The following is a 57,671-nucleotide window of genomic DNA, read 5'->3' as shown; positions in this document are numbered from 1 at the left end:
ATCTTGCCAAACCTGCCGCAAGTCCCGGGCTTGCCGTTCTGATTACTATAAGAGAAGCCTTGCCATGTCCTCCGTGCCCGCAAGCAGCGCGCAACCGTCGCGCCCGCTGACCCGCAACGACTACAAAACTCTGTCGCTGTCTGCTTTGGGCGGGGCGCTGGAGTTTTACGACTTCATCATCTTCGTGTTTTTCGCCACCGTGGTCGGAAAACTGTTCTTCCCCGCCGACATGCCTGAATGGCTGCGCATGATGCAGACCTTCGGCATCTTCGCAGCCGGCTACCTGGCACGCCCGCTGGGCGGCATCATCATGGCGCACTTCGGCGACCTGCTGGGCCGCAAGAAAATGTTCACCCTGAGCATCTTCATGATGGCCGTGCCGACCCTGATCATGGGCCTGCTGCCGACCTACGCGCAGATCGGCCTGTGGGCGCCGATCCTGCTGCTGTTGATGCGCGTCATTCAGGGCGCGGCGATTGGCGGTGAAGTACCGGGCGCCTGGGTGTTCGTCTCCGAACACGTGCCGCCGCGCCACATCGGCTACGCCTGCGGCACCCTGACCAGCGGCCTGACCGCGGGCATCCTGCTGGGCTCGCTGGTGGCCACCGCCATCAACACGCTTTACAGCCCGGAGCAGGTGTCGGATTACGCCTGGCGTATCCCGTTCTTGCTGGGTGGTGTGTTCGGCCTGCTCTCTGTGTACCTGCGCCGCTGGCTGCATGAAACGCCGATTTTCGCCGAGATGCAGCAACGCAAGACCCTGGCTGCCGAACTGCCGTTGCGTGCGGTATTGCGCGATCACCGTGGCGCCATCGTGCTGTCGATGCTGCTGACCTGGTTGCTGTCGGCCGGTGTTGTCGTGGTCATCCTGATGACGCCAACCGTGCTGCAAACCGTCTACCACTTCAGCCCCACCGTTGCGTTGCAAGCCAACAGCATGGCCATCGTCACCCTGAGCCTGGGCTGCATCGCCTCCGGCGCCCTGGCCGACCGCTTTGGCGCGGGCCGTGTGCTGGTCAGCGGTTGCCTGTTGTTATTGGCGACGTCATGGACGCTGTACCACAGCCTTCTTGACCACCCGAACTGGCTCTTCCCGCTGTACACCCTGACCGGCCTGTTTGTTGGTGTGATCGGCGTGGTGCCTTACGTGATGGTGAAAGCCTTCCCGCCGGTGGTGCGTTTCAGCGGGTTGTCGTTTTCCTACAACGTCGCCTACGCCGTGTTTGGTGGTTTGACGCCGCTGGCAGTGTCGCTGCTGATGAAGGAAAGCCCGATGGGCCCTGCTTACTATGTCGCTGTGCTGTGCGTGATGGGGATGTTGGTGGGTGGGTACCTGTGGAAGCGCGGACGCTAACCCGCAGCTTGAAGACCATTCCTACACAGAGGTGTAGGAATGGTCATAGATTACAGCGTATTTCTGAAACACCGCTTCAAGCGCTCCAACCTCCTCGCAAGCCCCAGCTCTATTGATCTTTATCCTTCCTGCCAGGTTTTTCACGAATACTGGCCTTTCATCTAATTGTCACATTCCGGACATAGAGTGTTCACACGGCCTACCGATACTTGGCCCCGATCCAACTATCCCTATCTGCTAGGAGCAAGGCATGAAACTGAAACGTTTGATGGCGGCAATGACTTTTGTCGCTGCTGGCGTTGCGACCGCTAACGCGGTAGCCGCTGGTGTTGACCCGGCAATGCCGGCTTACACCAAGACCACCGGTGTCTCGGGCAACCTGTCCAGCGTTGGTTCCGACACTCTGGCTAACCTGATGACCCTGTGGGCTGAGTCCTATAAAAAGGAATACCCGAACGTCAACATCCAGATTCAGGCTGCCGGCTCCGCCACTGCTCCACCTGCGCTGACTGAAGGCACCTCTAACCTGGGCCCGATGAGCCGCAAGATGAAGGACACCGAACTGGCTGCCTTCGAGCAGAAGTACGGCTACAAGCCAACCGCTATCCCGGTAGCTGTGGATGCCCTGGCCGTGTTCGTGCACAAGGACAACCCGATCCAGCACCTGACCATGGAACAAGTCGACGCGATCTTCTCCTCGACTCGCCTGTGCGGTGCTAAAGCCGACGTGAAAACCTGGGGCGACCTGGGTGTGACCGGCGACCTGGCCAACAAGCCAGTTCAGCTGTTCGGTCGTAACTCGGTATCCGGCACCTACGGCTACTTCAAAGAAGAAGCCCTGTGCAAAGGCGACTACAAGCCAAACGTGAACGAACAACCAGGCTCGGCTTCGGTTGTGCAGTCGATCAGCTCCTCGCTGAACGGCATCGGTTACTCGGGCATTGGCTACAAAACCGCTAGCGTGAAGACAGTAGCCCTGGCCAAGAAAGGCAGCACTGACTTCATCGAAGACACCGAAGAAAACGCCCTGAACGGCAAATACCCGCTGTCGCGCTTCCTCTACGTGTACGTCAACAAAGCCCCGAACAAGCCTCTGGCCCCGCTGGAAGCTGAGTTCGTGAAGCTGGTTCTGTCCAAACAGGGCCAGGAAGTTGTAGTCAAAGACGGCTACATCCCACTGCCAGCCAAAGTGGCCGCCAAGGCCCTGGCTGACCTGGGTCTGAAAGAAGGTAACTAAGCCTGTAATACCTGGTGTAGACGCATGCTTTTCGGTGGGAGCGGGCTTGCCCGCGATGCTGGCGACGCGGTTTAGAGTTGAAACCGTATTGACGCCATCGCGGGCATATCCACCCCCAGACTACCCGTCTACACCCCTAATTTTTTAGTCCGCTGCCAGCTCCGCTACGCGGCGGATTTCTTGCGTCACTGCATTGTCATCTTTCTGTCATACAGGATCGCTAGGGTGTGCGCATGAATGATCTGGCCAATTCCACCATGACGACGACTTCTCCCCCCAAGCGCATTGACTTCAATACGCCTGAGTTGCAACGCAAGCGCCGCATTCGCGCGCTCAAAGATCGCCTGACCCGTTGGTACGTGTTGATCGGCGGCCTCGCCGTCCTCGGTGCCATCACCCTGATTTTCTTCTTCCTTGCCTACGTCGTCGCGCCCTTGTTCCAAGGTGCCTCGCTGACCAAGGAAGACGCGCTGACGCCCGCCTGGATCCAGGACGCCGGCAAGCCGTTGATGATCTCCCTCGAAGAGCAGAACCAGGTCGCCATGCGGGTTTCCGACAAGGGCCAGGCGCTGTTCTTTAATGTGGAGACCGGCGCCGAACTCAAGCGTGTCGACTTGCCGCTGCCGGCAGGCGCCAGTGTTGCGTCCATCGGTGAAGACCAACCGGGCAGCCCGCTGGTGATCCTCGGTCTCTCCAACGGCCAGTCCCTGGTGTTCCGCCACACCTATAAGGTGTCTTACCCGGACGGCAAAAAAACCATTACGCCGGCAATTGAATACCCTTACGGCGAAGCGCCGATCGTGCTGGATGATGCCGGCCGCCCGCTGGAACACGTCGCCCTCAACGCCACTGACTCTTCGCTGGTGGTGGCAGGCTCCGCCGGTTCGCACCTGAACGTGCTGGCCCTGAGCCGCGAAGAAAACATGATGACTGGCGAAGTCACCAGCGAGCAGAAGCGCATCGAGCTGCCGCAAATGACTGAGCCGGTGAAGGCGATCTTCATCGACCCACGCCAGCAGTGGCTGTATGTGATCAACGGTCGCGCCCTCGCCGATGTATTCAGCCTGCGCGACAAGAGCCTCAACGGTCGCTACAAACTGCTCGAAGACGGCAATGCCGAAATCACCGCCAGCACTCAACTGGTGGGCGGTATCTCGCTGATCGTCGGTAACTCCAAGGGCGGCCTGGCCCAATGGTTCATGGCCCGCGACCCGGATGGCGAGCAGCACCTGAAACAGATCCGCACCTTCCAGATGGGCACCACGCCGATCGTGGAAATCACCGCTGAAGAACGTCGTAAAGGCTTCACCGCCCTCGACGCGTCCGGCAAGTTCGGCGTGTTCCACAGCACCGCCCACCGCACGCTGTTGGTGGACCCGGTGGTCGACGGCCAAGGTGTGTTCGGCCTGTCGCCACGCGCCAACCGCGTGATCGTCGAAGCCGGCGGCAAGCTGCAACCGCTGCTGTTGGACAACCCGCACCCGGAAGTGTCCTGGAGCGCGTTGTGGAGCAAGGTCTGGTACGAAAACTACGACGAGCCTAAGTACGTCTGGCAATCGACCGCCGCCAACACCGACTTCGAACCCAAGATGAGCCTGGCACCGCTGACCTTCGGTACATTGAAGGCCGCGTTCTACGCCATGCTGCTGGCCGCACCCCTGGCCGTTGCCGCCGCGATCTACACCGCGTACTTCATGGCCCCGAGCCTGCGCCGCAAGGTCAAGCCGGTGATCGAACTGATGGAAGCGATGCCGACGGTGATCCTCGGCTTCTTCGCCGGCCTGTTCCTGGCGCCGTATGTCGAAGGGCATCTGCCGGGGATTTTCAGCCTGCTGATGCTGTTGCCGATTGGCATCCTGGTGGCCGGTTTTGTCTTCAGCCGCTTACCTGAGTCGATCCGCCTGCGCGTTCCCGATGGCTGGGAAAGCGCAATCCTGATCCCGGTGATCCTGTTTGTGGGCTGGCTCTCGCTGTACATGAGCCCATACCTGGAAACCTGGTTCTTCGGCGGCGACATGCGCATGTGGATCTCCCACGACCTGGGCATCACCTACGACCAGCGCAACGCCCTGGTAGTCGGCCTGGCCATGGGCTTTGCGGTGATCCCGAACATCTACTCCATCGCCGAAGACGCCGTGTTCAGCGTGCCGCGCGGCCTGACTCTGGGCTCGTTGGCCCTGGGCGCCACGCCATGGCAGACCATGACCCGCGTTGTCATCCTGACCGCCAGCCCGGGGATTTTCTCGGCGCTGATGATCGGCATGGGCCGCGCAGTGGGTGAAACCATGATCGTGCTGATGGCCACCGGTAACACCCCGGTGATGGAGATGAACCTGTTCGAGGGCCTGCGCACATTGGCGGCCAACGTCGCGGTGGAAATGCCCGAGTCGGAAGTCGGTGGTAGCCATTACCGCGTGCTGTTCCTCTCGGCGCTGGTGCTGCTGTTGTTCACCTTCATCATGAACACCCTCGCCGAGCTGATTCGTCAGCGTCTGCGCAAGAAATACTCGTCGCTTTAAGAAAGGTAGAAGTCTGTGAAACAGAACTCCCTGAATGGATGGTTCAAGAGCGGCGCCCCAGGCGTCTGGATCAGCGGTGGCGCGGTGTCCATCGCGGTCATCATGACCATTGGTTTGCTGGCCGTGATTGCGGTGCGTGGCTTGGGCCACTTCTGGCCGGCTGACCTGATCCAGGCCAACTACAACGTGCCGGGCCAGGAAAACCATATCGTCATCGGCGAAGTGGTGCAGAAGGAAGAAGTACCGCGCGAGCGCCTGAAAAGCGCTGGCCTGCCGGTGCCCGACCAAGGCCCGGAATTCATGACCCGCGAGCTGATCAAGGTCGGTAACCGCGACCTGAACGGCAATGACTTCACCTGGATTGTTGGCGAATGGCTCAAGGACCAGACCAAGCCTGCGAACCTGATGGCGATCGAGCGACGTGAGTGGGGCAACTTCTACGGCACCCTGGTCAACGTCAAGCAGGACGGCAAGGTCATCGCCGAAGGCGAGGCCGCGTGGCCAGAGCTGCAAGCCCGTGTCGACCGTGTGAACAAGTTGGCTGCTGAGCTCAAGAGCTTGGAAAAAACCGACATCGGCGCGATCAACGCCGGGCTGGAACGCATCCGCCTGCACGGCCGCAAGCTGGAGCTGGAAGGCAAGCTCGATGCCACCGCTCAAGCGGATATGGACAGCGGCCGCGCCGAATTGAACGCCCGTTACCAGGACATCGAAGCGCGCCTGGCCGACTTGCACGCCCAGTTCAACCGTGACGCCCTGACGGCTCGCGATGGCAATGGCAAAGAAGTCGAAATTGGCATCGGCAAAGTGGTGCACGCCTACCAGCCGAACGCCATGGGCACGATGACCAAGATCGGCTTCTACTTCAGCAAGGTCTGGGAATTCCTCAGCGACGACCCACGTGAAGCCAACACCGAAGGCGGGATCTTCCCGGCGATTTTCGGCACCGTGATGATGACCCTGATCATGGCGATGATCGTGACCCCGTTCGGCGTGCTGGCGGCCGTGTACCTGCGTGAGTACGCCAAGCAGAACACCCTGACCCGGATTATCCGCATCGCGGTGAACAACTTGGCGGGCGTACCGGCCATTGTTTACGGCGTGTTCGGCTTGGGCTTCTTCGTGTATGTACTGGGTGGCTCGGTTGACCGCCTGTTCTTCGCCGAAGCCCTGCCGGCACCGACCTTCGGTACGCCGGGCCTGCTGTGGGCCTCGCTGACCCTGGCGCTGCTGGCGGTGCCGGTGGTGATTGTGGCGACAGAAGAAGGGTTGGCGCGAATTCCTCGCACCGTGCGTGAAGGCTCGCTGGCGCTCGGCGCGACCAAGGCGGAAACGCTGTGGAAGATCGTGCTGCCGATGGCCAGCCCGGCGATGATGACCGGCATGATCCTCGCCGTGGCCCGCGCCGCCGGTGAAGTGGCGCCGCTGATGCTGGTAGGTGTAGTGAAGCTGGCGCCGTCGCTGCCGTTGGACGGCAACTACCCGTACCTGCACCTGGACCAGAAGATCATGCACTTGGGCTTCCATATTTATGACGTCGGCTTCCAGAGCCCCAACGTCGAAGCCGCACGACCGCTGGTGTACGCCACCGCCTTGCTGTTGGTGCTGGTGATTGCCACGCTCAACTTGTCGGCGGTGTGGATCCGTAACCACCTGCGCGAAAAATACAAAGCGCTGGACAGCTAAAGCTATTAGCCACAAGCGGCAAGCTACAAGCCGCTTTTGCTCAAATCTTGCAGCTTGCAGCTAGAAGCTGGCAGCTACGAACGGAGTGAGACCATGCAACACGAAACCCACACCCACGGCATCAACATGTCGGCCCTGGGTCGCGACAAGCAGAGCCTGAGCCTGGCCCAGGAAACCGTGGCCATCGAAGTGCCAGGCCTGAGCCTGTACTACGGTGAAAAGCAGGCGCTGTTCGACGTCAGCATGAACATCCCGAAACAGCGCGTGACCGCCTTCATTGGTCCGTCCGGCTGCGGTAAGTCGACGCTGCTGCGTACCTTCAACCGCATGAACGACCTGGTCGACGGTTGCCGCGTAGAAGGCGCGATCAACCTCTACGGCACCAACATCTATCGCAAAGGCGAAGACGTGGCCGAGCTGCGTCGTCGCGTGGGCATGGTGTTCCAGAAGCCCAACCCGTTTCCCAAGACCATCTACGAAAACGTGGTGTACGGCCTGCGCATCCAGGGCATCAACAAAAAACGCATCCTCGACGAAGCGGTTGAGTGGGCCTTGAAAGGCGCCGCACTGTGGGACGAGGTCAAAGACCGCCTGCATGAATCGGCACTCGGCCTGTCCGGCGGCCAGCAGCAACGTCTGGTGATCGCCCGTACCATCGCCGTGGAGCCCGAAGTACTGCTGCTCGACGAACCGTGCTCGGCACTCGACCCGATCTCGACGTTGAAAGTCGAAGAGCTGATCTACGAGCTCAAGTCCAAGTTCACCATCGTCATCGTGACCCACAACATGCAACAGGCGGCGCGGGTTTCCGACTACACCGCGTTCATGTACATGGGCAAGCTGGTGGAGTTCGGCGACACCGATACCCTGTTCACCAATCCGGCGAAGAAGCAGACCGAAGACTACATCACCGGTCGTTATGGCTAGTTGGAGCAGCTGCGAGCCGCACGCTTCAAGCGGCAAGTAAAAGCAGTTCAATGCAACGACACATATCAACTTGCGGCTTGTAGCTTGCGGCATACAGCTTTTGTGGAGCAAAACCATGATTTCGAAGGAAGGCTTAACCCATCACATCTCCGCGCAGTTCAACGCCGAGCTTGAGGAAGTGCGCAGCCACCTCCTGGCGATGGGCGGGCTGGTGGAGAAGCAAGTCAACGACGCCGTCACTGCGCTGATCGAGGCCGACTCGGGCCTGGCCCAGCAAGTGCGTGAGATCGACGACCAGATCAACCAGATGGAACGCAACATCGACGAAGAATGCCTGCGCATTCTGGCGCGTCGTCAGCCGGCGGCGTCCGACCTGCGTTTGATCATCAGCATCTCCAAGTCGGTGATCGACCTGGAGCGCATCGGTGACGAAGCCACCAAAATCGCGCGCCGCGCCATCCAGCTGTGCGAAGAAGGCGAAGCGCCGCGTGGTTACGTGGAAGTGCGCCACATCGGCGACCAGGTGCGCAACATGGTGCGCGATGCACTCGACGCGTTTGCCCGGTTCGACGCCGAACTGGCGTTGTCGGTGGCTCAGTACGACAAGACCATCGACCGCGAATACAAGACCGCACTACGCGAGCTGGCCACCTACATGATGGAAGACCCGCGCTCTATCTCGCGGGTCTTGAACATTATCTGGGTACTGCGTTCACTGGAGCGTATCGGCGACCACGCGCGCAATATCTCGGAACTGGTGATCTACCTGGTGCGCGGCACCGACGTACGGCACATGGGCCTTAAGCGCATGAAGGCCGAAGTTGAAGGCACGGCTGATCAAATTCCTAATGTTCCGGGCAAATCTGACGATAAGTAAGTTGCCCGAGAAATTAACGCCCGGCCTTTGGTCGGGCGTTTTTGTTTGTGGCATCTGAATTTTTTGCGCAGTGGGCGCGATAAAGTCCCTCTGTGACCAGCGAGTTTTGGCAAAATGCCACCTGTCAGGCGTTCTGCGTGCCGAAGTTTTTATAGGATGAAGGGTCGATGAGTAAAGTCAGTGTGTTGGTGGTGGATGACGCCTCGTTTATCCGCGACCTGGTGAAGAAGTGCCTGCGCAACTACTTCCCGGGGATCAAGATTGAAGACGCGGTGAACGGCAAAAAGGCGCAAACCATCCTGATGCGCGAGACCTTCGATCTGGTGCTGTGCGACTGGGAAATGCCCGAGATGTCCGGCCTTGAACTGCTGACCTGGTGCCGTGAGCAGCCTCATCTCAAAGCCATGCCGTTCGTGATGGTGACCAGCCGTGGCGACAAGGAAAACGTGGTCCAGGCGATTCAGGCCGGGGTTTCCGGCTACGTCAGCAAGCCGTTCACCAACGAACAGTTGCTGAACAAGGTCAAACAGGCGCTGCACAAGATCGGCCGCCTCGACGCGCTGATCGCCAGTGCGCCGACCAAGATGAACTCGGCCTTCGGCAATGACTCCCTCAGCGCCCTGACCGGCGGCAAGCCTGAAGCGGTCAAGCCGGCACCGGTAGCGGCGGCGCCAAGCAAAGGCCTGCTCAACAGCCCGTCCGTGCAAGCGGCTCCAACCGCCCCGCCGGCTGGCGGTCGTGGCCAGGGCCAGTTGCGCCTGCCCAGCGGCACCCAGCAATGCGTGATCAAGGCGCTGAGCATCAAGGAAGCGCTGCTGGTGGTGCGTCGCGGTGAAGTCCTGCCTCAGGTACTGGAAAGTGCAGTATTGGACCTTGAGCAAGGCGACAACGCCGAAGTCGCACGCCTCAACGGCTACCTGCACGCCATTGTCGCCTACGAGCCCAAGCCCGACAGCGACTGGCTGCAACTGACCTTCCGGTTCATCGACCAGGACGCACAGAAGCTCGATTACATCTCCCGCCTGATCGCCCGTGGCACGGCGCAGAAGCACTTTGTGCCGGGTGCGTGATCACCTCAATTGCGGGAATCGACCGACCGTCTGATTCCCGTTAGCTGGCTTGATTTATATCTGTTTCGATAGAGCCTCTCGATAACGCATCAATGTTAACGAGTCTTTGCTATGCCTTGAAACAAAGCGCCACTTTTCAGTTGGACCTTTTGCAGCAGGGCGAACAGCCTTTTGATTGCAAGCCGATGAAAACCATTGGGAGGGGCGTCAGTGATATTCGGATCACTGAGGACTCAGGAGCGTGTCGAGTGTTCTATGTGGTCAATCGGCCGCAAGCGGTCTATGTGCTGCACGCGCTGCGCAAGACCACACAGAAAACCGAAGGGCGGGATATCGAACGGGCTCGTGCCAGATTGCAGGACATAGGTTAAGCCCATGACAGACTCAAAAATCTACACCGAACGTTTCAGCTGCGTCTGGGATACTCCTGAGCAAGCCGCCAATATGCGCCTGCGCTCAAAATTACGGGTGGAACTGTGCAACACCATCCGTCGCTGGGAGTTCTCTCAGGAGGATGCGGCGCAAAGGCTCGGTATTAGCCCGCCTGACGCTCACTTAGAGTTGTCATGATCCCTTGCAAGCCTGCGGTTCAGTCATCCCGGAAGGTTCAGGCCATGCTTTTGCGCTTAATGCTGTTTTGCGGGCTGGCCTCGGTCGCCACCTCGACCCTGGCCATGACCTTCTACAAATCCACCGATGCTCATGGGGTGGTGGTTTTCAGTGACCGGCAAACCCCGGGCGCCCAGGCGTTTGTGATCCAGGAACGCAGGGTCGATCGGGTGCGGCGGCCAGTGCTGGACGTGCCAAAATCGAGTTATCCCCAGCAAGCCTATCGCTATCCTTTGCCCTGGCGCGGAGGCCCGTTTCGCTTGACCCAAGGCCCCAACGGCAGCTTCAGCCACACCGACGCCAAGAGCCGCTTCGCCATGGACATCGCCATGCCCGAAGGCACGCCGATCATTGCGGCGCGTAGCGGGATGGTGGTGAAGATCGAGAATAGCCAGGCAGGACGCGGCGGTGACGCGTCAGGGAATTTCGTGCGGGTGCGCCACGATGACGACAGTGAGGGCGTGTACCTGCATCTCAAGCAAGGTTCGGTGAGTGTCACGCCAGGGCAGCGTGTCGCGGTGGGCAGCCCGCTGGCGTTGTCGGGCAATACCGGCAACAGCAGCGGGCCGCATCTGCATTTTGTGGTGCAGCGCAGTACCGAGGCTGGGCTGGTATCGATCCCTTACGAGTTCAACCAGCCGGTTGGCACATTGCCCAACTTTGCGTTGGGCAATTGAGGGTCAATCCAGCAACAGCACTTTGGCCAACACGATCTTCGGGCCTTTCATCTTCTTGATGATGATCCGTAAGCCTTCAACTTCCAGCACTTCTTCCTCTTCAGGCACCCGCTTCAGGGTGTCGTAAATCAGCCCGGCCAGGGTTTCGGCTTCGATGTGGTCCAGGTCGACGCCCAGTAGGCGTTCCACTTTGAACAGCGGCGTGTCGCCACGCACCAGCAGTTTGCCCGGCTGGTAGGCGAGGATGCCGCGCTCAGCCTTGCGGTGTTCGTCCTGGATATCGCCGACCAACACTTCCAGCACGTCTTCCATGGTCAGGTAGCCGATGATCTTGCCGTCAGCTTCCTCCACTAGGGCAAAGTGCGCGCCGCCTTTGCGGAACTGCTCCAGCAGCTGCGACAACGGCATATGCCGCGATACGCGTTCCAGCGGGCGGGTCAGTTCGGCCAGGTTGAACGACTCGGGGATGTGGTCCAGCGCCGCCAGTTCCAGCAGCAAATCCTTGATGTGCAGCAGGCCCACAAACTCGTTACGCACGGCGTCATACACCGGGTAACGGCTGAATTTGTGGCGGCGGAACAGCGCCAGGATTTCTTTGAGCGGGGCGTTGAAGTCCAGGGTGACCAGGTCTTCGCGGGAGTTGGCCCAGTCCACCACTTCCAGCTCGCCCATTTCCACGGCGGAGGCGAGTACACGCATGCCTTGGTCGCTCGGGTCCTGGCCACGGCTGGAGTGCAGGATCAGCTTGAGTTCTTCGCGGCTATAATGGTGCTCATGGTGCGGGCCAGGTTCGCCTTGGCCGGCGATACGCAAGATGGCGTTGGCACTGGCGTTGAGCAGGTAGATCGCCGGGTACATCGCCCAGTAGAACAGGTACAGCGGCACCGCGGTCCACAGCGACAGCAGCTCGGGTTTGCGGATGGCCCAGGATTTAGGCGCCAACTCACCGACCACGATGTGCAGGTAGGAAATCACGAAGAAGGCGGCAAAGAACGACACGCCCTTGATCACTTCCGGCGACTCGACGCCTACGGCGCCCAGCATCGGCTCGAGGATGTGCGCAAAAGCCGGCTCACCGACCCAACCCAGGCCCAGGGAGGCGAGGGTGATACCCAGCTGGCAGGCTGACAGGTAAGCGTCGAGCTGGCTGTGCACGGTGCGCAGGATCTGCCCGCGCCAGCCGTTCTTGTGGGCGATGGCTTCGACCCGGGTGGCGCGCAGTTTGACCATAGCGAATTCCGCCGCAACGAAGAAACCGTTGAGCAGTACCAGGATCAGTGCAAAAAGAATCATGCCGAAGTCGGCGAAGAGTGTAGCGAGGGTGATGCCAGGGGAAGGGTCCATGATGGGGTTTTGCAGGTTCCGTGTGTTCGATAAGGGTGACAGACAGGCCTGAAAGGCAGGCGCAAGTCGGCCAATGTAGCGGCTGATGGGGCGCTTGCCTAGTGCCCGCTGCCGGGCGGGACCTGCAATGCATTCCTGGAAACGATACAAATCCAATGTGGGAGCTGGCTTGCCTGCGATAGCGAACTGTCAGTTGGCGTATTTTCAGCTGACCCACCGCCATCGCAGGCAAGCCAGCTCCCACACTTAGTTCAGGCTATTCATCTGTGCCGATCACCCGCGAACGCGTCACCTGCGCGGGTGGGAAGTGGCAGGTAAACGTGCTGCCCTGCCCCAGCACGCTGCTGATTTCCAGGCGCGCACGGTGGCGCAGCAGCACGTGTTTGACGATGGCCAGGCCGAGCCCGGTGCCGCCGGTGTTGGAGTTGCGGCTGGAATCGACGCGGTAGAAGCGCTCGGTCAGGCGCGGCAGGTGCTTGGCGTCGATGCCGATGCCGGAGTCCTGCACGCTCAGGTGTGCGCCGTGCTGGTCGGCCCACCAACGGATGCGGATATTGCCCTTGTCCTGGGTGTACTTCACGGCGTTGAACACCAGGTTGGAAAACGCGCTGCGCAACTCGCCCTCGCTGCCTTTGAGCAGCACCAGCGGGTCGGCTTCCAGGGTGATCTGCTGCCCGCGCTCGCCGGAAAGCGCCTGGGCGTCGTTCTTGATGGTCTGCAACAGGCTTTGCACCGCTACCGGATGGTTGTCTGACGGGTAATCGGTGGCCTCAAGCTTGGCCAGCAACAGCAGGTCGTTGAGCAGGGTCTGCATGCGCGAGCCTTGCTGCTGCATCTGCTGCAGGGCACGGCTCCAGCGCGGGTTGATCTCCTCGACGTTGTCCAGCAGCGTCTCCAGATAGCCGCAGATTACCGTCAACGGCGTGCGCAGCTCGTGGGAGACGTTGGCGACGAAGTCTTTGCGCATCTGTTCCAACTGGTGGATGCGCGTCACGTCGCGCACCAGCATCAGGTGCTCATTGTTGCCGTAGCGGGTCAAGTACAGCTGGATGCGCACGCGGTCGTTGGTGGGCGAGGGGATTTCCAGGGCTTCTTCGTAGTTCTCCTGTTCGAAGTACTCCTTGAAGCGCGGGTGGCGCACCAGGTTGGTCACCGGCTGGCCGCTGTCCTGGGGCGTCTTGAGGCCCAGCAGAGTCTCGGCCGCGCGGTTCCACCATTCCAGGTTGCCGTCGCTGTCGAGCATGATCACCGCGTCTTTGAGCGCGGCGGTGGATTCCTGCACCCGGTCGATCACCGCCTGCAGGCGCCCACGCACGCGTTGGTCGCGGCGTTGCAGGTGGTAGATGCTGTCGAACACCTCGCCCCACAGGCCGTAGCCGTCGGGAGGTGCTTCTTCGGGTTTGTGCTGGCGCAGCCATTCATGCAGACGCAGCAGTTGTTTGAGGGTCCAGCCCAGGTACAGGCCGATACCCACAGCCAGGCTCCAGCCGTAATAGCCGCTGACCAGGCCTACCACCAGGCAGCCGGTGATCAACAGCAGCATGTGGCGGATCAGGGTGCCATGCCAGTTCTGGTTCACTTAAACGTGCGTCCTTGTCAGCTGTTAAGGAAAGGGAGGGCTGGCTCAGCCTTTGGTGGAAAAGCGGTAGCCGGTGCCGCGCACGGTTTGTACCAGATTCTCGTAGGCATCGCCCAAGGCTTTGCGCAGGCGGCGGATATGCACATCCACGGTGCGCTCTTCCACATACACGTTGCCGCCCCACACTTGGTCCAACAGTTGGCCACGGGTGTAGGCGCGTTCCTGATGAGTCATAAAAAACTGCAGCAGGCGGTATTCGGTCGGGCCCATCTCGGCCGGTTTGCCGTCGATGGTCACACGGTGGCTGATCGGGTCCAGAATCAGGCCGTCGACTTCGATCGGCGCTTCGCCATCAGTCGGTCCGGCACGGCGCAGTACGGCTTTGAGGCGCGCGACCAGTTCCCGTGGGGAAAAAGGCTTGGTGATGTAGTCATCAGCGCCGACTTCCAGGCCCTGGATCTTGTTGTCCTCTTCGCCCTTGGCGGTGAGCATGATGATCGGGATGTCCCCGGTCAGCTCATCACGCTTGAGGCGACGGGCCAATTCGATGCCAGAGGTGCCGGGCAGCATCCAGTCCAGCAGGATCAGGTCCGGCTTGCGGTCGACGATAATGGCATGGGCCTGCTGGGAGTTCTCCGCCTCCAGGCAGTCGTAGCCGGCCATTTCCAACGCAACGGCGATCATCTCGCGGATGGGCGCTTCGTCGTCAACAATCAGAATGCTCCTGCCAACCATGCTCAAAATCCTCTTGTCATTTAACTGTCTTGCGCCGCATTAGATAACGGAATTATTGCAGTCGTGTGACAGTAATTTAGTCGCTTGGGCAATTATTGGCACTCTGGACTACCCTTTGGGTCCGAATCCTGACAACCACAAAAGGAAGGTTCCGATGACTCAAAGTACTTTTTCCTGGAAAGCCCTGCTGGTAACGGCCGCGTTGACGCTGCCGACACTGGTATGTGCGGCTGAGCCGGCGATGACCAAAGACGGCATGCTAGTGGACCATAAGGGCATGACGCTCTACACCTTTGCCAAGGACGCCGATGGCAAGTCCATGTGCAACGACAAGTGCGCCACCAACTGGCCGCCGCTGATGGCTGAATCCACCGACACTCCCATGGGCAAGTGGACCGTGATTACGCGTGACGATGAAAAGAGCCAGTGGGCCTACAGCGGCAAGCCGCTCTACACCTTCGTTATGGACAAGAAGGCCGGTGACATGACCGGCGACGGCAAAATGGACGGAGCCTGGAAGGTCGCCAAGCCCTGATCGCTTAGCGGCTAGCGAGCTTATCGTTGCAAGCGGGCAAGCCCTAATGCCGTTCAGTTAAGCGCAGACCCCCTGTGGGAGCGGGCTTGCTCGCGAAAGCGCTGGGTCAGTCAACATCAATGTTTGCTGGGCCGACGTCTTCGCGAGCAAGCCCGCTCGCCACAGGATCAACGAAACCCATAATCCGCCACAATCCCTACAAAAATTGCCAACCCGGCCCAGTGGTTGTGCAAAAACGCCTTGAAGCATTTCATGCGGTCCTTGTCCCGGGTGTACCAGAACTCCCAGGCAAAACAGCCTGCCGCCGCCAGCAACCCGAGGCGGAACCAGCCGCCGAGCTCGAACCGCATGCCTGCCAGCAACAGGCAGACCAGCGATAAACCTTGCAGGGTAAGAATGATCACGCGGTCGGCATCGCCGAACAGGATCGCCGTGGACTTCACGCCGATCTTCAGGTCATCGTCGCGGTCCGTCATCGCGTAATAAGTGTCATAGCCCACCGTCCACAACAAATTGGCGATGTACAGCAGCCATGCCGTGGCAGGCAGGTGGCCGGTCTCGGCGGTGAACGCCATCGGCATGCCCCACGAAAACGCCGCGCCCAGCACCACTTGTGGGTAATAGGTGTAGCGCTTCATGAACGGGTAGCTCGCCGCCAGCGCCAAGCCGCCGAGCGACAGCAGGATGGTCGTGGCGTTGGTCAGCAGCACCAGCAGGAAGCTGATGCCCATCAGCACCGTAAAAAAAACCAGCGCTTCTTTGGAACTGATCTTGCCGCTGACCAGCGGGCGTTGCTCGGTGCGCTTCACATGGCCGTCGACCTTGCGGTCGGCCCAGTCATTGATCACACAGCCGCCGGCGCGGGTCAGCACCACGCCGAGCACGAAAATCACGATGTTGATAAGAGAAGGCGAGCCTTTACCGGCGATCCACAGCGCCCACAGTGTTGGCCATAGCAGCAGGTAGATGCCGATGGGCTTGTCCATGCGGGTCAACTGAATGAAATCCCAGGCCCTGGGGTTCAGGTGGTTCAGGGACTTGAGCAGACGTTGATACATCAGCAGTTCTCCGGATGGTCATGCAGTGCATGCCAAAAGCTCGGCAGGAAGATTTCCGCCACCAGCACGCTCAGCGGCCCGCGATCAAAGCGCGAGCGGCGCCCCCACAGGCCGTCGGCCTGGTCCGCGGGCGGCAGCCATTGCCTTGGGTAGTGGCACACCTCGATGGCCTGGCGGGTGAAGGCGTGGTCGCAGAACAGCAACTCGCCCAGCGAACGGCTGCCCAGCTCGTCCATGTGCAAGCCGTCGCCCTGCAAGGCACTGCGTGCCGCCACGCTGCGGGCGAACACCCACGGCTGGCCGTGCCCGCGCAAATACACCTCGCGCACCCAGCCGATGCTAGCAGGGGCCAGGCCCAGCGCTGCGCATTCATCCTCGCGCAACGGCTGCCAGCCTTCGAACAACGGCGTCACGCTGAAACCGTCGTTGGACAGCCACGTGAGCCGGCGTGTCAGCGAGCCTTCGTCGAACAGCCAATTGAGTGCCAAGGGCGCGGGCAATGGGCTCAGAAGGCTCTGGGTCAGCCATTGGCAAGCATCGGGCGGGGCGATTGAGTGCGGCACAGTGAGTCAGTATTGGCAGCAAAAGAGGCGGCGAGCTTACCATGGCGTCCTGAGCTTTTGCCGTGCTGAACCGGCCGTTTGCGCCGAACATGCTTGCATCTGCCGGCCCCGATCAGTACAAAACGCCCTGAGCCGCACGGCAACGTTGGTCTATCGACCGTCGGCCAAGATGCCTGGACCCTGAGGAAGTAAGTAATGAAGAAGTGGCAATGTGTAGTGTGCGGCCTGATCTACGACGAAAAAGACGGCTGGCCGGATGACGGAATCGCTCCGGGCACCCTGTGGCAGGACGTCCCGGAAGACTGGCTGTGCCCGGACTGCGGCGTGGGCAAAATGGATTTCGAAATGATCGAAATCGGTTAATCATCGATTTAAGAAACGTACTACAAGGAGAAAGGAATGAACGCACCTGTCGTGATCATCGGCACAGGGTTGGCCGGTTACAACGTGGCCCGGGAGTTTCGCAAGCTCGACAGCGAGACCCCGTTGCTGCTGATCACCGCGGATGACGGGCGCTCCTACTCCAAGCCCATGCTCTCCACCGGCTTTGGCAAGAACAAGGAAGCCGATGGCTTGAGCATGGCTGAACCGGGCGCCATGGCCGAGCAACTCAAGGCCGAGGTGCGCACCCACACGCGCATCAGCGGCATCGACCCGGGCCACAAACGCCTGTGGATCGGCGAGGAAGCCGTGGCCTACCGCGACCTGATCCTGGCCTGGGGCGCAGAAACCGTGCGTGTCCCGGTCGAAGGCGACGCGGCTGAGCTGATTTTCCCGATCAACGACCTCGAAGACTACGCGCGCTTTCGTGCCGCCGCCGCCGGAAAACGCCGTGTGCTGCTGCTCGGCGCCGGTCTTATCGGCTGTGAATTCGCCAACGACCTGATCCTCGGTGGCTATGAAATCGACTTGGTGGCCCCGTGCGAGCAAGTCATGCCGACCCTGCTGCACCCGGCAGCGGCCGCAGCCGTGCAAGCCGGGCTGGAAGGCCTCGGCGCGCGTTTCCACCTGGGCCCGGTGCTCAACCGCCTGCAGCGCACGGCTGATGGCCTGGAAGCGCACCTGTCGGACGGTGAAGTGATCCACTGCGACCTGGTCGTCTCGGCCATCGGCCTGCGCCCGCGCGTGGACCTCGCCGCCGCCGCCGGCCTGCAGATCAACCGTGGGATCATGGTGGACCGTCACCTCAAGACCTCCCACGCCAACATCTACGCCCTCGGCGACTGCGCCGAGGTCGATGGCCTGAACCTGCTGTACGTGATGCCGCTGATGAGCTGCGCCCGCGCCCTGGCCCAGACCTTGGCCGGCAACGCTACCGCGGTGAGCTACGGGCCGATGCCGATCACCGTGAAAACCCCGATCTGCCCACTGGTGGTTTCCCCGCCGCCACGCGGTACCGAAGGCGTGTGGAGCGTCGAAGGGCAGGGCGCCGACATCAAGGCCTTGTGCCGCGACGCCAGCGGCCGCCTGCTCGGCTACGCGCTGACCGGCAGCGCCGTGATGGAAAAACTGGCTTTGAACAAAGAACTTCCGCCGTTACTGGCGTAAATACCGGTCGTTCTGTCGGAATCAGCACGTTCTTACCCGTAGAAAGGTCGCCTCGAGACTGGCGGAGCGTGCGAGGGCATGCCATCCTCACTCCCGTCTGCCGCAGAGTAGAGCCTGCGGCGCCTTGGGCGCTGCTCCATAAGAGAGCAGCACGGACATAACAACAAAAAACCGTCAAAGAGGCTTCACTTATGCGTAAACCAGAACTCGCAGCCGCCATCGCTGAAAAAGCAGACCTCACCAAAGAACAGGCCAACCGCGTCCTCAACGCCGTTCTCGAAGAAATCACCGGCGCCCTGCACCGCAAGGACAGCGTCACCCTGGTGGGCTTCGGCACCTTCCTGCAACGCCACCGTGGCGCCCGCACCGGCAAAAACCCGCAGACCGGTGAGCCGGTGCAGATCAAGGCGAGCAACACCGTTGCGTTTAAGCCGGGCAAGTCGCTTAAAGACAGCGTCAACCCGTAAGAGCGGTACCGTCTGAAGGGAGGCGGGATGGGGAAAAAATGGGCACGCCGACTGGGTCGGGTGCCCATTTTTTGTTAGAGACGCTTTGGATGAGAAGGCCGGGTGGGTCTCATCCTTTTGGCATGATCTTAGTTGATCAGAAAATCATGGTGGCTGGTCACCGTGACAGGTCGGCCTTTTAATAGGTCGTTAACAATGGCGTGTTGTGCGTCAAACTCTTGTTTTAACGTGGGGTTCCACACCGTTTCATCTTCCGTTTGCGCATAGTGGTCGATCAGATTGATCACAACTTCCAGCGCATACGCGAGACTCTCGATATCGTCTGCACTGTTAAGGGCAGCGTTGAAGGCTGCCAGTGCATAGGACTCGTAAGCTTCTAACTCCTCGTGACTAGCCGAATACTCGTCCATGCTGTCCAACAACTGTTGAAGTTTTTGCTGGTAGGGAGAAATATCGCGTTGAAGGATATGTCCGACAATTTTATCTTTCGTATCGTCAATGCCTAACTTTTGTTGAATGACAGGCAGCGTATTTGGCAAGCTGAGTAGCCCATTGGTGCACCATGCAGATAAAAAAGTAACTTGCTCATCTGACAAAGTTTGAAGGGCGCCTAGGATAAAGGCTTGATAGTTGTCTATCTCGTCAACAATGTTGAACATGGTAAGCGTCCTGTAAGTTTTTAATCGAAAACGCCACCAGACGCTTCAACATGAGGCTGGCAGTTTGAACAGGAAGCGTTGGTTTGTTTACCACCCCAAGACACTCCCCATTTTTCGACCTTCGCACCTTCCGGCAGGTTTCTGATGATAACCCGTTCTGCGTGGTTTTCTAGTTTCGCTTGAGCGGGGTCTGCGTGGCCACTGCGCACTTTGGTGCCTGACAATATGTTTTCAGGAGGTATGCCCATTTCTGCGGCGAGTTTTCTCTGTGCTGGAGACAATGTGCCCGCGCTGCCGGCTACGTAGTGTGTGGTTTTTCCGTTGATAGTGACCTCGGCAATGGCTACCGTGGAATTGCGTTTGGCAAAGGGATCCCTCGCCAAATCATGTATCTTGCGCGCTTTGGCACTCAGGGAGCAGCTCAAACCCAGCGGGTCGATCCAACCCAGCGGATTGGGCGCGTACTGGTAGAGGTTGAGTCCGCCCGCCAATCCGATTGGATCTCGCGTTGTAAACCGCCCCACATCGGGATCGTAAAATCGAAAAGTGTTGTAGTGCAGGCCGGTTTCCCTGTCGAGGTACTGGCCTTGAAATCTCAGGTTTTGCCCCTCAATGAAATAAGACTCCTGCACTTCTTGCGCGGTATTACCCCATACCTTGTAGCTGGCTTCCCAGACAGTGCTTCCGTTAACTTCGGTCAGCTGAAGGGGTAATCCATTTATGTCGTTATGGTAGTACCTGATTTTTTGCTGGTCACCTTCGCCGTCGATACGAGCCAGTGGTTCATAGCCGTTATTGGCGTACAGGTATAAACTTTTCTGGTTGTTAGATTGTTCTTGAAGTAATTTTAATCCGTCCCATAAAAAAGTAGTTTTACTCAGCTCGACGCCTTGGCGCAGTTCGCTTTTTTCCTGGCGTCTTCCCAAGGGGTCGTAGTTCATGCGCACGACGGTTTCGCCCGTAATACTGTGATTTCGGACCTCAATCAACCGGTGTTCGGCGTCGTAACTAAACCGTTGTGTACCGCGCTGGCCGCTTCTTTTTTCTATTACCCGGCCCCACCCATCGTAACGGAAGCGTTTGTCCTGATAGGTGATCAATTTGTTGTGTACGACCAGGCCTGCGCCTTGTTGTGACCCATCCAGCAAGTTGGCTGCAGCGTCGTAGGCAAATATTTCTGCCTGCCCTTGGGTATCGCCTTGACTGGCAATGATTCGCCCAGTGGCGTCGTAATGCAGGAGTTGGTGACGCTGCCCTTTGGCGTGTTGATCCAGCTTTGCGACCAGATTGTTTGCGAGGTCGTATTCAACGTTGCTGTGTTCCGCGCTCAGCAACTGCGAAGGGTGTTCAGTGTATTTACGTTGGCGCGATCTCAGCCTGCCACTGCGGTCGTATCCCAGATACGTACTGATTTGTCCTTGGGTGCGCATGACTTCACGGTGCAGGCGGTCACGCTCAAAATCACTGATGGTGTGCCCGTCCACATTGATTTGATGCAGGTGGCCACTTCCGTACAGCAGGCGATTTATCCAGCGTCCATCAGGAAGTTGGGTTTGTATCAAATTGCCCAACTCATCGTAGTGATGATGCAAGCTTCCGGCCGGGCTGCTTTCTTCCAATAGCTGGCCGAGAGCGTCGTACGAAAAACTCAGTGCTTGCGAGTTGCCCTGACAGTCCGTGAAGGTCACGGCAATCAGCTGGTTGAATACGTCGTAGGTATATTCGGTTCGGCCGTCATCGGTGATTTTGGCAGTCAGGCGCCCGATCGCGTCCCGTTCCAATCGGTGAATGATGGGTTCAGTCGTTGTCTGCTGCACGATCGACAGACCCGCGCCGTAAAGTGCAGGAACAGATGCCACGCTTGCCAGATTGTCCAGCGCGTCGTACGTGTAATGCTTGGCGCTGCCGTCGAGATCTTGCTGTTTCTCAAGCCGGTCGCCGGCGTCCCAGGCAAACAAGTAGCGTTCGCCATTTTCGTTTGTCAGTGCCTTCAGTCTTCCATACGCATCGTAGCCAAACTCTACTGTGCGGCCATGCGCATCGGTGCGCTGGAATACTTGGCCGCGGCGATTACGCTGATAGTGCGTGGTGTTGCCGGCAGCGTTGGTGTAACTGACTAACTGACCGTTTGCATTTCTTTGAAAGTATTCCGTTCGGCCATCCGGCAACTGGCTACTCAGCATCCGGCCTCTAGCGTCAACGTTGAAGTGCGATCGTTCACCCAGGGCATCCGTAATCGTCTGCAAGAAACCACGATCGTCATAGCTGAAGCGTGTCGGATAGCCAGAGCAGTCAATGTACTCGATGAGTTGGCCAAAGAGATTCCAACGCATGCGCTTGCTCTTGCCAGCAGCATCAATGATTTCGACGATTTGGCCATGATCGTCATAGCGGTATTGAGTGCTATGGCCCAGAGGGTCCGTTTCGCGGATGCAATTGCCCCTTGGGTCGTACTGATAGTTCCAACTGTTTCCCGCAGCATCCACCTGAATCCGTGGCAGCGCCCAGTGCTCCAACCACAGGGTAGAGTCAATGCGCCCCAACGGGTCGTGCTCGCCCAGCAGGTTGCCTGACTCGTCATAACTGAACGCATATCGCCCGCCTAGCGGGTCGGTCGCACTGAGCAGTTGACGCTCGTCATTCCACTCAAAAAGCCAAGTTTGTCCTACGTTATCGGTGTAAGAGATGATCTGGTACTGGGTATTCCACAGCCGCGTGCTGACGCGATGCAGGTTGTCGGTGATGCGCGTAATGCCAGCTTGCAGATCGTAGTCAAACAGGTACTCGTCACCTTCGTCTGTCCAGTGCCGCACAACGCGCCATTCAACCCCGTCTACCAGTGCCCACTCATAGAAACAGCGTAAGCCGGTAGGTAGCTGATGTTCGACCATCCGCCGGCCGCTGTCATAAGAGAAGCGTCGCTGAATCTGCTCAGTCGCATCACTGACAATCGTCAAATCGCCCGCTGCGTCAAAACTATAGCGAGCAAGCGTTTCTCTACGATGATCGGCGTGCACACGTTCGATGTGGCTGACGCGGCCGTGTTCGCGAGTCAGTTCAACCTGTATACGATCAAACGTATCTCGCAGCCGAAAAAGCAGGCCTTTCTCGTCATAGTCCAGATAAATACGGTTGCCGTTACGGTCGCCCAGCTGGCTCAAACGCAGCAGCGATGTGTTACCCGGGGTGATGTCGAACAGGCGATACAGACCCTCTTCACTCTCTATCAATACCTGCCCATTGCGGTGCCGCCGAACAGCCAAGCCTTCGCCTGCACTGAACATTGCGCTGCCCGGCGAAACCGAGCCCAGGTTGATGCGTCGGCCCTGTTCGTCGGTATAGACCAGCTCCTCGCCGCCGTCTGAATGGGGCAGGATCTCGATGCTTACTTCATAGGTAACGCTCCAGCCCGCGCCAAACATCCCATTACGACGCTTATCCCGGCTGTTGTAAAACCGCTGCCAATCGATCGGCAAAACACCCGGTAATACAAAGTCCAGCTCGGTAATACTCCCCAGCACCTTCGCGCCGGTGGCCGCATGCACCGGATTGGGCGAGCCCATCGTGGCATTGGCCGCTGCGCCCATTGCCTGGCTGACCGCGTAGGAAGTCACGCCGCTGAGGAGCATGCAGGGCAAGTCGCTCAGGGTTTTTCCTTTTGCCCCCTTCAACAACATCAGCGCCTCAATCGCCAATCCCACGCCGGGGGTTTTGCCGCTACGAATCTCCTGCACCACCACCGTACCGCCACCAATCGTGACATTGGGTGAGATCAGCCCCGAGGACACCACTGTTGCATCACACATGCTGCGGTCGCCGCTACGCACCGCAGGTTGACCATTGATAGTGACTTTATCCGAGCCCTCGGCCAGAAGTTGCGGCGGCATCGGCGGGTGACGAGTGCACACGACCAGGTCCGTGAGTGCAGGCACAACGCCTGGGGCGGGCGTGGCGACGGTTGGACGCCATAGCTGGGAGAAAAACCCCTCGGCCATGTCCAGGAAGCCTGGCTCAGGTTGAGGTGCGGGGTCGGGCTCGGGTGGTGCTTGCTCAAGCTCAGTGCCAGCGGGCGAAACATGGGATGGGATCGAACCGGCCGCGCGTGCAGCGGGAATGTTGTTGACGAACGTGTCGGTGGAGCCCACGGCAATATTTGCCTGCACCGTGGGCGGGAATAACGCGTTGCTGAAATCCTCGCATATCTTGCTGAGGCCTTTATCGGCCCCGGTCTTGCTCATGGCCATGCCGACTACGACGCCTACCACCATGCCGAGAATGCAGCCACCAATACCCGCGGTGGCGACAGTCACACCAATCGCTGCAGCGACCGCAGCGGTTGCCAGCGCAGTAATCGCCACGTTGGCTGCCACCTCCAGCACGCCGCCGAGAATGTCGGCCATCATCGAGGTGTGCGTCAGCGCATCGCCCATCCGGGCAGCCCAAAGAGCGTCAGACATGTAGGCAGCTCATCAAGAAATAGCGTCGAACGACAGTGAGTTCTTAATCATCGCCCAATGCCCCGCCTCAGCATCCCCAAGCTTGTCCGCCTTCACATAACTCAAGGCGAGCATCTTGCGCGTACCTGGCAACACCAGGGCCAACTGGTACTGGAACACTTTGTCGTTGCCCTTGTTGAACTGGCTGCGCAGCTCAATTCCTTCCACCTCTTGGGCGGCGCCCAAACGCACGGTAACGCTCGGCTGGCAGCGTAAATCCTGCACCTGTTTTTCCAGGCGCTTGAGCTGGTCGTCGAAGTTGCTGTGCAGGGTTTCGCCTTCGCTGAGGAAGCTACGGCTGATGATCAAGGACGTGCCAAGTTCGGGGAACTTTAGGATATTGATCGATGCGTCCTGCAGCTCGCCCTCAGGCAGTTGAAACTGGAATTCGTTGATTCGGTACGTCATGGCAAGCAGGTCTCGTCAGGAGCTTTTAGGCGTGGGGAATGCGGCTTTGATGTTGGCGTCGATGCTGGTTTTCATGCCCTGGCCATCGGGCGTTGCGCCGGGGCCGCCGCCGTTGTTCAGGTGCAGGACGCCGCCGGTATTGAATTCGGCATCGCCGCTGGCGTGGAAGCTGATATTGACGCCGCTCAGGTTGATCTGCCCGCTGGCGTTCAACTCCAGAATGCTTTTACCGCAGACCAGGCGCAGGTTTTCGCCCACTTCAATCACGTAGCTCTGGCTGACGCTGTCGGTTTTCCTCTGGCCCACAGAAAGGATGTCTTCGTGCTTGACGATGCGCACACGGTTATTCCCAATCGTCACCGTCTCGTTATGCCCAATACTCTTATTGCGGTCATGCCCGACGGAGTGGCTTTCATCCACCTCCACCACGATGTCCTGATTCCTCTCGGCATGGATATACAACTGCTCCAGCCCCTTCTTGTCCTCCATGCGGATTTCATTGAAGTTGGCCGGCGTGCCGCCCTTGCTCGAACGGCTTTTCATCCCGCTCTGGGTGGCGTTTTCCGGCAGGTCGTAGGGCACGGTCTGCTCGGCGTTGTACACCCGGCCGGTGATGATCGGCCGGTCGGGATCGCCCTCAAGGAAGCTCACAATCACTTCCTGGCCGATACGCGGAATCTGCATCGAGCCCCAGTTCTTCCCGGCCCAGGATTGCGACACGCGAATCCAGCACGAGCTGTTTTCGTTGGATTGGTCGTGGCGGTCCCAATAGAAGTGCACCTTCACGCGGCCATACTGGTCGGTCCAGATTTCTTCGCCTTTGGGGCCGACCACCAAGGCGGTTTGCGGGCCTTTGACGATGGGCCGGTGTGTATTCGCCAGTGGGCGGAAGCTTTGCTGGGCGTCGATGCAGGTCAGGCTGCTTTCGAACTGCGCCGAGCCCGAGCCGCCGCCACTTTCCAGGCTTTCCTGGACGATGTAGTAGCGACAGCCGACGATCAGGTATTCGCGGTTCTGGTCCTGGCGGCTGAAGCCGGTAAGGCTGAACAAGTGGCCGGAGCCGAGGCCACGGGTGTTGCCGCTGAACTCGATCTGCTCATGCAGGGTTTGCAGGGCTTCGATGCGGGTGCGTGCGTAGTGTTCGCCGTCTTCACTTTGAACATACGTGCCGGGGTAGTCGTACAGCGGATAGTCGCCGGCGGTGTGCGGGCGCGGCATTGCCGAGCGTACGTCGATACTGGCGCTGGGGCGTTGGAAGTCGTAGTCATTGAGCTCCAGCGAGCCCGGCTGTACTTCGTGCGCCAGGTGCCAGTTGTGCATATGGTCGCGTTCGCGCTGCTGCTCGTCCTTGGGGTAGTACGGAATCGACGCGTAGCCCGGCACCGTGGTGTGGGCGCCGTAGGCGTCGGCCAGCACCAGCACATGGCGGTCCTGTTCATGGCGGAAGAAGTAGTAGATGCCTTCCTGTTCCATCAAGCGGCTGACGAAATCGAAGCTGGTTTCGCGGTACTGCACGCAGTATTCCCACTCGCGGTACGGCCGGCTCAGGGCGTCTTCGAAATCGGAAAAGCCCAGGTCGCGGAACACTTGCTTGATGATCTGCGGGATGCTCAGGTTCTGGAAAATCCGGCAGTCCGAGGTGCGGCTGAGCAACCAGAACCACGGCCTCAAGGTCACCTGGTAACTGGCGAACTGGCCCTGGTCGATGTTCTGACTGCACCGCGCGACGATGCCGTGGAAGTGCCGCTCGCTACCGTCCGCCAACTGCACGCTGACGCTCATCGGCTTGCCGAGCAACTGGTTGAGGTCGATGTTGGCGTCCAGCGAGGTCAGTTGCAGCTCATAGTTGAACAACCTGCCCAGCTCTTCACCGCCGCCCATTTCATTGAGCAACAGCACATCCGGCCCCAGAGGGCTGGTGATCTTGGCCAGGCGTGAGGCTTGGTTGAATAGCATCGGGCGTCTCGTAAATGACTTAATAACTGAAGAAACCGAATCCAAATGTGGGAGCTGGCTTGCCTGCGATGGCGGTGGATCAATCAACATCAATACTGAATGTCAGATCGCTATCGCAGGCAAGCCAGCTCCCACATTGACCGTATTCCAACAGTCGTTATTCGGCGTCGCTGAAGTCGTAGTGCAATTCATTATCCCGGCTGCTGATACGCACACCCGCCAGCGCCTTACCTTCGAGCATGCGCGTGAGGAACTCACGGCTCATGTCTGGCAGCAGGCTGTTGGTGAGGATGGTGTCGATCATGCGCCCGCCGCTTTCGGTTTCGGTGCAGCGCGAGACGATCAGGTCGACCACCGCGTCGTCGTAGTCGAAGGCAACTTTGTGCGTAGTTTCCACGCGCTTTTTGATGCGGTTGAGCTGCAGGCGGGTAATCGCCTTGAGCATCTCATCGCTGAGCGGGTAGTAAGGAATCGTGACCAAACGGCCGAGCAGCGCCGGTGGGAAAATCTCCAGCAGTGGTTGGCGCAGTGCCTTGGCGATTTCTTCCGGCTCAGGGATATTCGCCGGGTCTTTGCAGACCTGGGAAATCAGCTCAGTACCGGCGTTGGTGGTCAGCAGGATCAGGGTGTTTTTGAAGTCGATCACCCGGCCTTCGCCGTCCTCCATCACGCCCTTATCGAATACTTGGAAGAAGATTTCATGCACGTCCGGGTGGGCTTTTTCCACCTCGTCCAGCAGCACCACGCTGTAGGGTTTGCGCCGTACCGCTTCGGTCAGCACGCCGCCTTCGCCGTAGCCGATATAGCCCGGTGGCGCGCCCTTGAGGGTCGACACGGTGTGGGCTTCCTGGAACTCGCTCATGTTGATGGTGATCACGTTCTGCTCACCGCCGTACATGGCCTCGGCCAGCGCCAGCGCGGTTTCGGTCTTGCCCACACCCGATGTGCCGGCCAGCATGAACACGCCAATCGGCTTGCTCGGGTTGTCGAGCCCGGCGCGGGAGGTCTGAATACGCTTGGCGATCATCTGCAGGGCATGGTCCTGGCCGATGATGCGTTTTTTCAGGTGCTGGTCGAGGTTGAGCACGGTCTCCAGTTCGTTGCGCGCCATGCGGCCCACTGGGATGCCGGTCCAGTCGGCGACCACCGAGGCCACCGCCTGGTAATCCACGGTCGGCAGGATCAGCGGGGTTTCGCCTTGCAAGGTGGTGAGGCGTTCTTGCAGGTCGACCAGTTGCGCGCGCAATTCGTCGCTCTCGTTGCCACCCGCATCGCTGTCCACAACACCGGCTTTCTCGCGCAAGGTCGCGCGGGTGGCGAGCAGCTCGTCTACCAGTACTTTTTCTTCGGCCCAACGGCTTTCCAGGGTTGCCAGGCGTTCACGCTCGGCACTCAGCAAAGCTTCGCTATTGGTCTGGCGTGCGCCGATGGCGATGCCGATGGCATGCTCGCGGGCGATGATTTGCAGTTCGGTTTCCAGCGCTTCGATGCGACGGCGGCTGTCGTCCACTTCGGCCGGCACTGCGTGCAGGCTGATGGCGACGCGGGCGCAGGCGGTGTCCAGCAGGCTCACGGATTTATCCGGCAGCTGGCGCGCAGGAATGTAACGGTGCGACAGCTTCACCGAGGCTTCGAGGGCTTCATCGAGGATCTGCACCTGATGGTGTTTTTCCATGGTCGACGCCACGCCTCGCATCATCAACAGCGCCTTGTCTTCCGACGGCTCCGCCACCTGCACGACTTGGAAGCGGCGGGTCAGGGCCGGGTCTTTTTCGATGTGTTTTTTGTACTCGGCCCACGTCGTGGCAGCCACGGTGCGCAACGTACCGCGCGCCAAGGCTGGCTTGAGCAGGTTGGCCGCATCGCCCGTCCCGGCGGCGCCACCGGCACCCACCAGCGTGTGGGCTTCGTCGATAAACAGGATGATCGGCTTGGGCGAGGCTTGGACGTCTTCGATGACCTGACGCAGCCGCTGCTCAAACTCGCCTTTCATGCTGGCGCCAGCTTGCAGCAGGCCCACGTCGAGGCTGCGCAGCTCCACGTCTTTGAGCGCGGGCGGCACGTCACCGGCGACGATGCGCAGGGCGAAACCTTCAACCACGGCAGTCTTGCCCACACCGGCTTCACCGGTGAGGATCGGGTTGTTCTGACGACGACGCATGAGGATATCCACCAGTTGGCGAATTTCTTCATCACGGCCGACGATGGGGTCGAGTTTGCCGCTGCGCGCCTGTTCGGTCAGGTCCACGGTAAAGCGCTTGAGCGCTTCCTGCTTGCCCATCGCGCTCGGCGCCATCGCGCCGCTGGCTTCGCCGGGCACGGCGCCGGCGTTGAAGCCGTCACTGGCACTCAACGCATTCTCGGGCGAGTCGCCGACGTATTCGTCAAAGCGTTCGCTCAGGGCTTCGGCCTTGATCTTGTCGAATTCGGCAGACAAACCCAGCAACGCATGGCGCAGGCTCGGCGTCTTCAGAATGCCCAGCACCAGGTAGCCTGTGCGCACCTGGTTTTCGCCAAACATCAGGCTGCCGTAGACCCAGCCGCGCTCCACGGCTTCTTCCACATGGGACGACAGGTCGGTGATCGACGTCGAACCACGCGGCAGGCGGTCCAGGGCCTCGGTCAAGTCACGGGCCAGGCGCGCCGGCTCCACGTTGAACTGGCGAATGATGCGGTGCAGGTCCGAGTCCTGCAGTTGCAGCAATTGGTGAAACCAGTGGGCCAGTTCCACGTACGGGTTGCCCCGCAACTTGCAGAACACGGTGGCGGCTTCGATGGCCTTGTAGGCCACGCTGTTGAGTTTGCCGAACAGTGCGGCGCGACTGATTTCACCCATGCTCTGGATTCCTTGAGGTGGTGGCGTGGTCGGCGTAATGCCGAGCCAGGATTAGGTCGTTGGCGTCATGCTCGGGTTGGCCGAGCCAGGTGTTGAAGCCCAGGCGGAACTGGCCATTGAGCTGCAGCGCCGGTACTTCGGGTTGTTGCAAAACCAGGTTCAAGTCCCAGTCCAATTCATGGCCCAGGTACTCGGCCACCCACGCCACCAGCTCGTTGAACGGCTGGCTGCCGGGCAGCATGCCCATGTAGTCATCCAGCTTGAGCGGGCCTAAGCGGATGCGGAATTTATGCTGGCGATCCCACACGTGGCTGCCCAGGCAAAAGTCCACGCCCAGTTGGTTGGCGCTGACACTCACGCGGCTGCGCTCGGGCAACTCCAGCCATTGGCCGACGTATTCTTCGATTTCCACCGGCAGGCCGAAGTACTCGCCGAGAATCGCCTTCAGGCCGTCCGGGTAACGGGTTTGCGCCGACAGGTGGCCGCTGTAATGCAGCTTCGCCGTGTCGGGAATCAGCCCCTGGTTGAGCAGGCTCGGCATGCCCCGGCCGCTCAGGGCGGCGAGGCGCGCCGACCAATAATCGTCATCCGGGCGATCGTGGCTGACCGTCGGCCGCGCTTCGGCCCAGGCCCGGTAAAAAAGGCTGAGCAGGCGGTGGTGGAACACATCCAAAAACTGTTTGCTGGTGCTGTCGGCGTTGTTGCGCTGACGCTCGCGCACGTACTCGGTGATGTGCAGCGGCAACGGGCCGTTGGGGCCGCCTAGGCCGAAGAAGAACTGCTCCAGCCGCGCGGGTTTGCCGTCGCTGCCGGGGTCGACCGAGGCCAACGTGGCCGGGGCGAAGGTGCAATCCGCCTGTTGCCCCAGGCGCAGCGGGTCATCTGCCAGGCGCAGGGAATGGCCCAGGCGCGGCAGCTGCGGCGCTTCGCACTCGATACGGCGCAGCGCCTGGAAGAAATCGTATTCCCAGGGCTGCTGATGCATCGCATCCAGTGTGTTCACAGGGTCGGACGACGCCCGGGCTTGGCTTTCCATCGCATGATCTCGCCGCGTTCGGTGGTACGGATCACCGTCTCGGTAAAACTGTTGATCGACACGTAGCGTGCCAGGAAGCGCTCCAGCACCGCACCGAGCAGAAACACGCCGGTGCCGCGAAACGCGTTTTCATCGAATTCCAGGGTGATTTCCAGGCCGCGGCCAAACACAATCGGGCCGGGCATCGGCAGGCGACGGGTCACGGCTTTACTGCTGACTTCGCGCAGGCCTTCGATTTGCAATTGCAGCGCCGCGTCGTTGCTGTCGCCATACAGGCGCAACAGTTCGCGCAAGGCGCCGGCGCCCTGGCCTTGTTCGCTCAGCGACAGGTAGTTGAGCGACAACTGGCTGATCAAGCGCCAAGCCTTGGCATCGTGGGCGTGGCTGGCGCGCGGGCGGCTCGGCCCGGCGACGCAGCGCACCGACAACACCGGCGCGCTGTCGGCCAAGGTGAAGTCGGTCTTGCCGCTGCCTACGCTCATGAACAGCGGCAAATCGCGGTTGGTGCACAGCGCCGTCACGCCGAGTTGGCGCAGGTCGTGGCGGTACGGCGCTTGCTGGCTATCGACCAGGCTGACAAAGGTTTCGCTGCCCACATAAGTGGAGCGCGGGCCATTGCGGCGCTGGTCGCTGGACAACACGCGGGGCTCGCGGCGCAGCGTGTAGTAAGCCTGATCGCGCCCATAGCGTGACGGGTCGCGCACCGCATAGAACGGCAGGAACGGCTGCTCCGGCCCGGTGCCATGGCCGGCGATGCCGCTTAGCGAGTGAATCTCAAAATCCATCGGCCGTGTGCGGTCGGCGATCACATGGTGTTCGTTGACGCGGTCGGACAAATGAATACGGTCCACGCGTTTGGGGAACAGGTTGATCGCCGGGGTGCAGAACGGCATGAACTGCGCCGCGCCGACACTGCCTTCCAGGCTCGGCTCGTGGCGGTCGAACAGCACGATCAGCTCCAGCTCCTGGCCGTCGCAACGTTTGACTGCGCGGCTCAGCTCGGCAAATTCGACGAACAGGAAACGGTGGGGCAGGGCGAAGTATTCCTGCAACAGCCGATAGCCCTGGAACGCGCGGGCCACCACCGGCATAGCCGCGTCGGCGTCGTTAAAGCCCTTGGAACGCAGGGCGTCTTGCGGCAGGCGCTCGACCCAATCACCGCCGGGCTTGCGCGCAAACACCGCGCAGGCATTGCCCAGCAGTTGTTCGTAGAGGCGGAACGGCTGTTCATCCGCGCCGCTGAGGTACAGCGGCAGGCTGTCGAGGTTGAGGCTGTTGAACGGCAATTCGGCGCCGGTGCGCAGGGTCAGGCGCAAGCCGGCCTTGGCTTTCGGCTCGCTGGCGGCCAGGCGGCCGAGCACGGCGGCGGGGTTGCCGAAGTACTCGGCGCCGCTGACCTGCAACGGCCACAACGTCACCGGGTGTGCGGTGCGGTACTCGCAGCAGGTCTGGGTTTCGCGGCCCAGCGCGGCACGCAAGACGGTGTCGCGTGGCAGCGGAAAGCCGCTGGCCAGGGAGCCTTCGTCGGGGTCGGTCTGCAATTGCACCACGGTCATCGATGGCGTGGGCGCCAGGTAGTGCGGGTAAGCGATTTCCAGCAGGTTGTGGGTGAAGGTCGGGTACTCGGCGTCGAGCTTGAGTTGCACGCGGGCGGTGAGGTAGGCAAAACCTTCGAGCAGGCGTTCGACGTACGGGTCGGCGCAGTCCATACCGGACAAGGTCAGCCGACTGGCGATCTTCGGGTATTCCTTGGCGAACTCGGCGGCGCTTTCGCGCACGTGGTGCAGTTCCTGGTTGTACAGCTCCAGCAGGCGTGGGTTCATGGGCGCCTCCGCTGGTCGGCATTCACTACGCGCACATGGCCGGATTCCAGGTCGAGGTCGGTTTGCAGCAACAGGCGCAGCGGCACCGGCTGCGCCCACAGGTCGCCTTCGATCTCGAAACTCAGGGCGTTGTGGTTCATCTCGCCATGGCCGACGCGGGCTTTGACGCGCAGGGTGTGGCGCAAAATACGCGGCTCAAACGTGGCGATCGCCTGGTAAATCAGGGCTTCCAGGGCCTTGATGTCGACACTGGAGACGCTGTTGCCCGCGAGTGCCGGTAGGCCGTAATTGACCACCGAAGTACCGGCCGGGGTGTGCAGCGTGGCATCGGCATCCAGCAACGACGTGGTGTTGAGCAGCCACGCCAGGTCGCGCAGAACCGAGGCTTTCAATTGGGTCAGGGACAGCACGCGTTTGTCGGCGCTTTCCTTGGGATTGGTCGGGTCGTCGTCAGTCAACCGGTCCAGCAGGGACGGTTGCAGACGGTCGCGGGAAGCGATTTCAGTTACCACCAAAGCAGCTCCACGGACGGGTTGTGAGAGGGACGGTTTTTGCGCGGGGCATATGCCAGTGGCCGTGGCGGGGAGCCACGGCCGCCAGGGCTATCAGCGCTTGGTGTTGGAACGGATGTTCCAGCCAAACTTGATCGCGCCGCCGTCTTTGGTGCCGTCGGCTTTCTGCGGCTGGTAGTCGACCATCACTTGGGCGAAGTTCAGGGTGACGTTTTCAGTCAGGCGATCATCAGTGCCCGAGCCGCCGGTGCTCAGGGACGTGACCAGTACTTCTTCCAGGTTAATTATCATGTACTCGACCTGGCTTTCGCCCCCGGCCTTGCGCACGGTCAGCTTGACCTTGTCGATGTGCTTACCGCTGGCGCAGTGCATCATCAGGTTCGGCGAGGCTTTGTCGACGTACTTGGTCAGCGACAGGTCCTGGATATTCACCTTGCCTGCGCCGCCGCCACCGCCAACATGCATGTTGCCGGACTGGGCCATGCCCCAGCTCCAGTTCAGCACGTCGATTTCGTCCTTGTGGGCTTTGTCCATGGACTCGCCCTTGATGTCGCCGATCTTGATGAAAATATCAACAGCCATGTTTTCTCCCTGTGTGGTCTCAGCCACAGAATTTATTAACGCTGATCGTTCCCACGCTCTGCGTGGTAACGCATCCTGTGACGCTCTGCGTCAATGGGACGCGGAGCGCCCCGGGCGGCATTCCCACGCAGAGCGTGGGAACGAGCGAGTTACGCGCTTTTCGCCGAAGGCAGCTTCGATACCAGGCGCAGCGACACGGTCAGCCCTTCGAGCTGATAGTGCGGGCGCAGGTAGAACTTGGAGTTGTAGTAACCCGGGTTGCCTTCGACGTCTTCCACGATCACTTCAGCGGCAGCCAACGGGTGCTGGGCCTTGGTGGTTTCGGTGGAGTGCGCCGGGTCGCCGTCGACGTAGTTGAGGATCCAGTCCTGCAACCAGCGCTGCATCTCGTCCTTCTCTTTGAAGGAACCGATCTTGTCGCGCACGATGCACTTCAAGTAGTGGGCGAAACGGCAGGTGGCGAACAGGTACGGCAGGCGCGCGGCCAGGTTGGCGTTGGCGGTGGCGTCCGGGTCGTCGTATTCGGCCGGTTTCTGCAACGACTGGGCGCCGATGAAAGCAGCGAAGTCAGTGTTTTTCTTGTGCAGCAGCGGCATGAAACCGTTCTTCGCCAGTTCCGCTTCGCGGCGGTCACTGATGGCGATTTCGGTCGGGCACTTCATGTCCACGCCACCGTCATCGGTCGGAAACGTATGGGCGGGCAGGTTTTCCACTTCACCGCCGGACTCCACGCCACGGATGCGCGAGCACCAGCCGTAGTGTTTGAACGAACGGTTGATGTTCACCGCCATCGCGTACGCGGCGTTGGCCCAAGTGTATTTGGAGCTGTCGGCGCCGTCGGTGTTTTCTTCGAAGGCGAAGGCTTCCACCGGGTCGGTCTTGGCGCCATACGGCAAGCGTGCCAAGAAGCGCGGCATGGTCAGGCCGATGTAGCGCGAGTCTTCCGATTCACGCAGCGAGCGCCAGCCGGCGTATTCCGGGGTGGTGAAGATCTTGGTCAGGTCGCGCGGGTTCGACAGTTCTTGCCACGAGCCCATGCCCATCACGGTCGGCGACGCCGCAGCGATGAACGGGGAGTGCATGGCGGCGCAGACTTTCGACAGCTCGCCCAGCAGTTCCACGTCGGGTGGCGACTGGTCGAAGTAGTAGTCGCCTACGAGGCAACCGTAAGGTTCGCCGCCGAACTGGCCGTATTCTTCTTCGTACATCTTCTTGAAGATCGGGCTCTGGTCCCACGCGGTGCCCTTGAATTTCTTCAGGGTCTTGTGCAGGTCCGGCTTGGAGATGTTGAGCACGCGAATCTTCAGCTGCTCATCGCTCTCGGTGTTGTTGACCAGGTAGTGCAGGCCACGCCAGGCGCTTTCCAGCTGTTGGAAATCCTGGTGATGGATGATCTGGTTGACCTGGGCGGTGAGCTTGGCGTCGATGGCGGCGATGATCGATTCAATCGACTTGATCGCGTCATTGGACACCAGGTCCGTCTGTGCCAAAGCCTGTTCGGCCAGGGTGCGCACAGCGGTTTCAACGGCTTCGCGGGCACGCTCGGTCTTGGGTTTGAATTCTTGCAGCAACAGCGATGCGAACTCGCTGGTTTTCTCGGTTGCGCCCAGGTTCTGAGCGCCTTCGCGGGCGGTATTCTCGGTCATGATTATTGATCCCCAGCAGGCTTCGGCGCGCTCGCAAGGGCCTGCAGCAGTGCCGGGTCCTTGATCGCTTTCATGATGATTTCTTCAGCGCCGGTCTTGCCGTCCATGTAGGTCAGCAGGTTGGCCAACTGGGTACGGGCTTCGAGCAGCTTGTTCAGCGAGTCGACCTTGCGCGCCACGGCGGCCGGGCTGAAGTCGTCCATGCTTTCGAAGGTGATGTCCAGGCTCAGGTTGCCTTCGCCGGTCAGCTCGTTCGGTACGTGGAACGCCACGCGCGGCTGCATGGCCTTGAGGCGCGAGTCGAAGTTGTCGACGTCCACTTCAAGGAACTTGCGGTCGGCCACGGGCGCGAGCGGTTCGGCAGGCTTGCCGGCGAGGTCGGCCATCACGCCCATCACGAAGGGCAGCTGGACCTTTTTCTCGGCGCCGTAAAGCTCGACGTCGTACTCGATCTGCACTCGAGGCGCGCGGTTGCGCGCGATGAATTTCTGAGAACTTTGCTTCGCCACGTTGCTGCTCCTGGTCGCTTGAGCGACGGTGTTGTTACTGCACAGCCGGGCGGCTTACTCGCCGTCCGGGCCACGCAGGTTTTCAAATTGGGACATGCCGTCGGGAATCAGATTGCGCACGATGGCTGCAAAGTCGGCATGCACCAGATTCTTCGCCCGGTTTAACAGCACCGGCAGCGGGCTCGAAGGCTCGTGCCGGGTGTAGTACGCAAGGATCTTGTCGAGGCTGCGCAGCACGTCATCGCGGTTGGCGATGTCGCCGGTCGGGCGTGGTGCTGCGGGGGCAGCGGCGTATTCAACCGAGGGGGCATTGTCGTCACTGACGGCCTCGGGCTCGCTGCTGGTGTCGCTGTTCGGTACGAATTGGTTGAGGACTTGCAGCGCCTGCTTGAGCGGTTGCTTCAACAGGCTGAGGTCCACGCCCTGGGCCGAACCGACCTGGTCGCTGACTTGTTGTTCGATGGCTTCGCAGGCGGCACGTGCGGCGCTCACGGCGTTGCGGGTGGCTTGCAGTTGTTCGGGGTCGCTGTCGAGGAACGCGGCGTTGAGTTGCTGGGAGCCGAGCTGTTCGTCGGGGAAACTCATCAAGCCGCTGGCGTTCAGCGCGGCGCGCAGGCTCACGGGGCCGAAGGTGCGCGAGCGCGTGAGGATGCTTTCGCGCAGCAGGCGAATGGTCGCGTCGCTGGTCAAGCCGGACAGGGCATTGATGCGTACGGTGGGGTCGTTATCGTCGTCGGCATCCAGGCGCGGGTGCAGGTCGGCCCAGTATTCGCGCAGCAGGGCGTTGATCAGCGTGAGGGCATCGGCCAGCCCGGCCACGCCTTGGAGAGCGAGGGAGCTTTGCAACAGGAAATGGGTGATGCGCAGGTCTTTGCTGCGCTGCAACAAGTCGAGGCTTTGCTGCTGGATGCTGCGCCAATCCGGCGGTTCAGCGGGCAGGATAGAATCGCCCATGCTGCGCTCGGGTTGGCCCTTGGCGGCACGCTCCAGGTGGAGAAAGTCCGCGTCATATTCCATGTCTTCGCCACACGGCGAAGTCGCGGAAACGGCGGTGAGCAGCAACGGCACATCCACTGAAATTGATCTCCCTATCAGCCCGTTAAATGGCGGGCAATGCATGCACTAGTTGCACGATGAACTAGGCATGTTTTCTTGGACATACTGGAACTTTGAATTCAAGTTGATTTCAAAGTGCCATCATTGGTGTTCAAGAAGTTGTGCATTTTTGGTGTAGTAGTTAGGCCTTGTCAAGGTAAGCTATTCGCCCTCTGTGACAGATGTGCGGTGTTTAACAACCTGCGCGACCGGTGAGTCGAGTGGTGCACCAGAATAGGATTTTTGTCATGGAGCCCAGTTAAGATCAGCGATCATGCTGGCATTAGCAGGCTGTGAGGGTCGATTTCACGACCTAGTGGGGTCTCTGGGGAACCGTCGCCCCGGGAATCGACTGCGCGCGAAGTATCAGCAAGGAGGCAAGATGTCGCTGTGTTTGACTATTACTAGTTATCACAAGATTACCCCTGGGCAGTGCCCCGAAAAGTCCATGAACCAGGGCTCGATGGCTATCGGCCGCAGCTCGGATAATGACTGGGTATTGCCTGATCCAGAGCGCCTGGTTTCCTCGCAACACTGCGTTATTCAATACAAAGATGGCCGTTATTATTTAACCGATAACAGCACCAACGGCGTTGAGCTGGTTAATGCCGGTGTCCGTCTGCGCAGGGGCAACAGCGAGCCGCTGCAAGATGGTGAGCTGATCCGCATCGGCGATTACGAAATCCAGGCGCGCATCGACTTCAACGTGCAAGCCGTCGACAGCCAGGCATTTGCCGGTGATTCGCCGAACAGTTTTGAAGCGCTGATGGGCGCTGTCGCCAGTACGCCGGCAGCCACACCGGTGATCGCGCCGCAGTTCCAAGGCGCCTCGTCGATGGACACGCTGCCGGACCTGTTCGACTTCCTCAGCCCCACCGCCGTGCCACCACCGACCGTGGCGGACCACGTGCCTTCCGAGCAACACGACTTCCGCCCGCCGACGCCGGTTGCCGTGCCGGTGATTGAGAGACCGGTGGTATCCGGTTCGGTGATTCCCGAAGACTGGGATCTGTTTGGCGACACGCCGGCACCGGTCGTCAGTGCACCGCCGCCGGCATCGTCGCCACCACCGCCACCCGCTGCGGTCATCCCGACACCCGCTGCGGTCATCCCGCCGCCACCTGTGGTCGAGCCCGCGCTCCCCGTGGCCGACAGCCAACAGCACGACCTCCTGCAAGCCTTCCTGCGCGGCGCTGGCCTCGACCAATTGCGCCTCGACAAAGCCGACGCTTGCGCACAGATGGAAAGCATCGGCCGCAGCTATCGGCTGATGGTCGAAGGTCTGATCGACGTGTTGCGTGCCCGCGCCAGCCTCAAGGGCGAATTCCGCATGCAGCAGACGATGATCCAGCCAGCCGAAAACAATCCGTTGAAATTCGCACCGAATGCCGACGAAGCCTTACTGCTGCTGCTTCGTCATGGAAACCAAGCGTTTATGGCGCCGGACATCGCCGTGCGCGACAGTTTCGATGACCTGCGGGCCCACCAGTTGGCGGTGATGGCCGGTGTGGAAGCGGCGATCAAACACCTGCTCGCGCGTTTTGAACCGGCGCAGTTGGAGGAGCGCATGGGCAAGCCCGCCGGGCTGTCGAGCCTTTTCAACGGCTCACGCCAGGCCCAGTACTGGCAGCAGTTCACCGAGCTCTATAGCAATATTTCCCGCGAGGCCCAGGAAGATTTCCAGGACCTGTTCGGCCGCGAATTCAGCCGAGCCTACGAAGAGCACAGCGCACGACAGCGTCGTTAACGCGGGGTGCGGTAATGGATAAAACGGATAGCTAAGTACGTCATTGAGGACGCAGGATGATTCCCAGGTTTTTACTCGCAGCTGCCACGGCGCTGCTGCTGACGGCGTGTGCCAAGGATGCCGCTAAGCCCGAGGCGGCCGCCGAAGCTGAGGCCGACACCGCCGCCATCGAGCTGCATTTTCACGCGATTTCCGGGCTCAACCCTGGCGCCAACGGCCAGGCCGCGCCGGTTCGCGTGCGCATCTTCGAACTGAAAAACGCCGCCACCTTCAGTCGCTCCGACTACTTTGCGCTGGCTGATCGTGCGCAATCCACCCTCGGCCTAGACCTGCTGGACCAGGACGAAGTGATGGTGCAACCCGGCCAGCAACTGAGCATCCAGCGCGACCTCGAGCCGTCCACACGCCAGATCGGCTTGCTGGTGGGCTATCGCGAGTTGGACCGCGCGCAATGGCGCACGGTGCTCACCGTGCCGGCGCGCCAATACACCGAATACCAGATCAGCCTCGATGTACGCGCCGTGCGCGCCGACGTCGTGGTTCCCCCATCCAGCCCTGCCCAATAACAAGCAATCGGAGCCCCCATGTCCTGGAACAATCGCGTGGTCTGGTCGGAAGGCATGTTCATCGGAACGCAGCACTTCCAGCAGCATGACCGTTACCTGGAAAACCTGATCGACGCCCGCAGCCGCCCGTTGTCCGCCGGCGCCTGGGGTTTCTCCGAGTTGCTGATCGACCAGGGCCTGCTGGCCCAGGGCAAGCTGGCGATTGTGTCGGCGCGCGGCCTGTTGCCGGATGGCACGCCGTTCAATATTCCCCAGGACGACCTGGCGCCGAGCCCGCTGAATATCGATGACAACCTGCGCGATGGCCTGGTTTACCTGGCCTTGCCGCTCAAGCGTGCGGGCGCGCGTGACACGGTGGACGACTGCGAAGACCTCGGCGGCGCCCGCTATGTCAGCCAGGTACGCGAAGTGCGCGACGACAATGCCCCGTTCGAAAACCGTGCGCCGGTGGCCGTCGGTTCCCGCGCGTTGCGCCTGCTGACTGCGCAAGATGGCATCAGCGACTACGCCGCCATCGGCTTGGTACGCATCAAGGAAAAACGCGCCGACCGCGCGCTGGTGCTGGATGACACCTACATCCCGCCGGTACTCGACGTGGCCGCGAGCAAACCGTTGACCGCGTTTCGCAGTGAACTGCTGGGCCTGCTGCATCAACGTGGCGAAGCCTTGGCCGGCCGCGTGGTCGCCTCGGGCGCGGGTGGTGCGTCGGAGATTGCCGACTTCATGCTGCTGCAACTGGTCAACCGCGCTCAGCCGCTGCTCCAGCATTTCAGCCAGTTGAGCCCGCTGCACCCGGAGCGGTTTTTCAGCGAACTGGTGAGCCTGGCCGGTGAGTTTTCCACCTTCTCGACGTCAGGCCGACGCCCCCAGGAATACCCGCAATACCAGCATGACGACCTGGCCCTGAGCTTCACCCCGGTGATGGCCGCCTTGCGTGAGGCGTTGTCGATGCTGATCGACAGCAAGGCCACGCCGATTCCGATTGTGGAGAAAGCCTACGGCGTGCACGTGGCCATGCTCGCGGACAAAACCCTGCTCGACAGCGCCAGTTTCATCCTGGTGGTGCGTGCCGATGTGCCCGGCGAAACCCTGCGTGCGCGCTTCGGCCAGCAGAGCAAGGTCGGCTCGGTGGAACACATCCGCGACTTGGTCAACCTGCAACTGCCGGGTATCGGCCTGCTGCCGCTGCCGGTGGCGCCACGCCAGATTCCGTATCACGCAGGCTCCACCTATTACGAATTGGACCGCGGCAGCGAGCACTGGCAACAGCTGAACAACTCCGGCGGCTTTGCCTTCCACATCGCCGGGCAGTTCCCGGGCTTGAACCTGGCCTTCTGGGCGATCCGAGGATAATCCGCGATGCATCCCAATGATGATGACCGCACCCAGTTCATGCCGCGCCCGGGTGGCCGTGCGCCAGAACCTGCGCGTGCAGAACCTGCGCCTCTGTCGATGCCGGCTGCGCCGATCCTCACCGGCAAAAGCCAGGGCCTCAACCCGCTGGAAAGCGCCGCCGGCCCGTTGCTGGCGCTGTTGACGCGCCTGCGTAACACCATCGCCCACCCGGCACCGGCCAGCCTGCGTGCGCAGTTGCTGGCCTACCTGCGCCAGTTCGAAGAGCGCGCCGAAGCAGCCGGTGTGGCGCGCAACGAAGTACTGCTGGCGCGTTACGCGCTGTGCACCGCGCTCGATGAAGCGGTGCTCAGTACGCCGTGGGGCAGCACCAGCGACTGGGGCAAGCAGAGCCTGTTGATCACCGTGCACAACGAGGCCTGGGGCGGCGAAAAAGTCTTCCAGTTGCTCGATCACTGCCTGCAAAGCCCGCGCGAGCGCCTCTACCTGCTGGAGCTGTTGTACCTGTGCATGTGCCTGGGTTTCGAGGGCCGTTACCGCGTGATGAACGACGGTCGCAGCCAGCTGGAAGCTTTGCGTGAGCGCACCGCCGCCGCCATTCGCAGCGCCCGTGGCGAACACGAGCGCGAACTGTCGCCGCACTGGCGCGGCGTGACCGTGGCGCGTGACCGCCTGGCGCAATTCATGCCGCCGTGGATCGCTGTGGCCATCGGCCTGGCGCTGTTGTTGGCGCTGCTGTTCGGCTTGCGCATGAAACTGGCGTCGGATGCCGAGCCGGTGTTCAAGAACATTCATGCCCTGGGCGAGATCCCGGTGCAGGCCATCGACCGTCCGGTGGCGCAGCCGAAAGTCATCGAACGGCCGCGCCTGGCTGGTTTTCTGGTGGAAGACATCAAGGCTGGCCGCGTGGCGGTGGAAGATAAAGTCGACCGTTCCGTCGTGACGATCAGGGGCGACGAGCTATTTGCGTCCGCCAGTTCCAGCATTGTTGATGACTACCAGCCGCTGATGCTGCGCATCGCCGACGCCATCCGCAAGGTCAAGGGCCAGGTGCGCGTCACTGGGCACAGCGATAACCGCCCGATTGCCACGCTGCGTTTCCCGTCCAACTGGGCGTTGTCCGAAGCTCGCGCCAAGTCGGTGTTGGAGATCCTGGCGGCCAAGACCGGCCAGGCGGACCGCTTCAGCGCCGAAGGCAGAAGCGACACCGAGCCTGTGGCCACCAACGCCACCGCAGAAGGCCGTGCCCGCAATCGTCGGGTTGAAATCACCGTATTGGCGGAGGGCGTCGAGTGAAGGCGTTTTTCAGTTTCATGATTCGCTGGGTGATCCCCGTACTGGGCCTGATCGCCCTGAGCCTGATCATCTGGTTTGTGGGGCCGTTGCTCGACGTGCTGGTGCCGGAAGGGCGGCGCTGGGCGCTGATCATTTTGGTGTTCGCGGTGTGGATCGCTTTCCGCGTATTCCGCATCATCCAGGCCCGCCGACAGGCCGCCGAAGTGATGCGCAGCCTGGCCGCGCAAACCCCAGTCGACCCTAACAACGCCGCGACTGCCGAAGAGTTATCGACCCTGCGCCAGCGCATGGACGAAGCCCTGGCGCTGCTGAAAAAGGCCAAGCTCGGCGGTGATGAACGCCGCAACCTCTACGAGTTGCCGTGGTACGTGATCATCGGCCCACCGGGTTCGGGCAAGACCACGGCGCTGGTCAATTCCGGCCTGCATTTCCCGCTGGCCGCACAGTTGGGCGCCGGTGCGGTGCGCGGCGTCGGCGGCACGCGCAACTGCGACTGGTGGTTTACCGATCAAGCCGTGTTGCTCGATACCGCCGGGCGCTACACCACCCAGGACAGCAACTCGACGGTGGATAAAGCCGCGTGGCTGGGCTTCCTCGACCTGCTGAAAAAGCAGCGCTCGCGCCGGCCCATCGATGGTGCTTTTATCGCCATCAGCCTGTCGGACCTGTTGCTGGGCAGTGATGCCGAACGTGCCGCCCATGCTGCGGCGATCCGCTTGCGTATCCAGGAGCTGTACACCCAGTTGGGCGTGCGTTTCCCGATCTACTTGATGCTGACCAAACTCGACCTGGTGCCGGGTTTCATGGAGTTCTTCGACAACCTGAGCAAGGAAGACCGTGCCCAGGTGTGGGGCATGACCTTTGCCCTGGATGACGGCAAAAACAGCGACAGCCCGTTGGCGGCGCTGCAAAGCGAATTTGCCGGGTTGGAACAGCGCCTCAACGAACGCTTGGTGGAGCGCCTGCAACAGGAGCGCGACCCCGCGCGGCGCGACCTGATCTACGGCTTCCCGCAGCAATTCGGCGCGTTGAAGGATTGCCTGCAGAGCTTCCTCGAAGGCGTATTCAAACCCAATGCCTTTGAAGAGCGCGTGCTGCTGCGCGGCGTGTACTTCACCAGTGGCACCCAGGAAGGCAGCCCGATTGATCGCTTGATCGGCGCCATGGCCCAGAGCATGAACCTGGACCGCCAGCACCTGGCGCGCCAGAGCGGCACCGGGCGCAGTTACTTCATCGAAAAGCTGTTCACTGCCGTAGCGTTTGCCGAACGTGGGCTGGTGGGGGTGAACCCGAAGGTCGAGCGTCGGCGCAAATGGATCGCACGGGGTGTGTTGGCAGCCACCATCGCTTTGGTGGTGGTGGTCAGTGGCCTGTGGTGGGTGAGTTATCGCGCCAACCAAGCCTATATCGCCCAAGTCGACCAGAAGGTCGCGCCACTGGGCCAGACGGTGCAGAACCTCAGCCCGGCGCAGCGTGAGGTTCTCGCTGTGCTGCCGTTGCTCAATGCGGTGAAGAACCTCGCCGGTGAGTCGCCAAGCTGGTCCGAAGGGCTGGGCTTGTATCAAGGCGACATGCTCGAAGCCGAGTCCGCCAGCGTCTACCGCAAGCTGTTGATCGCCGTCTTCGCGCCACGCCTGGTGACGCGCATCGAAGAGCAACTGCACGGTGGCGGCAGTTCCGACTTCCTGTACGAGGGCCTTAAGGCTTACCTGATGCTCGCCGACGCTGAGCATTACGACCCGGACTTCATCAAGGCCTGGATCGCCCTGGACTGGGACCGCAACCTGCCGCGCGACCTGCCGGCCGATCAGCGCCAGGCGTTGAGCGGGCACTTGCAGGCGCTGTTCGAGCGTCACCCGCCAAACGCGCGGCTTGACCCGCGGCTGATCGATGACTTGCGTCGGCAACTGCAACAACTTCCGGTGGCCCAGCGCGTGTATGACCGAGTTAAACGTCAGAAGCTGCCCGAAGGCATCCCGGACTTCCGGCTCAACGAAGCCGCTGGCCGCGATGCTGCGCTGGTGTTCAGCCGCAAAAGTGGCAAGCCGTTGGGTGAGCCGCTGAGTGGGTTCTTCACCGCCAAGGGCTATCGCCAGGCGTTCCTGCTGAGCAGCCTGAACCAGACCGGCACCCTCGCCGAAGAGCAATGGGTGCTCGGGCGTGAGCAGGCCGACCAGCAGAACGTGGTCAGCCTCGCCGCCGACGTGCGCCGCCTGTACTTCCAGGACTACCAGCGCCAATGGGACGCCTTGCTCGCGGACATCGACTTCGTGCCGATCACCAGCGTGGCCCAGGCCGCCGATGTGCTGCGGGTGATTTCCGGCCCGACCTCGCCGCTGAAAAAGCTGCTGGTGGCCGTTGCCAAGGAAACTGACCTGCAAGCCGAAGAGCGCCAATTGGCCGCCAAAGGCGTGCCGGTGGAAGGCGGCGTCGACAAGCTCAAGGAGCGCCTCGGCAGCCTGCTTGGCCAGGAGCAACCGACGGCCAATGCGCCGCAGGCAGCGGATGATCCGGTGACCGCGCACTTTGCCGAACTCAACAGCATCGTCAGCAAGAATGAAGGCGAGCCGGCCGCTATCGACGGCCTGTTGGCAGACATGAACGCGCTGTATGTGCAGGTCAGCGCCATGGTCGGCGCCAGTGGCGATGCCTTGCTTGGCGAGGCGAAGAACCAGGCGGCGGCAGCGGCCACGCGGGTCAGCCTGAATGCCGAACGCCAGCCGCCGCTGGTGCAGGGCATGGTCAAGTCGGTGGTCAACTCCACCACCAACAGCATGATGGGCGGCGTACGTAATCAACTGAACGCGGCCTGGGTCAGCGAAGTGGTCAACGTGTACCGCCAGTCGCTGGCCGGGCGTTACCCGATGTCGCCGGGCAGTGCTCGCGACGCGACGCTGGATGACTTCGGCCAGTTCTTCGGCGTGGGCGGGGTGATGGACAACTACTTCCGCAAATACCTGCAGCCTTACGTGGACACCTCCGCTCAGACCTGGCGCTGGCAGCCGGGTGCGGCGCAGAAGCTCGGGATTGCGCCGGGTGTGCTGCAAACCTTCCAGCGTGCAGCAACTATTCGTGACGCGTTCTTTAGATCGGGGGGCACGCAGCCGATTGTGCGTTTCGAGCTCAAACCGGTGTCGATGGACCCGACCATCACTCAGTTCCTGCTCGACCTCGACGGCCAGCAAATCAGCTACGACCACGGCCCAAGTCGCCCGGTGGCGATGCAATGGCCGAACCCCGGCAGCATCGGTGTGGTGCGCATTTCGATCATGCCGCCATCGGCCAGCGGCCGTTCGGGCGTGACCCTGGACGGCCCGTGGGCCTGGTTCCGCTTGCTGGAGCAATCAGACCTCACCGCCGGCAACTCGCCGGACCGCTTCAACCTGCGCTTGCGGGTGGACGGCGCGAGCATCGCCTACGAGCTGCGCGCCAACAGCGCCTTCAACCCGTTCAGGAGCCGCGTGCTCAGCGGCTTCAGCCTGCCGGAGCGGTTATGACCACGCTGGGTTTCTACGGCAAGTTGGCCAGCCGCGGTGACTTCGTCAGCCGCGCCTTGCCGCAGAGTTTTATCGGCCCGTGGGACAGCTGGCTGGCGGCGGGTTTGCTCGCCAGCCAGAACAGCTTGGGCGGCGACTGGCTCAACGTGTACCTGGTCAGCCCGCTGTGGCGCTTTGTGTTGGCGCCGGGTGTGTGCGGGCCGGATGCGGCGGCGGGCGTGGTGATGCCGAGCATCGACCGGGTCGGGCGGTACTTTCCGTTGGCGGTGGTGGCGTTGCTTGATCACGACACCAACCCTGCGTCGCTGGTCGGCGGGCCGGACACGTGGTTTGAGCAGGCTGAAGAATTGTTGCTCAGCACGCTGGATGCCGGCGCGACTTTCGAAAGCTTCAACGACAGCCTCGACAGCCTGGGAATGCCGGCCAGTGAACCGCGTGCGGTAGACAGCCGCTTTGCCGGCCTGCAACGCGTCGCCGCCACCGTGCCCCACAGCCGCATGACCGCGCTCGCCGAACAGGCCTGCGAGGGCGCGAGCCTGTGGTGGGGTCGTGGCTCGCAGGTGATTTCCCCAGGTTTATTGCGGTGTCAGGGCTTGCCTGCCGCCAGCGATTTTGCGCAGTTTTTGCTCGGACAAGAAGGTGTGGTGTAGATGGGGTCGACGTTCAAATCCGCGAGCAAAAGCCATGTGGGCATGGTCCGCCAGGTCAACGAAGACGCGTGCCTGGACCTGCCGGAGAACCGTCTGTGGGTGGTGGCCGATGGCATGGGCGGGCATGCGGCGGGGGACTACGTCAGCAGCCTGATCGTCGACAGCCTGCGCAATGTGCCGGCGGGGCGTTCCCTCGACGAATACTCGGCGGCCCTGCGTAATGACCTGCTGCGCATCAACGCCGCCGTGCGCGAAGAAACCGCCAACCGCGGTGTGACCATGATGGGCAGCACCGTGGTGGTGCTGGCCGCACGTGGTTTGCGCGGCGTGTGTTTGTGGGCCGGTGACAGTCGCCTGTACCGCCTGCGTGACGGCGTGCTCGAAGGCATCTCCCGCGACCACAGCTACGTGCAAGACCTGCAAGACAGCGGCCTGCTCAGCGAAGCCGATGCCCGCGTGCACCCGCGCGCCAATATCGTCACCCGCGCGATTGGTGTGGAGGCGCAGCTGGAACTGGCCGTGGTCGACCTGCTGATCGCCCCCGGCGACAGCTACATGCTGTGCAGCGACGGCCTGAACAAGACCGTCGAAGATCACGAAATCCGAGACGTACTCAGCCATGACGCCCCGGATGAAATCGTGCGCAGCCTGGTGCACCTGGGGCTTAACCGGGGCGCGCCGGACAACATCACCGCCATTGTCGTGAAGGTTTCGCCATGAGCATCGTGATTCCGGGTTATGACATCGAAGGCGGGATCGGCGAAGGCGCCATGGCCAGCGTGTACCTGGCGACCCAGCGTTCGCTGGAGCGCAAGGTGGCGTTGAAGGTGATGGCGGCAGCGTTGGCGGCCGACCCGAGTTTTTGTGAGCGTTTCCTGCGCGAGGGCAAGACCCTGGCGCGCTTGTCGCACCCGCACACGGTGACCATCCACGACATCGGCAACGTCGGTGAGCTGTATTACATGGCCATGGAATACCTGCCCAACGGCACGCTGAAAGAGCGCATCGCCGCCGGCCTGACGCCGGAGCAGGGCGTGACGCTGATCCGCCAGATCGCCTCGGCGCTGGGTTATGCGCATGCCCAAGGCTTGGTGCACCGTGACGTCAAACCGGCGAACATTCTGTTTCGCGCTGACGGCACCGCCGTGTTGTCGGACTTCGGCATCGCCAAGTCCCTGGACGACCGCACCCAGTTTACTCAAGCCGGGTTTGCCGTGGGCACGCCGAGCTACATGAGCCCGGAACAGGCGCGGGGCCAGGAGATTGATGGTCGCGCCGACCTCTACGCGCTCGGCGTGGTGCTCTATGAAATCCTCGTCGGCAAGCTGCCTTACACCGGCACCGATGCGCTTTCCACGGCGCTGGCGCACCTGACCGAACCGCTGCCGGAATTGCCGGTGCACCACGGCCGTTATCAAGACGTGCTGCGCAAACTGTTGGCCAAGGACCCGGCGGAGCGTTTCCCGGATGCGGCGGCGTTGCTGCGCGCGCTGGACCAACTGCCGGCGGACTCGCCGGAAGCCACGCTGGTGCGCCCGTTGCCGATTCCGCTGAGCTTCGACTTGGCCGGTATGACGCCCGTGTCGATCGACATTCCGACCGACAAACCCCAGCCGCAGCCGGTGGTGACGCCGACGCAACACCACGCCGTGTCCGAGCAGCGCCGTGGGCCGGTGCTGGCCCTGGCTGGCGTCGCGGTGGCTGTCGCGCTGGCCATCGGTGGCGCGAGCTACTGGTGGTTGAGCAGCGGCGATACGCCAGCGGCGCCGCCCACTGCGGTGGTACCGAAAACGCCACCGCCTCCTGAAGTAAAAACAGCCGTGGCTGATATGGACGGCGGCCAGCGACCCTTGCTGATGGCGGGTAAAAAGACCCTGTTCCAGCGTGTGCTCAGCAAGCCGGGCGCCAAGCTGTCCCATGACGCCGGTGGTGCAACTGACGAAGGGCTGCCTGCGTTTTCGGTGCTCTACGTGTACCAACGCAAAGACGTCGATGGCAGCCCGTGGCTGCGTGTGGGCGCTGCCACCGATGGGCGCAGCGATGGCTGGTTGCCGGCCGCCCAGGTCAGCGACTGGAAGCAAAGCCTGGTGCTCAAGTTCACCGAGCGCTCGGGCCGGGCGCCGGTGATGTTCCTGCGCCAATCCAGCGAGGTGGAAAAGCTGCTGGCTGATCCTGCTGCCGCCAAGGGCGTACTGGCCAAGGCGCAGAAGAACAGCGAAGACAATCAGCAGGTCCTGGCGCTGGAGCCGACCGCCAGTGCGGTCCCACAAGACCAGTTTTACCTGCTGCCGATCTTCGACTCCAAAGAGAGCTTCGACGAAAACGGCCAGCCGGTGCAGTTGCTCAATGTGGCGTCTATCGACCCTGGCAGCGCTGCCGCCAAACCGGCCGCCCGAGCGATCAACACCCACGCCGACGCCTTCCGCACTGCCGTGGTACTGGTGGTGGACACCACCGTGTCGATGCAGCCTTACATCGACCAAGTGCGCGACGTGGTGCACGAGCTGCAAACCCGCATCGCCGAACGTGGTGAGTTGGACAGCGTCAGCTTCGGCCTGGTGGGTTTTCGCAACAGCATCAAGAAAACCCCGGGCCTGGAATACGTGGCCAAAACCTTGATCACACTGGATCAAGGCCGCGACCCGCAACGCTTCCTCGACATGGCGCGGCAGGTCAAAGCGTCCACTGTGTCCAGCCACTCGTTCAACGAAGACGCGTTTGCCGGGGTGATGCAGGCCGTGGATGGCATGGATTGGTCCGGCTATGGCGGGCGCATTATTCTGCTGGTCACCGACGCCGGTGCGCTGCGCAAGAACGACCCGTTCGCCACCACCCAGATGAACGAGGCCGAAGTGCGCCAGGCGGCGCTGGGCAAGCAGATCAAGATCTACGCCCTGCACCTACGCACCGACGCTGGCAAGAAAACCCATGCCGGTGCCGAAAGCCAATACCGCGTGCTCACCGCTGACGCCAACCCGCAGATCGGCGACCTCTACACACCGGTGCCGGGTGGCGATGTGCGCAAGCTGGGTGAGCGTGTCGATGAGATCGGCAGCGTGTTCGCCAACCTCGTGCACCAAGTGCGCAGCAACACCCCGCAACCGGTGCCGCTGCTGAGCGCCGCGCCGACCTTGGCCGACAAGTCCGCCGCCGTCGGCTACGCCATGCACATGGACTTCCTCGGCCGCAAAACCGCGAGCCAGGCGCCGCAACTGGTCAGCGCCTGGACCGCCGACCGCGACCTGACCAACCCGGCGCTGCCGGCGTTCCAGGTGTGCGTGATGCTGACCAAATTGCAGCTCAACGATCTGCAGCAGTCGCTGAAACTGATCGTGGATGCAGCGCGCAAAACTCAGACCTCGCCCAAGGGTTTCTTCCAGGAAATCGCCAGCGCCTCGGCCTACATGAGCCGCGACCCACAGGCCCTGCGCAAGGGCGGCAACTTGGCCGACGGCGGCATCCTCGGCGAATACCTGGAAGGCCTGCCGTACCGCAGCAAGTCGCTGAACATGACACAGGATTTGTGGTTGTCGTTGAGCGTGGCCGAGCAGGAAGACTTTATCGACGAGCTGGATTCGAAAATCCGTCTCTACGAAACCTTCCACAATGACGTGGCCAACTGGGTCCGTTTCGGCGATGCCGAGCCGGGCGATGCGTTGTACCGCGTGCCATTGTCGACGCTGCCGTAATGCTGAACCTGCGCGCAGTGCACAAAAGCCGCGGCGTCGGCAGCCAGCGCTACAGCCTGGTGATTCCGGCGCTGGCGCTGCGCGCGGGCGAGCAGTTGGCGATTGTCGGGCCGAGTGGCTGTGGCAAAAGCACCTTGCTCGATGTGCTGGCGCTGGTGTTGGCGCCGGATCAGGTTGGCCAGTTTGAATTTGATCAGACCGATATCGGCGCTCTGTGGCGTGCTGACCAGCAATCTGCCTTGGCCCAGCTGCGCAGCAAGCACCTGGGCTACGTGCTGCAAACCGGTGGGTTGCTGGGGTTTCTCGATGTGCGCAGCAATATTGCCTTGTCCCGGCAACTGCTGGGCCTCAAGGACGACGGCAGCGTCGCGCGTCTGGCCGAGCAGTTGGAGATTAGCGACCAGTTGGCGAAGAAACCGGCCGCGCTGTCGGTGGGCCAACGCCAGCGCGTGAGCTGCGCCCGTGCCCTGGCGCATGCGCCGCAACTGGTGCTGGCGGATGAACCGACCGCGTCGCTTGACCCGCTTAACGCTGAGCGCGTGATGCAGGCGCTGCTGGCTCAGGCCCGCGAACACCACGCGGCCTGCGTGATCGCCACCCATGACGAACCGCTGGCCCGTGCCAGTGGCTTGCAGGTGCGGCGCATCAGTTGTCGTCGTGATACTGACGGCGGCATCACGGCGACCCTTGGGGAGGCGTGCTGATGCGCATCGGCTTGGTGGCGTCTCTGGCCTGGCAGGATTACCGCAACGACGCCTGGCTGTCGGCCTGTTCGGTGTTGGCGCTGGTGGCGGTTATTGCGCCGTTGTTGGTGTTATTCGGGCTGAAATTTGGACTGGTTAGCAGTTTGACCGAACGCTTGGAGACCGACCCCGCCACCCGTGAAATTATTCCGTTGGGTGGTGGTCGATTCAACGCAGCGTTTATCCAGCAGCTTGCCCAGCGTAGCGATGTGGCCTTTGCCGTGCCGCGTACACGGCAGATTGCGGCAACGGCGCAGGTGGGCACGCTGACCCTGGAAATGCTGCCGACGGCGCCGGGCGATCCGTTGCTCGGTGGTTTGCCGCTGCCCACGGGGCTGGAGCAGATCGTGCTGAGCCACACCGCCGCGGAAAAACTCGCGGCGCGGCCGGGGGATTGGTTGGAAACCAGCTTTGCGCGGCAAGTGGCCGGGCGCGTCGAAGCCCAGCGCACGCGGCTGCAGGTGCTGGCGGTATTGCCATTGGACGCGTTTGCGCGTGACGGTTTGTTTGCCGATTTGGCCCTGTTGGAAGCGGCGGAAGATTACCGCGATGGCCGGGCAGTGCAGGCTTTGGGCTGGGAGGGTGATGCAGCCGGTGTGAGCGAGCAGCGGGTTTATCCGGCGTTTCGCTTGTACGCCCGCAACCTCACCGATGTTGAGCCGCTGCGGGTGTTTTTTGCCGGGCAGAACCTGTTGGTGTCGACCCAGGCGCATACCATCGCCCAGGTGCAGTCGTTGAGCCGCAACCTGTCGATCGTATTCTGGATCATTGCCGGGCTGGCCTTGGCCGGTGCGTTTGCGGCGATCTTCGCCGGCGCACTGGCGGCCGTGGCGCGCAAGCATCGGGAATTGTCGGTGTTGCGCCTGTTGGGGTTTTCCACCGCCGGGCTATTGCTGTTTGTGGTACTGCAGGCGCTGTACAGCGCAGGCTTAGCCGCCGTGCTCAGTGCCGGGCTGTATGGCGTGGCCGAGGCAGGTTTGAATAAATTATTTGTGCAGGTGCCGGGCGAATACGCCAGTCATCTGCTGGCGCGTCACTACGGCCTGGCCCTGGTTGCAATCCTCGGCGTCAGCGCCGTGGCGGCGGCCTGTGGTGGTTGGCGGGTGGCGCGTATCCAGGCTTCTGAAGGAATCAGAGATGTATAAGTTATTGGGCGCCTGTGTGGCGCTGAGCTTGGCCTCGCTGGCGTGGGCTGATGAGGCGAGTGACAAACTCGACAACCCCAAACCGTTGCCCGACGACGTGAGCCTGCCGCTGCCGTGTGAAGGCAATATGGTGTTCCGCTACGCCTACGTGCTGGCCCAGGGCACCTTGGATGACCGCGAGATCAGCCTCGGTTATCCCTTTGCCGAAGGTGAGGCGGGTTATCAGCAGTCGTTTATTTCCGGCTACCGCCGCGACTTTATCAACGGCCAATTCACCCTCAAGGACTTGCCCAAAGACTGGAACAAAGTCATCGCGCCGTTGATGCCTAAGACCGACGCCAAAACCCCGCTCAAACCGATGCTCTACTTCATCGGTAAGTACGAAGTGACCGCACGCCAATACGCCCAGGTGATGTCTCAGGCGCAGTCGTTGGCCAGCGGTGAGCCGGCACCTGCCTGCGATGCGCCTACCGGCATGGCCGCGCGGTTGCCCAAAGTGAAACTGTCGCGCTTTGAGGCTGAGCGTTTCTCGGCGGTGTACAGCGCCTGGCTGATGAAATATCACCGTGAGCTGCTGCCGGTCAGTGGTCGTGGTTCTTCGGCTGAAGACGGTGGCCTGGGTTTTGTGCGCTTGCCCACCGAAGTGGAATGGGAGTTTGCCGCACGCGGTGGCCAGGCGGTTAGCCGTCAGGACTTGGAAGGCCGGCTGTTTCCACGCCGTGTCGAAGGCAGCGAAAGCGACGGCCCGCTGGGTGATTACGCGGTGTTCAACCAAGTCGCCGGCGGCACCGGCCAGGCTGCACGCTTGATGCCCATCGGCACCAAACTGCCCAACCCGATTGGCCTGTTCGATGTGATCGGCAACGCGGCGGAAATGGTCCAGGAATCCTTCCAACTGGTGCACGCCGGGCGCCGCCAGGGCACGTACGGCGGCTTTGTGGTCAAGGGCGGCAACTACCTCGAAGGCGAGGGCACGCTGTTTACTGGCATGCGCCGCGAGTACCCATTGTTTGCCGCCGACGGAACCGAGCAAAGCAACGAGACCACCGGGTTTCGCGTGGCGATTGGCGCACTGTCGGCGCCGCGCTCGCGCTACAAGGAGCTGTTCGCCCAGTGGCAGAAAGAAGGGCGCCTGGCCGCGCTGACGGATGCCATCGACGACGCTCAGGACCCGACCAAACGCCTGGACAGCATCATTGCTGCCAGTGTCGACCCCAAGCTGCAAGCCGAGCTTGGGCTGGTCAACGAAGAGCTCAAGCGCAACGTCTCGCTGATCGCCCAGCAACGCGAAGAGGCGGCGGGCAACTTGATTCAGTCGGCGGCGTTGGTGGCCGAGACCATCAGCAACTACAACATTCGCCTGGCCAACTTGCAGAAGAGTCGCCAGCAGGCGCTGGACAACAAGGACGCGGCCAGCGCGCAGCTGTTTGATATGGCCATCACCAATGGCCGCAGCGCCCTCGACGGCGCGGTGGCGATCTACATCGACAACTTGGCCACCGGCACGCGCTACACCGATGCGGTGATCCAGGCGCAGTTTCAACGAATCAAGGAAGAGTTGGATCGCAAGCCAGTGCTCGGTAAGAGCCTGGTGACGCGCGCGACACTGTTCGTTCGCCATGTCGGCAACTACCGCAAACAACAGCGGGCCGACCCGGCAACGATCTTGAAGGAATTGCTCGCAGCGAGCGGTCAGCGGTCTTGATCGCTGGTTGTATGGCGAGCTTGGAAGGGACTCAGACGGCGGTGGGCCGTGCTGGGCAAGTCAAACTTAAAAGAGAACACACCTATGCTTTTTTCCCGTAAGGCGGTTTCCAAGCGTCACCTGCTGCTGATCGCGGCCGGTTTCAGCACCGTGTTAACTGGCTGCGCCACGTCGCCGTCCTCCAAGGTCGCGTCGAGCACCAAGGTCGAGTACTACCCGAACTGCTACGAGCCGGTGCAGCACCTGCGCGCGACGGATTCGGACATGACCAAATCGGTCGTCACCGGCGCGGCCCTCGGCGCGGCCGGCGGTGCACTGCTGGGCGCGCTGACTGGCGACTCCGAAAAGCGCGGCCGTAACGCTGCCATCGGTGCCGCGGGCGGCGCCTTGGCTGGCGGTGCGGCGGGTTACTACACCGAGCGTCAGAAGCAGATCAGCGATGACAACCAGCGCATTGCGTCGTACTCCGCGGACTTCAACAAGAGCGCTTCCGACATCGACCGCAGCACCGCGTACGCCAAGGCGTCCCAGCAGTGCTACCAGAGCGCGTTCACCAAGCTGGTTGCCGACCGCAAAGCCAAAGCCGTCAACGACACTGAAGGCCGCAAGCGCCTGGCGGAAATCGTAGCGGGCTTGAAGGAATCCAATGACCTGATCGTTGCGGTCAACGGCAAAGCCAGCGAAGACCTGAACAACTACACCCAGGCTTACGAGAAAGACCTGCAACAAGTGGGTGTGCAGCGCAACGACGTGGTGACGGTAGCGACCGCCGACACGACGCCGCCGGTGGTGCCGGCCAAAGGCAAAAAACCCGTAAAACCAGCGAAGAAGGCATCGCTGCCAACCGTGCCGAAAGAAGCGGTGACTACCGAGAAGAGCATTCGGACGGTCCAGGCCAAGCAAGCTGAAAGCAAGCAGGTCGCCAGCGCGGGTAAAGCGCAGATCGAAGGCACCTGCCGCGATCCAAACCTGGCCGACTGGGCGCCGGTGCCTTGCCCTAACGTTTAAGCAAGATGCTGCTATAAGCGTTAAACGCCAGCCGATCTCCCGCTAAAGCGCGAGATCGGTGGCGTTCTATAGGCAAATTGTTACACTGCTGCGGCCACTTAATAATGATACCGAGGCCGCGTGCATGAAATTTCGTCTTCTGCTGTGGGTGCTTGGCCTGATGATGGGCAAAGCCAGCCGCACCAACCCTGCTTTCCAGCAACAGCTGGGTGACAAAGACCTGGCGTTCCAGTTGCAAACCCTCGACGGCAAAGTTGCCCGTCACTTCATCGTCAAAGACCAGCGCATCACCAGCCGCTCAGGTGTTCACCCGGAGCCTGCGTTTGCTATCGCCTTCAAAGATGCCGCCTACGGCTTCGCCACGATGCAGGCGAAGAACAAGCAATTGGCGTTCATGACGGGGATTCAAGACAAGTCGATCCAGATCAAGGGCAACCCGGCGCTGGTGATCTGGTTCCAGGGGCTGACCAAATATTTGAAACCGAAGAAAAAGAAGAAGGCCTGAAGGGTTTCTTCAGTTGTACCGAGTTGAATTCATCGCGGGCAAGCCAGCTCCCACCGTTGACTGCATTCCACCGTTGGAACTCGGTCAAAGGTGGGCGCTGGCTGGCCTGCGATAGCGGTGTAACAGGCGACCGATTTACCCTTAGTTGAACTGCGATGCCAATTCGCGCAACAGCACCTCGGCATCCAACACCTTGGCGACCACTTCCTCAGCCTTCTCACGGCTCAACCCCAGACGCTCCAGCAGCGCATCGGGAATCGGCTCATCCGGCCCCGAGCCAATGCCACGGCTGCGTAGCAAGCGCACCGACAAGCACACCAGGTTCGGATATTCAGCATATTGCCCGTCATAGGTCGGGTCGTGCTGGAAGCGTAGGGCGGTGGACAGTTCGTCCGGCATGTCCCAGTAGCGCATCAGCCAGGCGCCGATCTGCTCGCGGCTGATGCCCAGCAAGTGTTGCTCGACATAGCTGTGGCACAGGTGCGGGTTGACCTCCAGGTGACGGCAGATCAGCGAGAAGTGCGGCGGGAATACGTGGGCCAGCAGCAGGTAACCGAAGTTGTGCAGCAAGCCGGCCAGGTACGTCAGGCCGGCTTCCGGGCGCTGGGCGCGCGGCATGGCGCGGGTCAGGCCTTCGATCACCGCGGCGGTGTAGATCGACTGGTGCCAATACGGCGTGGCTTGGTGCGGGTGGTCTTTGGGCAGGCTCAGGGTTTTACCCAAGGCCAGGCCCAGCGCCAGGTTGATCACCAGATCAAAGCCCAGCACGCGCACGATGGCGTCTTCCACTGAGCGAATCTTGCCCGGTGAGGCGTAGTACGGCGACGCAGCCCAGCTCACCACTTGGGCGGCCAGGGCCGGGTCGGTTTCCACCACTCCGGTGATGTCATCGATGGTGGCGTTGGGATCGACGCGCAGCTTGATGATCTTCTGCGCTGTGTCGGCCAGCGGGGGAATCTCGATGGTGGCTTCCAGGCGCTGCTGGATGCGGCGGGCAGTGAATGCCTGCATCGCTTGGGTGATTTCCTCGCGGTCATCATTGGGGCGGTCGAGGTTGGGGCGGATGTTGCTCAACGGCTCGCCGAACTGCGCGGCGCTGGCCTTGGTGAGCATGGTCTTGAAGTCGCCGCTGGCGATTTCCAGCAGCAACCCGGCTTCGCCCGAATGCACCAGCAGGCTCGGCTCGCTGAGCAGGCTGCCTTCGTACAGGCAAGGCGAGCTGGTCAGCGCCGGCAGGCCCGGCAGCAGGTTCAGGTCATGCTTGGCCAGCATGCGCTCGACGCGGTCCGGCGACACGGCCGTGAGGCGGCGACCGGTGAGTTCGGCGAGACGGTTGAGGTCGAGCAACTGGCTCTGCGGGAACAGCACCATGAGTGCGCCAACGGCATCTTCCAACAGCACTGCCTGGATCTTTCGAGCGGGATTCAGGCCGGCGTGTTCCGTCACTTCCGTGTAGGGGATGGCGAGCTTTGCGAGCAGAGCCCGAATGACCGGCGGGGTGGTCAGTGGGGCTGTGGCGAGGGCTACTTCTGACATGGCCTGATCCAATTTCGTACAGTCACCGAAGTATAACCAGCTTGTTACATGTGTTGGTCGGATAAGTGAGGCAGGCGTCACACTTGGCCGTATTGCTGCCCATGCCGTAGCCAACGATCGAGCAACGGGCTGACGTGATCCGGCCAGCGCTCAAGCAGCGCCTGCGCCGCATCACGCACGGCGGGCAGCAGGTCGGCGTCACGCATCAGGTCGGCGACCTTGAATTGCAGCAGGCCGGTCTGGCGGGTGCCGAGCATTTCGCCAGGGCCGCGCAGTTCGAGGTCTTTTTCGGCGATGATAAAACCGTCGTTGGTTTCGCGCATGATGCCCAGTCGCTGACGACCGATCTGCGACAGCGGCGGATGGTAGAGCAGTACGCAATGGCTGGCGGCGCTGCCCCGGCCGACGCGGCCGCGCAATTGGTGCAGTTGCGCGAGGCCCAGACGCTCGGGGTTTTCGATGATCATCAGGCTCGCGTTGGGCACGTCCACACCCACTTCGATCACTGTGGTGGCGACCAGCAGTTGCAGGTTACCGGCTTTGAATTCGGCCATCACTGCGGCTTTTTCCGCCGGCTTCATGCGGCCGTGGATCAGCCCGACCTTGAGTTCGCCCAAGGCACTGGTGAGGTCTTCAAACGTGGTTTCGGCGGCTTGGCAGGTTAGCTCTTCGGACTCTTCAATCAGCGTGCACACCCAGTACGCCTGACGGCCTTCGGCGCAGGCACCGCGCACGCGCTCGATCACTTCCACGCGGCGGGTGTCGGTGACCAGCACGGTGTTGACCGGCGTACGGCCGGGCGGCAGCTCATCGAGGATCGAGGTGTCGAGGTCGGCGTAGGCGCTCATGGCCAGGGTGCGAGGGATCGGCGTGGCGGTCATGATCAACTGGTGAGGGTTCATGCGCCCACCCACACCTTTCTGGCGCAAGGCCAGGCGCTGTTGCACGCCGAAGCGGTGCTGTTCGTCGATGATCACCAGCGCGAGGTTCTTGAACTGCACTTCGTCTTGGAACAGCGCGTGGGTGCCCACCACCATCGGTGCGCCATTGGCGATCTGTTCCAGCGCTGCTGCACGGACCTTGCCCTTGAGCTTGCCGGCCAGCCACGCCACTTCCAGGCCCAGCGGTTCAAGCCAGCGCTTGAAGGTGATGAAGTGCTGCTCGGCGAGAATTTCGGTAGGCGCCATCAGCGCCACTTGGTAACCGGCTTCCAGCGCCTGCAAGGCGGCGAGGGCGGCGACCACGGTTTTGCCGGCGCCCACGTCACCCTGGATCAGGCGCAGCATCGGTTCTTTCTGGCTGAGGTCGTAGGCGATTTCATTGCCGACCCGCTGCTGGGCACCGGTCGGCGCAAAGCCCAGGTTGGCCAGGTATTGCGCTGGCAGGCGCGTGGCCTTGGGCATCGCCGGCGCACGCAGGGAACGCATGCTTTCGCGCAGGCGCTGCTGAGACAGTTGATGAGTCAGCAGTTCTTCGAAGGCCAGGCGATGCTGAGCCCAGTGATGACCCAAGGCCAGTTCGTCGACATCGGCGTCGGCGGGTGGGTTATGCAGGTAGCGGATTGCATCGTCCAGGGGCGCCAGTTGGTAGTCGCGGGCCAGTTCCACTGGCAGCCAGTCGGGCAGGCTTTTCGGGCCGAGCATCGTCAGGGTCTGCATGCACAGCTGGCGCAGGCGCTGCTGGGTCAGGCCTTCGGTCAGTGGGTAAATGGGCGTGAGCGTGGTGTCCACCGGTGGCGGCTCGTCGCCGGTGATGGCGCGGTACTCCGGGTGGTAGATTTCCAGGCCCGACGCGCCAGGTCGCGCTTCACCGTAGCAACGCACGCGGGTGCCACGCTTGAGGCCTTCCTTTTGCGCATTGCTGAAATGGTAAAAGCGCAGGCTCAGGC

The 57,671-nt window shown here is 61.5% G+C and carries 45 protein-coding genes and 1 pseudogene (1 of these 46 only partly in view); 27 read left to right on the top strand and 19 right to left on the bottom strand.

Features of this window, described 5'->3' with window-relative positions:
• Positions 1-64 precede the first annotated feature (64 nt).
• The 10 genes and pseudogenes from ACI77I_RS02345 (at position 65) to ACI77I_RS02300 (ending at position 10,956) form a co-directional block, all read left to right on the top strand.
• The gene (locus ACI77I_RS02345) at positions 65-1,354 is read left to right on the top strand and encodes an MFS transporter (protein WP_094948993.1); all 1,290 of its coding nucleotides are present in this window, start codon (positions 65-67) and stop codon (positions 1,352-1,354) included.
• Between the two features lie 250 nt (positions 1,355-1,604).
• The gene (locus ACI77I_RS02340) at positions 1,605-2,591 is read left to right on the top strand and encodes a phosphate ABC transporter substrate-binding protein PstS (protein WP_094948992.1); all 987 of its coding nucleotides are present in this window, start codon (positions 1,605-1,607) and stop codon (positions 2,589-2,591) included.
• A gap of 485 nt (positions 2,592-3,076) precedes the next feature.
• The gene (locus ACI77I_RS02335; RefSeq protein ID WP_176462889.1) at positions 3,077-5,110 is read left to right on the top strand and encodes an ABC transporter permease subunit; all 2,034 of its coding nucleotides are present in this window, start codon (positions 3,077-3,079) and stop codon (positions 5,108-5,110) included.
• Positions 5,111-5,125: 15 nt separating this feature from the next.
• A complete protein-coding gene (pstA, locus tag ACI77I_RS02330; RefSeq protein ID WP_094948990.1) occupies positions 5,126-6,796 on the top strand; it encodes a phosphate ABC transporter permease PstA in 1,671 nt (556 codons plus the stop codon).
• Between the two features lie 93 nt (positions 6,797-6,889).
• Positions 6,890-7,723 carry a phosphate ABC transporter ATP-binding protein PstB gene (gene pstB / locus ACI77I_RS02325; RefSeq protein WP_056860879.1) on the top strand — a complete coding sequence of 278 codons (834 nt, stop codon included), beginning with the start codon at positions 6,890-6,892 and terminating at the stop codon, positions 7,721-7,723.
• 115 nt (positions 7,724-7,838) lie between these two features.
• Positions 7,839-8,600, top strand: coding sequence for a phosphate signaling complex protein PhoU (phoU, locus tag ACI77I_RS02320; protein WP_094948989.1), 762 nt, complete (start codon positions 7,839-7,841; stop codon positions 8,598-8,600).
• A 167-nt stretch (positions 8,601-8,767) separates the two neighbouring features.
• A complete protein-coding gene (locus tag ACI77I_RS02315; protein ID WP_094948988.1) occupies positions 8,768-9,670 on the top strand; it encodes a response regulator in 903 nt (300 codons plus the stop codon).
• Between the two features lie 119 nt (positions 9,671-9,789).
• Positions 9,790-10,041: pseudogene (locus ACI77I_RS02310) on the top strand (type II toxin-antitoxin system RelE/ParE family toxin); the annotation flags it as partial.
• A 4-nt stretch (positions 10,042-10,045) separates the two neighbouring features.
• Entirely contained in the window at positions 10,046-10,240 is a 195-nt protein-coding gene (locus tag ACI77I_RS02305) for an XRE family transcriptional regulator (RefSeq protein WP_318654894.1), read from the top strand.
• Between the two features lie 44 nt (positions 10,241-10,284).
• Positions 10,285-10,956 (top strand): peptidoglycan DD-metalloendopeptidase family protein, encoded by a 672-nt coding sequence (locus ACI77I_RS02300; RefSeq protein ID WP_406996882.1) that lies wholly within the window; start codon positions 10,285-10,287, stop codon positions 10,954-10,956.
• Between the two features lie 3 nt (positions 10,957-10,959).
• Here ACI77I_RS02300 and ACI77I_RS02295 read toward each other — a convergent pair whose 3' ends face one another.
• The 3 genes from ACI77I_RS02295 to phoB all read right to left on the bottom strand — a co-directional run bounded on the left by ACI77I_RS02295 (position 10,960) and on the right by phoB (position 14,614).
• On the bottom strand, positions 10,960-12,300 hold the full coding sequence (locus ACI77I_RS02295) for a hemolysin family protein (protein ID WP_083356076.1): 1,341 nt from the start codon (positions 12,298-12,300) through the stop codon (positions 10,960-10,962).
• A gap of 256 nt (positions 12,301-12,556) precedes the next feature.
• Complete coding sequence (phoR, locus tag ACI77I_RS02290) at positions 12,557-13,843, bottom strand: phosphate regulon sensor histidine kinase PhoR (RefSeq protein WP_242156154.1); 1,287 nt, start codon at positions 13,841-13,843, stop codon at positions 12,557-12,559.
• 81 nt (positions 13,844-13,924) lie between these two features.
• On the bottom strand, positions 13,925-14,614 hold the full coding sequence (gene phoB / locus ACI77I_RS02285; protein ID WP_003195617.1) for a phosphate regulon transcriptional regulator PhoB: 690 nt from the start codon (positions 14,612-14,614) through the stop codon (positions 13,925-13,927).
• Positions 14,615-14,768: 154 nt separating this feature from the next.
• On the opposite strand from phoB, the gene ACI77I_RS02280 reads away from it, so the two are divergent.
• Positions 14,769-15,149, top strand: a complete 381-nt coding sequence (locus ACI77I_RS02280; RefSeq protein ID WP_406996881.1) for a hypothetical protein — start codon at positions 14,769-14,771, stop codon at positions 15,147-15,149.
• Between the two features lie 167 nt (positions 15,150-15,316).
• Here ACI77I_RS02280 and ubiA read toward each other — a convergent pair whose 3' ends face one another.
• Positions 15,317-16,207, bottom strand: a complete 891-nt coding sequence (gene ubiA, locus ACI77I_RS02275; protein WP_406996880.1) for a 4-hydroxybenzoate octaprenyltransferase — start codon at positions 16,205-16,207, stop codon at positions 15,317-15,319.
• A complete protein-coding gene (locus ACI77I_RS02270; RefSeq protein WP_094948981.1) occupies positions 16,207-16,770 on the bottom strand; it encodes a chorismate lyase in 564 nt (187 codons plus the stop codon). The genes ubiA and ACI77I_RS02270 overlap by 1 nt, the downstream gene beginning before the upstream one ends.
• A gap of 195 nt (positions 16,771-16,965) precedes the next feature.
• Between ACI77I_RS02270 and ACI77I_RS02265 the strand changes: the two genes are divergently transcribed.
• The 3 genes from ACI77I_RS02265 to ACI77I_RS02255 all read left to right on the top strand — a co-directional run bounded on the left by ACI77I_RS02265 (position 16,966) and on the right by ACI77I_RS02255 (position 18,785).
• On the top strand, positions 16,966-17,133 hold the full coding sequence (locus ACI77I_RS02265; protein ID WP_003213373.1) for a rubredoxin: 168 nt from the start codon (positions 16,966-16,968) through the stop codon (positions 17,131-17,133).
• A 36-nt stretch (positions 17,134-17,169) separates the two neighbouring features.
• Positions 17,170-18,318, top strand: a complete 1,149-nt coding sequence (locus tag ACI77I_RS02260) for an NAD(P)/FAD-dependent oxidoreductase (protein ID WP_058421114.1) — start codon at positions 17,170-17,172, stop codon at positions 18,316-18,318.
• Positions 18,319-18,509: 191 nt separating this feature from the next.
• The gene (locus ACI77I_RS02255) at positions 18,510-18,785 is read left to right on the top strand and encodes an HU family DNA-binding protein (protein ID WP_406996879.1); all 276 of its coding nucleotides are present in this window, start codon (positions 18,510-18,512) and stop codon (positions 18,783-18,785) included.
• 128 nt (positions 18,786-18,913) lie between these two features.
• Here ACI77I_RS02255 and ACI77I_RS02250 read toward each other — a convergent pair whose 3' ends face one another.
• The 12 genes from ACI77I_RS02250 to tssA form a co-directional block, all read right to left on the bottom strand.
• Positions 18,914-19,444, bottom strand: coding sequence for a hypothetical protein (locus ACI77I_RS02250; protein WP_242153518.1), 531 nt, complete (start codon positions 19,442-19,444; stop codon positions 18,914-18,916).
• Between the two features lie 20 nt (positions 19,445-19,464).
• The gene (locus ACI77I_RS02245; RefSeq protein WP_406996878.1) at positions 19,465-23,901 is read right to left on the bottom strand and encodes an RHS repeat-associated core domain-containing protein; all 4,437 of its coding nucleotides are present in this window, start codon (positions 23,899-23,901) and stop codon (positions 19,465-19,467) included.
• A 12-nt stretch (positions 23,902-23,913) separates the two neighbouring features.
• On the bottom strand, positions 23,914-24,348 hold the full coding sequence (locus ACI77I_RS02240; protein ID WP_094953197.1) for a DcrB-related protein: 435 nt from the start codon (positions 24,346-24,348) through the stop codon (positions 23,914-23,916).
• Positions 24,349-24,363: 15 nt separating this feature from the next.
• On the bottom strand, positions 24,364-26,304 hold the full coding sequence (locus ACI77I_RS02235; protein WP_406996877.1) for a type VI secretion system Vgr family protein: 1,941 nt from the start codon (positions 26,302-26,304) through the stop codon (positions 24,364-24,366).
• 157 nt (positions 26,305-26,461) lie between these two features.
• Positions 26,462-29,140: a type VI secretion system ATPase TssH gene (gene tssH, locus ACI77I_RS02230; protein WP_406996876.1), complete on the bottom strand. Its 2,679-nt coding sequence runs from the start codon at positions 29,138-29,140 to the stop codon at positions 26,462-26,464.
• Entirely contained in the window at positions 29,133-30,176 is a 1,044-nt protein-coding gene (gene tssG / locus ACI77I_RS02225; RefSeq protein ID WP_094953193.1) for a type VI secretion system baseplate subunit TssG, read from the bottom strand. Before tssG ends, tssH begins: the two co-directional genes overlap by 8 nt.
• Entirely contained in the window at positions 30,140-31,999 is a 1,860-nt protein-coding gene (gene tssF, locus ACI77I_RS02220; RefSeq protein WP_406996875.1) for a type VI secretion system baseplate subunit TssF, read from the bottom strand. The genes tssG and tssF overlap by 37 nt, the downstream gene beginning before the upstream one ends.
• Positions 31,996-32,511, bottom strand: a complete 516-nt coding sequence (gene tssE, locus ACI77I_RS02215) for a type VI secretion system baseplate subunit TssE (protein WP_005792513.1) — start codon at positions 32,509-32,511, stop codon at positions 31,996-31,998. The genes tssF and tssE overlap by 4 nt, the downstream gene beginning before the upstream one ends.
• A gap of 93 nt (positions 32,512-32,604) precedes the next feature.
• Positions 32,605-33,093, bottom strand: coding sequence for a type VI secretion system tube protein Hcp (locus ACI77I_RS02210; RefSeq protein ID WP_078739799.1), 489 nt, complete (start codon positions 33,091-33,093; stop codon positions 32,605-32,607).
• A 149-nt stretch (positions 33,094-33,242) separates the two neighbouring features.
• On the bottom strand, positions 33,243-34,739 hold the full coding sequence (gene tssC / locus ACI77I_RS02205) for a type VI secretion system contractile sheath large subunit (RefSeq protein WP_406996874.1): 1,497 nt from the start codon (positions 34,737-34,739) through the stop codon (positions 33,243-33,245).
• 2 nt (positions 34,740-34,741) lie between these two features.
• On the bottom strand, positions 34,742-35,248 hold the full coding sequence (tssB, locus tag ACI77I_RS02200) for a type VI secretion system contractile sheath small subunit (RefSeq protein WP_010168268.1): 507 nt from the start codon (positions 35,246-35,248) through the stop codon (positions 34,742-34,744).
• A gap of 54 nt (positions 35,249-35,302) precedes the next feature.
• Entirely contained in the window at positions 35,303-36,322 is a 1,020-nt protein-coding gene (gene tssA / locus ACI77I_RS02195) for a type VI secretion system protein TssA (protein ID WP_406996873.1), read from the bottom strand.
• A gap of 403 nt (positions 36,323-36,725) precedes the next feature.
• Between tssA and tagH the strand changes: the two genes are divergently transcribed.
• The 13 genes from tagH (at position 36,726) to ACI77I_RS02130 (ending at position 54,247) form a co-directional block, all read left to right on the top strand.
• A complete protein-coding gene (gene tagH / locus ACI77I_RS02190; RefSeq protein WP_406996872.1) occupies positions 36,726-38,090 on the top strand; it encodes a type VI secretion system-associated FHA domain protein TagH in 1,365 nt (454 codons plus the stop codon).
• Between the two features lie 56 nt (positions 38,091-38,146).
• Entirely contained in the window at positions 38,147-38,656 is a 510-nt protein-coding gene (gene tssJ, locus ACI77I_RS02185) for a type VI secretion system lipoprotein TssJ (RefSeq protein ID WP_406996871.1), read from the top strand.
• 18 nt (positions 38,657-38,674) lie between these two features.
• On the top strand, positions 38,675-40,009 hold the full coding sequence (gene tssK / locus ACI77I_RS02180; RefSeq protein ID WP_406996870.1) for a type VI secretion system baseplate subunit TssK: 1,335 nt from the start codon (positions 38,675-38,677) through the stop codon (positions 40,007-40,009).
• A 6-nt stretch (positions 40,010-40,015) separates the two neighbouring features.
• Positions 40,016-41,305, top strand: a complete 1,290-nt coding sequence (locus ACI77I_RS02175; protein ID WP_094948688.1) for a DotU family type VI secretion system protein — start codon at positions 40,016-40,018, stop codon at positions 41,303-41,305.
• Entirely contained in the window at positions 41,302-44,802 is a 3,501-nt protein-coding gene (tssM, locus tag ACI77I_RS02170) for a type VI secretion system membrane subunit TssM (protein WP_242153497.1), read from the top strand. Before ACI77I_RS02175 ends, tssM begins: the two co-directional genes overlap by 4 nt.
• On the top strand, positions 44,799-45,452 hold the full coding sequence (tagF, locus tag ACI77I_RS02165) for a type VI secretion system-associated protein TagF (protein WP_094948690.1): 654 nt from the start codon (positions 44,799-44,801) through the stop codon (positions 45,450-45,452). The genes tssM and tagF overlap by 4 nt, the downstream gene beginning before the upstream one ends.
• Positions 45,453-46,172 carry a PP2C family protein-serine/threonine phosphatase gene (locus ACI77I_RS02160; RefSeq protein WP_406996869.1) on the top strand — a complete coding sequence of 240 codons (720 nt, stop codon included), beginning with the start codon at positions 45,453-45,455 and terminating at the stop codon, positions 46,170-46,172.
• The gene (locus ACI77I_RS02155) at positions 46,169-49,141 is read left to right on the top strand and encodes a serine/threonine-protein kinase (protein WP_406996868.1); all 2,973 of its coding nucleotides are present in this window, start codon (positions 46,169-46,171) and stop codon (positions 49,139-49,141) included. The genes ACI77I_RS02160 and ACI77I_RS02155 overlap by 4 nt, the downstream gene beginning before the upstream one ends.
• Positions 49,141-49,845, top strand: a complete 705-nt coding sequence (locus tag ACI77I_RS02150; RefSeq protein ID WP_094948693.1) for an ABC transporter ATP-binding protein — start codon at positions 49,141-49,143, stop codon at positions 49,843-49,845. The genes ACI77I_RS02155 and ACI77I_RS02150 overlap by 1 nt, the downstream gene beginning before the upstream one ends.
• A complete protein-coding gene (locus tag ACI77I_RS02145) occupies positions 49,845-51,029 on the top strand; it encodes an ABC transporter permease (RefSeq protein WP_406996867.1) in 1,185 nt (394 codons plus the stop codon). The genes ACI77I_RS02150 and ACI77I_RS02145 overlap by 1 nt, the downstream gene beginning before the upstream one ends.
• Complete coding sequence (locus ACI77I_RS02140; RefSeq protein WP_094948695.1) at positions 51,022-52,734, top strand: SUMF1/EgtB/PvdO family nonheme iron enzyme; 1,713 nt, start codon at positions 51,022-51,024, stop codon at positions 52,732-52,734. The genes ACI77I_RS02145 and ACI77I_RS02140 overlap by 8 nt, the downstream gene beginning before the upstream one ends.
• 84 nt (positions 52,735-52,818) lie before the next feature.
• The gene (gene tagQ, locus ACI77I_RS02135; protein WP_094948696.1) at positions 52,819-53,742 is read left to right on the top strand and encodes a type VI secretion system-associated lipoprotein TagQ; all 924 of its coding nucleotides are present in this window, start codon (positions 52,819-52,821) and stop codon (positions 53,740-53,742) included.
• Positions 53,743-53,866: 124 nt separating this feature from the next.
• Positions 53,867-54,247: a helicase gene (locus ACI77I_RS02130; protein WP_094948697.1), complete on the top strand. Its 381-nt coding sequence runs from the start codon at positions 53,867-53,869 to the stop codon at positions 54,245-54,247.
• A gap of 141 nt (positions 54,248-54,388) precedes the next feature.
• Here the strand turns inward: ACI77I_RS02130 and ACI77I_RS02125 are convergent, their stop codons facing one another.
• Complete coding sequence (locus ACI77I_RS02125) at positions 54,389-55,783, bottom strand: aminoacyl-tRNA deacylase and HDOD domain-containing protein (protein ID WP_242153488.1); 1,395 nt, start codon at positions 55,781-55,783, stop codon at positions 54,389-54,391.
• Positions 55,784-55,860: 77 nt separating this feature from the next.
• Positions 55,861-57,671, bottom strand: the 3' portion of a protein-coding gene (recG, locus tag ACI77I_RS02120; protein ID WP_406996866.1) for an ATP-dependent DNA helicase RecG. The gene runs 265 nt beyond the window's last position; only the last 1,811 of its 2,076 coding nucleotides appear in the window; its start codon lies beyond the right edge, outside the window — the gene reads right to left on this strand; its stop codon occupies positions 55,861-55,863.

Origin of the sequence: Pseudomonas sp. D47, assembly GCF_045447305.1 — a bacterium.
In the GTDB taxonomy this organism is placed as follows: domain Bacteria; phylum Pseudomonadota; class Gammaproteobacteria; order Pseudomonadales; family Pseudomonadaceae; genus Aquipseudomonas.
This window is presented reverse-complemented; position numbering and strand designations above follow the sequence as displayed.

Excerpts from the sequence above, each read along its gene's own strand:
- ACI77I_RS02300 (WP_406996882.1), top strand. The coding sequence starts at position 10,285 with ATGCTTTTGCGCTTAATGCTGTTTTGCGGGCTGGCCTCGGTCGCCACC.
- ACI77I_RS02235 (WP_406996877.1), bottom strand. The coding sequence starts at position 26,304 with ATGCTATTCAACCAAGCCTCACGCCTGGCCAAGATCACCAGCCCTCTG.
- tssG (WP_094953193.1), bottom strand. The coding sequence starts at position 30,176 with ATGGAAAGCCAAGCCCGGGCGTCGTCCGACCCTGTGAACACACTGGAT.
- ACI77I_RS02175 (WP_094948688.1), top strand. The coding sequence starts at position 40,016 with ATGCATCCCAATGATGATGACCGCACCCAGTTCATGCCGCGCCCGGGT.
- ACI77I_RS02295 (WP_083356076.1), bottom strand. The coding sequence starts at position 12,300 with ATGGACCCTTCCCCTGGCATCACCCTCGCTACACTCTTCGCCGACTTC.
- ACI77I_RS02130 (WP_094948697.1), top strand. The coding sequence starts at position 53,867 with ATGAAATTTCGTCTTCTGCTGTGGGTGCTTGGCCTGATGATGGGCAAA.
- ACI77I_RS02265 (WP_003213373.1), top strand. The coding sequence starts at position 16,966 with ATGAAGAAGTGGCAATGTGTAGTGTGCGGCCTGATCTACGACGAAAAA.
- ACI77I_RS02255 (WP_406996879.1), top strand. The coding sequence starts at position 18,510 with ATGCGTAAACCAGAACTCGCAGCCGCCATCGCTGAAAAAGCAGACCTC.
- ACI77I_RS02160 (WP_406996869.1), top strand. The coding sequence starts at position 45,453 with ATGGGGTCGACGTTCAAATCCGCGAGCAAAAGCCATGTGGGCATGGTC.
- phoU (WP_094948989.1), top strand. The coding sequence starts at position 7,839 with ATGATTTCGAAGGAAGGCTTAACCCATCACATCTCCGCGCAGTTCAAC.
- ACI77I_RS02140 (WP_094948695.1), top strand. The coding sequence starts at position 51,022 with ATGTATAAGTTATTGGGCGCCTGTGTGGCGCTGAGCTTGGCCTCGCTG.
- tssJ (WP_406996871.1), top strand. The coding sequence starts at position 38,147 with ATGATTCCCAGGTTTTTACTCGCAGCTGCCACGGCGCTGCTGCTGACG.
- ACI77I_RS02345 (WP_094948993.1), top strand. The coding sequence starts at position 65 with ATGTCCTCCGTGCCCGCAAGCAGCGCGCAACCGTCGCGCCCGCTGACC.
- tagQ (WP_094948696.1), top strand. The coding sequence starts at position 52,819 with ATGCTTTTTTCCCGTAAGGCGGTTTCCAAGCGTCACCTGCTGCTGATC.
- pstB (WP_056860879.1), top strand. The coding sequence starts at position 6,890 with ATGCAACACGAAACCCACACCCACGGCATCAACATGTCGGCCCTGGGT.
- ACI77I_RS02305 (WP_318654894.1), top strand. The coding sequence starts at position 10,046 with ATGACAGACTCAAAAATCTACACCGAACGTTTCAGCTGCGTCTGGGAT.
- tagH (WP_406996872.1), top strand. The coding sequence starts at position 36,726 with ATGTCGCTGTGTTTGACTATTACTAGTTATCACAAGATTACCCCTGGG.
- tagF (WP_094948690.1), top strand. The coding sequence starts at position 44,799 with ATGACCACGCTGGGTTTCTACGGCAAGTTGGCCAGCCGCGGTGACTTC.
- tssK (WP_406996870.1), top strand. The coding sequence starts at position 38,675 with ATGTCCTGGAACAATCGCGTGGTCTGGTCGGAAGGCATGTTCATCGGA.
- ACI77I_RS02125 (WP_242153488.1), bottom strand. The coding sequence starts at position 55,783 with ATGTCAGAAGTAGCCCTCGCCACAGCCCCACTGACCACCCCGCCGGTC.
- ACI77I_RS02150 (WP_094948693.1), top strand. The coding sequence starts at position 49,141 with ATGCTGAACCTGCGCGCAGTGCACAAAAGCCGCGGCGTCGGCAGCCAG.
- tssF (WP_406996875.1), bottom strand. The coding sequence starts at position 31,999 with ATGAACCCACGCCTGCTGGAGCTGTACAACCAGGAACTGCACCACGTG.
- ACI77I_RS02210 (WP_078739799.1), bottom strand. The coding sequence starts at position 33,093 with ATGGCTGTTGATATTTTCATCAAGATCGGCGACATCAAGGGCGAGTCC.
- ACI77I_RS02145 (WP_406996867.1), top strand. The coding sequence starts at position 49,845 with ATGCGCATCGGCTTGGTGGCGTCTCTGGCCTGGCAGGATTACCGCAAC.
- ACI77I_RS02245 (WP_406996878.1), bottom strand. The coding sequence starts at position 23,901 with ATGTCTGACGCTCTTTGGGCTGCCCGGATGGGCGATGCGCTGACGCAC.
- tssH (WP_406996876.1), bottom strand. The coding sequence starts at position 29,140 with ATGGGTGAAATCAGTCGCGCCGCACTGTTCGGCAAACTCAACAGCGTG.
- ACI77I_RS02155 (WP_406996868.1), top strand. The coding sequence starts at position 46,169 with ATGAGCATCGTGATTCCGGGTTATGACATCGAAGGCGGGATCGGCGAA.
- ACI77I_RS02280 (WP_406996881.1), top strand. The coding sequence starts at position 14,769 with ATGACTCAAAGTACTTTTTCCTGGAAAGCCCTGCTGGTAACGGCCGCG.
- ubiA (WP_406996880.1), bottom strand. The coding sequence starts at position 16,207 with ATGTATCAACGTCTGCTCAAGTCCCTGAACCACCTGAACCCCAGGGCC.
- ACI77I_RS02340 (WP_094948992.1), top strand. The coding sequence starts at position 1,605 with ATGAAACTGAAACGTTTGATGGCGGCAATGACTTTTGTCGCTGCTGGC.
- ACI77I_RS02240 (WP_094953197.1), bottom strand. The coding sequence starts at position 24,348 with ATGACGTACCGAATCAACGAATTCCAGTTTCAACTGCCTGAGGGCGAG.
- ACI77I_RS02260 (WP_058421114.1), top strand. The coding sequence starts at position 17,170 with ATGAACGCACCTGTCGTGATCATCGGCACAGGGTTGGCCGGTTACAAC.
- phoB (WP_003195617.1), bottom strand. The coding sequence starts at position 14,614 with ATGGTTGGCAGGAGCATTCTGATTGTTGACGACGAAGCGCCCATCCGC.
- tssC (WP_406996874.1), bottom strand. The coding sequence starts at position 34,739 with ATGACCGAGAATACCGCCCGCGAAGGCGCTCAGAACCTGGGCGCAACC.
- ACI77I_RS02250 (WP_242153518.1), bottom strand. The coding sequence starts at position 19,444 with ATGTTCAACATTGTTGACGAGATAGACAACTATCAAGCCTTTATCCTA.
- phoR (WP_242156154.1), bottom strand. The coding sequence starts at position 13,843 with ATGCTGCTGTTGATCACCGGCTGCCTGGTGGTAGGCCTGGTCAGCGGC.
- ACI77I_RS02315 (WP_094948988.1), top strand. The coding sequence starts at position 8,768 with ATGAGTAAAGTCAGTGTGTTGGTGGTGGATGACGCCTCGTTTATCCGC.